This is a genomic window from Streptomyces sp. NPDC056738, from assembly GCF_042790435.1.
GTDB lineage: Bacteria > Actinomycetota > Actinomycetes > Streptomycetales > Streptomycetaceae > Streptomyces.
This window is the reverse complement of the sequence record NZ_JBHTZF010000019.1, coordinates 56,546-114,216: the sequence shown is the minus strand read 5'-3', so window position 1 is coordinate 114,216 and position 57,671 is coordinate 56,546. Positions and strand designations below refer to the sequence as shown.

Genomic DNA, 57,671 nt, shown 5'->3' with positions numbered 1-57,671 from the left:
GCGGCCCTCGGGACCGGGGAGGTCGAACTCCACGGTCAGACCGGCCTTGCGCGGATTGACGCCGCCGACGACGTCCGTGCCGGCGGCGAGCATGCGCCGGGTGTGCCGCATGCCCTCGGCGCCGGTCATGCCCTGGACGAGGATCTTGGACTCCTGGGTGAGAAAGACGGCCATGTCCCTCTTCCTTCAGTTCGTGTGGGCCAGGCGGGCGGCCAGGCGGGCGGCGGCGTCCATGGTGGGGGCCTGGTGCACCAGGGGGTGGGCGCGGTCGCCGAGGACGGCGCGGCCCCGGGCCGCGTTGTTGCCGTCGAGCCGGACCACGATCGGTTTGGTCGGCCGTACGGCGTCCAGGGCCCGCACGATCCCGTCGGCGACGGCGTCGCAGGCGGTGATGCCGCCGAAGACGTTGACGAGGACGGACCGGACGCCGGGGTCGGACAGGACGACGGACAGACCGTCGGACATGATCCGCGCCGAGGCCCCGCCGCCGATGTCGAGGAAGTTGGCGGGGCGGGCACCGCTTCCGGCGACCACGTCGAGCGTCGACATGACGAGACCGGCGCCGTTGCCGATGACACCGACCTCGCCGTCCAGCTTCACGTAGTTGAGGCCCTTGGCGGCGGCCGCGGCCTCCAGCGGGTCGTCGTGCGCGGTCTCCTCCTTCCGGTCCCAACGCGCCTGGCGGTAGCGGGCGTTGTCGTCGAGCGTGACCTTGCCGTCCAGGGCCGTGAGCTGCCCCTGGGCGGTGCGGACGAGGGGGTTCACCTCGACCAGGAGGGCGTCCTCGCGGACGAGCACCTGCCAGAGCCGGACGAGGACGTCGGCGGCGCGCGGGGGCAGTCCGGCCGCCCGGGCGATCTCGGCGGCCTTCTGCGGGGTGACGCCCTCCGCGGGGTCCACGGGGACGCGCGTCACCGCCTCCGGCCTGGCCGCCGCGACCTCCTCGATCTCGGTGCCGCCCTCGGTGGAGGCGATCGCGAGGAAGCGCCCGGCGGCGCGGTCGAGGACGTACGAGACGTAGAACTCGGCCTCGATGTCGACCGGTCGGGCCAGCATGACCGAGCGGACGGGGTGGCCCTTGATGGTCATGCCGAGGATCTCGCGGGCCGCGCGTTCGGCGGCCTCCGGGTCCTCGGCGAGCCGCACTCCGCCCGCCTTGCCGCGCCCGCCCGTCCTCACCTGGGCCTTGACGACGGCCCGGCCGCCGAGCCGGCGGGCGATGTCCCCCGCCCGGCCGGGTGAGTCGGTGACCTCGGCGCGCGGCACCAAGATGCCGTGTTCCTCGAAGAGTTGCCGCGCCTGATGTTCGTACAGGTCCACGTTTCGGCTCCTGTCCTGAAAGTGGTGCACGACCCCTGGACATCACCCATCGGATGCGGGATAACACTCTTCATACAGTATTCGTCGACTGTATGCAATGTACCGAACCTGGCCCACCCGCCGCCGCACCGCAGCGGCTCAAGGCAACGGACAAGTGAGGTGACCTGTGACGACCAAGGCTCTCGAAGGCATCCGGGTCCTGGACATGACGCACGTTCAGTCCGGCCCCTCGGCGACCCAGTTGATGGCCTGGCTCGGCGCCGACGTGGTCAAACTCGAGGCGCCGAGCGGTGACATCACCCGCACCCAGCTGCGGGACATCCCGGACGCCGACTCGCTCTACTTCACCATGCTGAACAGCAACAAGCGCAGCATCACCCTCAACACCAAGACCGAGCGCGGCAAACAGCTCCTGACCGAGCTGATCAGCCGCTCCGACGTCCTGGTGGAGAACTTCGGCCCCGGAGCGATCGACCGCATGGGCTTCACCTGGGACCGCATCCGCGAGATCAACCCGCGGATCGTCTACGCCTCCATCAAGGGCTTCGGGGACGGCCCGTACACCGACTTCAAGGCGTACGAGGTGGTCGCGCAGGCGATGGGCGGCTCCATGGCCACCACCGGGTTCGAGGACGGGCCGCCGATGGCCACCGGCGCCCAGATCGGCGACTCGGGCACCGGCGTCCACGCCGTCGCCGCCGTCCTCGCCGCGCTGCTCCAGCGCACCCGCACCGGACGCGGCCAGCGCGTCAACGTGGCCATGCAGCACGCCGTCCTCAACCTCTGCCGGGTCAAGCTGCGCGACCAGCAGCGCCTGGCCCACGGTCCGCTCGCCGAGTACCCGAACGACGACTTCGGCGACGAGGTCCCCCGCTCGGGCAACGCCTCCGGCGGCGGCCAGCCCGGCTGGGCCGTCAAGTGCGCGCCGGGCGGCCCCAACGACTACGTCTACGTCATCGTCCAGCCCACCGGCTGGAAACCGATCACCCGGCTGATCGGCCGCCCCGAACTGGCCGACGACCCCGGCTGGTCCACCCCGCGGGCCCGGCTGCCCAGGCTCGCCAAGATGTTCCAGCTCATCGAGGAATGGACCACGACGTTGCCCAAATGGCAGGTGCTGGAGAAGCTCAACGCCGAGAACATCCCGTGCGGACCGATCCTGTCCACCAAGGAGATCATCGAGGACGCCTCGCTCGCCGCCAACGACATGGTCGTCGAGGTGCCGCACCCCGAGCGCGGCTCGTACGTCACCGTCGGCAGCCCGCTCAAACTCTCCGACTCCCCCGTCGACATCACCGCCTCCCCGCTGCTCGGTGAGCACAACGAGGAGATCTACGTCGGCGAACTCGGCCTCGGTGACGAGGAATTGCGGCTTCTCCGGACGGGCGGGGTGATCTGAGGTGGCGACTCAGGACCGGGTGGCACGGGTGCGGGCGCTCCTCGACGGCGTACGGCGCGAGGGCCGCACCGCGCTGACGGCCCCCGAGGGCAAGCGGATCGCCGACGCCTACGGGATCGCGGTGCCCGGCGAGGAGACCGCCCGCGACGAGGACGAGGCCGTGCGCCACGCGGAAGGGTTCGACGGCCCCGTGGTGATGAAGATCGTCTCCCCCGACATCCTGCACAAGACCGACGCGGGCGGGGTGCTGGTCGGTGTGGAGGGGGAAGCGGACGTACGGGCCGCGTTCCGGACGCTGGTCGCCAACGCCCGCTCGTACGACGCCCGCGCCCGCGTCGACGGCGTCCAGGTGCAGGAGCTGATCCCGCCCGGACAGGAGGTCATCGTCGGCGCGGTGACCGACCCGACCTTCGGGAAGGTCGTCGCCTTCGGGCTCGGCGGTGTGCTCGTCGAGGTGCTCAAGGACGTCACCTTCCGGCTCGCTCCGGTGGACACCGACGAGGCGCTGTCGATGCTCGACTCGATCCGCTCGGCGCAGATCCTGCGCGGGGTGCGCGGCGGGCCGGCGGTGGACCGGACGGCCCTCGCCGAACAGATCCGCCGTGTCTCCGAACTCGTCACGGACTTCCCCGAGATCGCCGAGGTCGACCTCAACCCGGTGATCGCGTCCCCGGACGGCGCGGTCGCGGCGGACATCCGCGTGATCCTCGGCGCGAACGCCCCGGCCGGGCGGCGCCGGTACACCCGTGAGGAGATCCTCGCCTCCATGGACCGGCTGATGCGGCCGAGGTCGATCGCCGTGATCGGCGCCTCCGACGTCCCGGGCAAGATCGGTCACGCGGTGCTGCGCAACCTCGTCGACGGAGGCTTCGCGGGCGAGATCCACCCGGTGAACCCCAAGGCCGACGACATCCAGGGCCGCAAGGCCTACGCGAGTGTCACGGACATCCCCGGTGAGGTGGACGTCGCGGTCTTCGCCGTCCCCGCCCGCGCGGTGCCCCGCGTCCTGGAGGAGGCCGGACGCAAGAACATCCCCAACGCGGTCCTGATCCCCTCCGGTTTCGCGGAGACCGGCGAAGCGGCCCTCCAGGACGAGATCACGGCCATCGGCGAGCGCCACGGCATCCGGCTGCTCGGTCCGAACATCTACGGCTACTACTCGACCTGGCACGACGTGTGCGCCACGTTCTGCACGCCCTACGACGTGAAGGGCGGTGTCGCGCTCTCCTCGCAGTCCGGCGGGATCGGCATGGCCGTGCTGGGGTTCGCCCGGACGACGAAGACGGGTGTCTCGGCGATCGTCGGGCTCGGCAACAAGGCGGACCTGGACGAGGACGACCTGCTCACCTGGTTCGGCGAGGACCCGCACACCCGGTGCGTGGCGATGCACCTGGAGGACCTCAAGGACGGCCGCGCCTTCGTGGAGGCGGCCCGCGCCACCGTCCCGAAGAAGCCCGTCATCGTCCTGAAGGCGGGGCGGACCGCCGCCGGCGCGCGGGCCGCGGGCTCGCACACCGGGGCCCTCGCGGGCGACGACGCCGTGTACGACGACATCCTCCGGCAGGCCGGGGTCATCAGGGCTCCCGGCCTGACCGACATGCTGGAGTACGCGCGCGCCCTGCCGGTGCTGCCCGCCCCCCGGGGCGACAACGTCGTGATCATCACCGGAGCGGGCGGGAGCGGGGTGCTGCTGTCGGACGCGGTCACGGACAACGGGCTGTCCCTGATGGAGATCCCGCCGGACCTCGACGCCTCCTTCCGGGAGTTCATCCCGCCCTTCGGGGCCGCGGGCAACCCGGTGGACATCACGGGCGGCGAGCCGCCGTCGACGTACGAGGCGACGATCCGGCTCGGTCTGGAGGACCCGCGCGTCCACGCGCTGGTCCTCGGCTACTGGCACACCGTCGTCACCCCGCCCATGGTCTTCGCCGAGCTCACCGCGCGCGTGGTGGCCGAGTTCCGCGAACGCGGCGTCGAGAAGCCCGTGGTGGCCTCGCTCGCGGGCGACGTCGAGATCGAGGAGGCATGCCGGTACCTGTACGAGCGGGGGGTCGTGGCCTACCCGTACACCACCGAGATGCCGGTGGCCGTCCTCGGCGCGAAGTACCGCTGGGCGCGCGCGGCGGGCCTGTTGGGGGGTCGTTCATGACCTGAGGACGCGGGGGGCCGGCCGACGGTGCGCGTCGGCCGCCCCCGGGACCCGTGAGCGCACGAAAGGCATGTGGCAGGGGGCGCTGACCAGATCTTTCGACGCAAGGGGATCTCGATCGACATGACAACCACCGGCTACTCGACATCGGTTCCACCCCGAGAGGTGAAGGACCGGAACGGACGCGTGTACCGCGTCGGCGAGACCGACATCGACATCATGGGCCGCAGACGCGCGTGGATGGTCGTCCTGCCCTGGGCGGGCATGCTGGGCATCAGCTCGGCCGAGTACGCGTTCACCTCCGCGGAGGACACCCTTCACGAGGCTCATCTGTGGAGCAGCGGACACATCTTCTGGCTGATGGGCGTCTGGATCTTCTTCCAGGCGGCCGTGGCCTTCCCGGCCGGGCGACTGCGGGAGAGCGGCAGGCTCCCCGCCCGTACGGCCATGCTGCTGGGCGCGCTCGGCACGCTGCTCGGCTATGTGTCCCTGGCGTTCGCCCCGCATGTGGCGGTCGCCTATCTCGGCTTCGGCATGTGCAGCGGCATCGGAGCGGGTCTTGTCTACGCGACCTGCGTGAACATGGTCGGCAAGTGGTATCCGGAGCGCAAGGGCGGCAAGACGGGCTTCGTCAACGGCGGTTTCGCCTACGGGTCCGTGCCCTTCGTCTTCCTGTTCACCTCGTACATGGACCTGGGCAACTACCGGGGCGTCCTGGTGGGCGTCGGCCTGGTCTGCTGTGCCCTGGTCGCGGCGGCCGGCTGGTTCTTCAAGGACCCGCCGAAGGGCTGGTGGCCGCCGGACGTGGACCCGTTGAAGGTGCCGGACGACCCGAGGGTCCGGCGGGCGCTGGAGAAGAACCCGCCGGCCGTGAAGCAGTACACCCCGAAGGAGGCCGCGCGTACCCCTGTTCTGTGGATGATGTGGTTCTGTCTGCTGTGCACGGCCGGGATCAACATCTTCGGCATCGCCTTCCAGGTCCCGTTCGGCAAGGACATGGGCTTCGCGGGCGGGATCGTGGCCACGGCGATGTCGCTGAAGGCGATCGTCAACGGCACCGGTCGCGGGGTCATCGGCTGGATCTCCGACCGCGCCGGACGGCGTCACACGCTGATCATCGTGTGTCTGGTGCTGGGTTCGGCCCAGTTCGGTGTGCTCGTCTCGGGCCAGATGGGCAGCATGCCGTTCTTCCTGTTCTGCTCCATGGTCTCCGGCTTCGGGGGCGGCGCGATCTTCCCGCTGTTCGCGGCCATGACCGCGGACTACTTCGGTGAGAACAACAACGCCTCGAACTACGGGATGGTCTACAGCTCGAAGCTCATCTCGGGCCTCGTGGGCTCCGGCATGGGCGCGGTCGTCGTCGGCGCGTGGGACTACCACGGAGCCTTCGTGCTCGCCGGGTCCATCGGTCTGGCGTCCGCCGTGCTGGCCCTGTTCCTCAAGGCGCCGGGCCGGCCCACGGCCCGCGGCATCGTCCCCAATCCACACCCGCTCGGCGAGGAGATGGCGTCATGACGGCGGAACCGACGGCGGCGAAGGACTCGCCGGACGAGCCCGGCGCCCGGGGGCGCGCGTACCGGGAGCTGACGGACGCCCGGGGCCGCGTCTACCGGGTCGGCGAGAGCGACCGGGACATCCTCGGCCATTCGCGCGCGTTCATGGTCTACCTGCCCTGGATCGCCATGATGGCCATCAGTGTCTTCGAGTACGCCTACGGCTCGGCCGAGGACACCCTTTCCCACGCCCACGGCTGGACGCAGAGCAACACCTTCTGGATCCTCAGCGTCTGGGTGTTCTTCCAGGCCGGCATCGCCTTCCCGGCGGGCTGGCTGCGGGAGAGAGGGATCTTGACGGCACGTCAGGCCATGTACGCGGGCTCGGTCATGTGCGCGGCCGGGTTCCTGGCCCTGTCGCATCTGGACGACGTGCTCCTGGCGATCCTGGGCTTCGGCGTCGTCGGCGGCGTCGGGTCCGGTCTGGTGTACGCGACCTGCATCAACATGGTCGGGAAGTGGTACCCCGAACGGCGTGGCGCGCGGACGGGATTCGTCAACGGCGGCTTCGCGTACGGCTCCCTGCCGTTCATCTTCATCTTCAACTACGCCTTCGACACGGCCAATTACCACCGCGTGCTGGACCTCATCGGCTGTTACGTGATGGTCGTGGTGCTGACCGCCGCGTTCTTCTTCAAGGACCCGCCGAAGAACTGGTGGCCCGCGGACGTCGACCCGCTGGCCCACGGCGGTTCCGGGAAGGCGGCCGCGAGCCTCGCGAAGAACCCTCCGGCCGTGAAGCAGTACACCCCCAAGGAGGCGATCAGGACCGGCATGCTCCCGCTGATGTGGGTCGCGCTGGTGATGACCGCCGGCGTGTCGATCTTCGGGATCTCCTTCCAGGTCGACTTCGCCAAGGAGGTGGGCTTCGGACCGCTGGTGGCGGCCTCGTCCATGGGAGTCATGGCGGTCGTCAACGGTGTGGGCCGGGGTGTGGTGGGCTGGCTCTCCGACACCTGGGGGCGCAAGCAGACGCTGGTCTTCGTGATCGTGGTCCTGGGACTCGCGCAGTTCGGCGTGATCTGGGCCGGCGACGTCCACAGCGAGGCGCTGTTCCTGTTCTTCGCCTTCCTCTCCGGATTCGGCGGCGGGGCGTTCTACCCGATGTTCGCGGCGCTGACCCCGGACTACTTCGGCGAGAACTACAACGCCACCAACTACGGGCTGGTGTACAGCGGAAAGCTGATCAGCGGTCTGTTCGGCGGCGGACTCGGCTCGATGGTGGTCGCCGCCTGGGGCTACGACGGCGCGTACGCCCTGGCCGGCGGCATCTCCATGGTGGCGGCCGCGGTCGCCCTGCTGCTGCGGCAGCCGGGGCGCAGTACCGCGGACACCTCGGCACCGCAGCCGCAGCCGGTGGGCTGAGCGGCGGCGGGCCCCGCGGAGAAGCGGCCCCCCTCGCCACACGGCGAGGGGGGCCGCTTCCGCGCAAGGGGCCGGGACCCCCGTACCCGGCCCCTCCCCCGCGTTCCCGGGGTCCTGTTCCCCGCCCCCGGGCCTCCGCCCCCCGATCCCCCGGTCCCCCGGCCTAGCCGTTGCCGCCGAACGCCGCGTCGAACGACGCCGACGGCGGCTCGAAGTCGTACGTCTTGAGCCGGGCCAGGGCCTCGGGCGCGCCGTGGAGGCGGTCCATGCCGGCGTCCTCCCACTCGACCGAGACGGGCCCGGCGTAGCCGATGGAGCGCAGCATGCGGAAGACGTCCTCCCAGGGGACGTCGCCGTGGCCCGCCGAGACGAAGTCCCAGCCGCGGCGCGGGTCTCCCCAGGGCAGATGGGAGCCGAGCCGTCCGTTGCGGCCGTCGAGGCGGGTCCGGGCCTCCTTGCAGTCGACGTGGTAGATGCGGTCGCGGAAGTCGTAGAGGAATCCGACGGGGTCGAGGTCCTGCCAGACGAAATGGGAGGGGTCGAAGTTGAGGCCGAAGGCGGGCCGGTGGCCGATCGCCTCCAGGGCCTTGTGCGTGGTCCAGTAGTCGTAGGCGATCTCGCTCGGGTGGACCTCGTGCGCGAAGCGGACGCCCTCGGCGTCGAAGACGTCGAGGACGGGGTTCCAGCGGGTGGCGAAGTCCTCGTAACCCCGCTCGATCATCGCTTCGGGCACGGGCGGGAACATGGCGACGAGGTGCCAGATCGCCGAGCCGGTGAATCCGATGACGGTGTCGACGCCGAGGGCGGCCGCCGCGCGGGCGGTGTCGGCGATCTCGGCGGCGGCCCGCCTGCGGACTCCCTCCGGCTCGCCGTCGCCCCAGACACGGGCGGGCAGGATCGCCAGATGGCGTTCGTCGATGATGGCGTCGCACACGGCCTGGCCGACCAGATGGTTGGAGATCGCCAGGCACTTGAGACCGTACTTGTCGAGGAGCGCGCGCCGGGACTCCACGTAGGTGGGATCCGCGAGCGCCTTGTCGACCTCGAAGTGATCGCCCCAGCAGGCGAGTTCGAGTCCGTCGTAGCCGAAGTCGCGGGCCAGCCGGCAGACCTCCTCGAGAGGCAGGTCGGCCCACTGGCCGGTGAAGAGCGTGAAGTCGCGCGGCATTTCGGGGCCTCCTCAGACCGCTACGGGGGTGTACGTGGAGTTCTTGCCGGCGCTCTCCTCGACCGCGGCGAGGACGCGCTGGACCTGGAGTCCGTCGGCGAAGGACGGTTCGGGCGGCCGCCCGTCCGCGATGGCCCGCACGAAGTCGCGGGCCTGGTGCGCGAAGGTGTGCTCGTAGCCGAGACCGTGGCCCGGCGGCCACCAGGCGTCGAGGTAGGGGTGGTCGGGCTCGGTGACGAGGATGCGCCGGAAGCCGGCGTGGGCGGCGGGTTCGGTGTGGTCGTGGTAGGAGAGTTCGTTGAGCCGTTCCAGGTCGAAGGCCAGCGAACCGCGGTCTCCGTTGAGTTCGAGGCGCAGCGAGTTCTTGCGCCCGGCCGCGAAGCGGGAGGCCTCGAAGGAGGCGAGGGCGCCGGAGGCGAAGCGGGCGGTGAACAGGGCGGCGTCGTCGACGGTGACGGCGTCCGAACGGGAGCCCCGCACGGGCCCGGAGGCCGACAGCCCGCCGGCCGGCCGTGCGGGCAGGGGCCGTCGGCGTACGAAGGTCTCGGTGAGCGCGGAGACCCCGCCGAGCGGCTCCCCCGCCAGGTACTGCGCGAGGTCGACGATGTGGGCCCCGAGATCGCCGAGGGCGCCGGAGCCGGCCCTCTCCTTGCGGAGCCGCCAGGTGAGCGGGAACTCGGGGTCGGTCAGCCAGTCCTGAAGGTACGTCACCCGCACGTGCCGCAGGGTGCCGAGGCGGCCCTCGGCCACCATCGAGCGGGCCAGCGCCGTGGCGGGGAGGCGGCGGTAGTTGAAGCCCACCATCGACATCTGGCCGCGTGCGGCGGCCTCGGCCGCGGCCGCCGCCATCGCCTCCGCCTCCTCGACGGTGTTGGCCAGCGGCTTCTCGCACAGTACGTGCTTGCCCGCGGCCAGCGCGGCGACGGCGATCTCGGCGTGGCTGTCGCCGGGGGTGCAGATGTCGACGACGTCGACGTCGTCCCGGGTGATCAGGGCGCGCCAGTCGGTCTCGGCGGCTCCCCAGCCGTGCCGGCCGGCCATGGCGCGTACGGCCTGTTCGTCGCGGCCGCAGACGGCGGCGAGGACCGGGCGGCGCGGCAGGTCGAAGACGCGGCCCACGGTGCGCCAGCCCTGTGAGTGGGCGGCGCCCATGAACGCGTAACCGACCATGCCCACGCCCAGGGGCGGTTTCGCGGCCTCGTCGCCCTGGTCCGGCTGTCCCATGCGGTGGTCCTCCTCGTGGTCGTGGCGCGGTGGGGGTGGGGCCCGGTCCCGCCGGACCGGGCCCCGCGGGCGGCGGTTCGCATCACCGGAAGCCGGTGGCCATGTACTGCTGGACGTTGTCCTTGTCGACGACGGCCGAGTAGAGCGTGAGCGAGGCGGGGATCTCGAACTCGGCGAGCCCGCTGATGCCCTTGCCCTGGCCGAGGGTGCGGGCGAGGTCGATCGCGGAGGCCGCCATGGTCGGCGGGTACAGGACGGTGGCCTTCAGGACGCTGTTGTCGGCGTCGATGGCCTGGAAGGCGGAGAGCGCTCCGGCTCCGCCGACCATGAGGAAGCCGTCGCGGCCGGCCTGCTTGATGGCCCGCAGCGCTCCCACGCCCTGGTCGTCGTCGTGGTTCCACAGCGCGTCGAACTCCGGCTGGGCCTGGAGGAGCTGGGACATCTTGGCCTGGCCGGACTCGACGGTGAACTCGGCGGCCTGGCGGGCGACCTTGGTGATGTTCGGGTAGTTCTTCAGAGCGGCGTCGAAGCCCTCGGTGCGCTGCTTGGTGAGTTCCAGGTTGTCGAGCCCCGCGAGCTCGATGACCTTGGCGTTCTTCCTGCCCTTGAGCTTCTCGCCGATGTAGTGGCCGGCGCTGAGGCCCATGCCGTAGTTGTCGCCGCCGATCCAGCAGCGGTACGCCTGGGGCGAGTTGAAGATGCGGTCGAGGTTGACGACCGGGATGCCGGCGCGCATCGCCTTGAGGCCGACCTGGGTCAGCGCCTTGCCGTCGGCGGGCAGCACGACCAGGACGTCGACCTTCTTGTTGATCAGGGTCTCGATCTGGCCGATCTGCGCCGCCGTGTCGTTGGAGCCCTCGGTGATCTCCAGGGTCACGTCCTTGTACTTCCCGGCGCGGCTCTTGGCGTTGTCGTTGATGGCGTTGAGCCAGCCGTGGTCGGCCTGGGGCCCGGCGAAGCCGATCGTGACGTGCTTGCCGGGCTTGCCGTCGGCGGCCGGGCCGGAGTTCGCGGCGGGGTTCGCGTCCTTGGTGTCGTTGCTGGTGCAGCCGGTGAGGAGGGCACCGGCCGAGACGGCGGCGGTCCCGAGGAGAAGTCCTCTGCGGCTGGTCGGGCTCGTTGGTACTGGCATGGCGGTGGACCCTTCCCGTGTCAGGTCGTGCTTGCTGTGCGCCGCTGGACCAGGACCGCGGCGACGATGATCGCGCCCTTGGCGATCTGCTGGACGTCGCTCTGGAGGTTGTTCAGCGCGAAGATGTCGGTGATCGTCGTGAAGATCAGCACGCCGAGCACCGAACCGGTGATGGTGCCGCGGCCCCCGCTGAGCAGGGTGCCGCCGATGATCGCCGCCGCGATGGCGTCGAGCTCGTAGAGGTTGCCGTTGGTGTTCTGGCCCGAGCCGGACAGGATGACCAGCAGGAACGCGGCGATGCCGCAGCACAGTCCGGAGAGCAGGTACAGGTACAGGCGCTGGCGTCGTACGTCGATGCCGGCGAGCCGGGCCGCCTCCGCGTTGCCTCCGACGGCGACCGTGCGCCGGCCGAAGGTGGTGCGGTTGAGCACCAGCCAGCCGATGACGGTGACGAGGGCGAAGACCAGGACGAGCGGCGGGACGCCCAGGACGTAGGAGTCGCGTTCGCCGAGCTTCAGGATTCCGTCCACGGTGACGATCTGGGTCCGGCCGTCGGTGATCTGGAGGGCCAGCCCGCGGGCCGAGGCGAGCATGGCGAGCGTCGCGATGAAGGGGACCATCCCGCCGTACGCGACGAGCAGTCCGTTGACCAGGCCGCAGCCGAGTCCGACGAGCACGGCGGTGACGAGGATGCCCGTGAAGCCGTACTCCTGGGTGGCGACCGTCGTGGCCCAGACCGAGGCGAGGGCGACGATCGCGCCCACCGACAGATCGATGCCGCCCGAGGTGATGACGAAGGTCATGCCGACGGTGACGACGCCGATCACCGAGGCCTGGGTGAGCACGAGTTGGAGGTTGCGGGTGTCGAGGAACTCGTCGGGCCGGGTGACGCCACCGATGACGACGAGGACGGCCAGGACGCCGAGGAGCGAGAGCGTGCGGACGTCGGCGCGGGCCACCACGGTGCGCCACGCGGGGACTTCGCCCGTGGCGGGCACCTTGCCGGTGCCGTCCCGGGGCGGGGACACGAACTGCGTCATGACGCCTGACTCCCTTCACTGGCCACGGGGCCTCCTTCCAGCACGAGGTCGAGTACGCGGTGTTCGTCGAGGTCCCGGGCGGGCGCCGTGTGCACGACCCGGCCCTCGCGCAGCACCAGGACGCGGTCGGCGAGTCCGAGCACCTCGGGGACCTCGCTGGAGACCATGAGGACGGCGAGGCCCTCGTCGGCGAGCCGGCGGATCACCGCGTACAGCTCGGCGCGCGCCCCGACGTCGACACCGCGGGTGGGCTCGTCGAGGAGCAGGACGCGGCAGCCGCGCAGCAGCCAGCGCGCCAGCACGGCCTTCTGCTGGTTGCCGCCGGACAGGGTCCTGACCGGGAGGGCGGGATCGTCGGGGCGCAGGGAGAGCTCACGGGTGGCGGCCCGTGCCGCTCCGCGCTCGGCCCGCCGGTCGATCCAGCCCCCGCGCGCGTAGCGGGACATGGAGGAGACGGAGACGTTGCGGGTGACCGACTCCAGCATCAGCAGGGCCTGCGCCTTGCGTTCCTCTGGGGCCAGCCCGAGGCCGGCGCGCACCGCGGCCCGGACGCTGCCGGTGCGCAGCGGCTTCCCGCCGACGCTGACCCGGCCGGTGGTGGGCCTGCGCGCTCCGTAGATCGTCTCCAGGATCTCGGAGCGGCCCGAGCCGACCAGCCCGGCCAGTCCGACGATCTCACCCGGTCGTACGTCGAGGTCGAACGGGGCGAACTCGCCCTGGCGGGACAGTCCTTGGACCGAGAGCACCGGCTCGGCCGGTGGCCGTTCACGGGGCCGGTCGGGGAAGACGTACTCGACGCTGCGCCCGGTCATGAGGGAGACCACCTCGCGGGTGGGGGTCGATCGGGCGGGCAGTCCGCCCGCGACCGCGCGTCCGTCCTTCAGGACCGTGACCCGGTCGCCGATGCGCCGGATCTCCTCCAGGCGGTGCGAGATGTAGACCACGGCGACGCCGTCCGCGGTCAGTTGGGCGACGATCCGGAAGAGGTTGCCGACCTCGTCGGGGTCGAGCGCCGCGGACGGCTCGTCCATGACGATGAGCCGTACGTCGTGGGAGAGCGCCCGCGCCATGGAGACGATCTGCCGCTGGGCGGCGGAGAGTTCACCGACGAGCCGGGCCGGGTCGATCTCCGGGTGGCCGAGCCGTTCGAGCAGCAGCGCGGTCGCGGTCCTGGCGGCCTTGCCCCTGACGACGAACCCCGCGGTGGTGGGTTCGTGTCCCAGGTGGACGTTCTCGGCGACCGACAGGCCCTCCACCAGGTCGAGTTCCTGGTAGATGGTGGCGATGCCGAGACGCATGGCGGCGATCGGGGACTTGAGGGTGACCGGCTCGCCGCGCCAGGTGATGGTGCCGTCGTCGGGCTGGTGGGCACCGGACAGGACCTTGATGAGGGTGGACTTCCCGGCGCCGTTCTGGCCGAGCAGACAGTGCACCTCGCCGGCCTGGACGTCGAGGTCGACGCCGTCGAGGGCCCGGACTCCGGGGAACGACTTGGTGATGCCGGACATCGTGAGCAGTGGTGGTTCTGGTGCCATGACGGTTCCCTCGGGCAGGCGTGCGGGCCGGTTGCCGGGCGGTGCGCGTACGGGCGGGGGGTGCTTCGGGCACGGGGGCGGCCGGTCGCGGCGCCGGTGGTCCGATTCCTGGAGACGGTCGGTGCGGAGACGGCTGATGCGGAGACGGCTGGTGCGGGCGCGAGGAGCTGGTGCGCGCGCGGGAGGAGGTGGCTTACGCGGGCGAGAACAGGTGGTCGCTGATCAGCCGGGCCCCGCCGATGACTCCGGCTGCCGGGCCCAGCTCCCCGAGGACGATGGGCAGATTGCCGGTCGCGAGCGGCAGCGACTGGCGGTAGACCTGGGTGCGGATCGCGGCGAGCAGGGTGTGGCCGAGACCGGTCACCCCGCCGCCGATCACCACCAGGGCGGGATTGAAGAAGCTGACGAGCGCCGCGATGACCTGTCCGGTGCGGTTGCCGCCCTCCCGGATCAGATCGAGCGCGGTGGCGTCGCCCGCCGCGGCGGCCGCGGCGACGTCGACGGCGCTCAGCGCGCCGTTCACCGCAAGCCGCGCGGCGAGTTCGGCCGAGCGGCCCTGCTGGACCGCCTCCACGGCGTCGCGCGCCAGCGCGGCACCGCTGAAGTGGGCCTCCAGGCAGCCGCGGTTGCCGCAGGCGCACGGACGCCCGTCGGGCACGGCCTGGATGTGCCCGATGTCGCCCGCGCTGCCGGTCGCGCCACGGTGGACCTCTCCGCCGACGACGATGCCGCAGCCGATGCCGGTACCGATCTTGACGCAGAGGAAGTCGCCCACGGAGCGGGCGACGCCCGCGTGCTGCTCCCCCATGGCCATCAGGTTCACGTCGTTGTCGACCATGACCGGACAGCCGAGTTCCTGGCCGAGTGCCTCACGGACCGGGAAGCCGTCCCAGCCCGGCATGATCGGCGGGGCGACCGGGACCCCCTCGGGGAAACGGACCGGACCGGGAACGCCGATCCCCGCCCCGTCGAACCCCTCCGCGACCCCCGAGGCCTTCAACTTGGCTGCCATGGACAGCACTTGCTCGCAGACCGCCACCGGTCCCTCGCGTACGTCCATGGGCTGGTTGAGGTGCCCGAGGATCTCCAGCTCCGCGTTGGTGACGGCCACGTCGACCGACGTCGCGCCGATGTCGACGCCCAGGAACCGCAGCGCCGGGGAGAGCCGGACGTTGTGGGAACGGCGGCCGCCCCGCGAGGCGGCGAGTCCGTCGGCCACCACGAGGCCGGTCTCCAGGAGCCGGTCCACCTCGACGGCCAGCTTCGACCGGGAGAGGTCGACGCGATCGCCGAGCTGGGCACGGGAGTTGGGGCCGCCGTCGCGCAACAGACGCAGCAGCCGGGCCTGATGGGCGTTCGCGGGTCGTGCCGTCATCCGTCTCACGAACCCCTCCCGCCTCGGCCGACACCTGCGTCGGTCACATTCCGGCCACCGTCACCGGTCGCGCTTTCGAGGGGAACGTAGCAGCGGCTGCCGGGAGTTGGAAGAAGTCGTGCACGGATTGCAGCAGACTTTTCCCACTCCCAGGACAAAGGGAGATCGGCGGGCGAAGGACCGGGCTCGAGGCCAGGCGGCCCCTTACGATCTCCGCAGACCATCTGTCACGGGGGGACACATGAACAGGACAGGGGACGGTGCGGGGCCCAGGCCGGTGACCGAGCCTGAGCCGTCCGAGGTGCCGGGGCACGGGCCGGTGGCCGAGGCTGAGCCGTCCGAGGTGCCGGGGACCACGTACTCGGCGAGCGGGACCGGACAGCCGACGGGCGACGAGGCCGGCGGGACCAGACGGCCGACGGGCGACGAGGTCGGCGGGACCGGACGGCCCGCGGGCGACGAGGCGGGGCGGCGCGTCAGTACGCTGGAGCTCTTCTTCGACCTCGTCTTCGTCTTCACCCTCACCCAGCTCACGGTGCTGCTCGCCGCCGACCTGTCGTTCGCGACGGCGGCCCGCGTCGCGCTGATCTTCGTGGTGCTGTTCTGGATGTACGGCGCGTACGCGTATCTCACCAACCAGGTCCCGCCGGACCGGCCTTCACGGCGCATCCTGCTGATGCTCGGCATGGGCGCGTTCCTGGTGTGCGCGCTGGCCATCCCGCGCGCCTTCGACGACGGCGGTGTGGTCTTCGGCCTGGGCTTCCTGGGCGTCGTCCTCGTGCACAGCGCGCTCTACACCCGCAGCCACGGCCGTGACGTCATCTGGTACGCGGTGCCGAACGCGCTCGCCGCGCTGGCCGTCACGGCGGCTGGCCTGTTCGACGGCCCGGGCGCCGACGGTCTGTGGCTGCTGGCCGTGGTCCTCCAGTTCGTCACGCCGTTCTTCGCCGAACACGGGGCCAGGCGCCGGGGCGGGCGGGACGCCGCGGTGCTGCGGGCACAGTTGGGCGCGCTCGACCCGGCCCACTTCGTCGAGCGGCACGGGCTGCTGCTCATCGTCGCGTTCGGCGAGTCCGTCATCGCGATCGGCATCGGGATCGGGAGCCGGCCGCTCACCGTGGATCTGTTCGTCGGAGCCTTCCTCGCGCTCGCGCTGGCCGGTGCCCTGTGGTGGACGTACTTCGTACGCGACGAGCACGCGGCGGAGGCCGTGTTCACGGCGACACCGCCGGACCGTCGCTGGCGCCTGGCGATGAACGCGTACTACTACGCCTTCCTGCCCATGCTGCTCGGCATCGCCTACTGCGCGACCGGGGTGAAGAAGACGCTCGGCCATCTCACCGAGCACTCCGCCACCGGGCCCGCGCTGACGCTCGCGGGCGGGGTCGCGCTGTTCCTCGCCGGGGACGTGGCCTTCCGTTCGGTGCTGCGGCTGTGGCCGGTGACGTTCCGCGCGGCCGCGGTGCCCGTCGCGGCGGCCACGGCGCTGCTGGGCATCCGTTTCTCGGCGGTCACCGAACTGCTGGCGCTGGTGGGGGTGTTGGTGGTGATGCTCGGCGCGGAGGCCCGCTGGTCACCCTCCCGACCCGGCCCTCGGACGGCGCCGGCGCCCGCCCGCTGACGAGCGGAGACGACAAGCAGAGGACCAGAAGAGGGCCAGGAGAGACAAGCCGAGACGGCGGTGTCCGCCGTCTCGGCTACTTCTCGCGGTCGTGGTACATCTGCCGTGTGTGCTCGGTGTGCGCGCGCATGACCGTGGTGGCCCGCTGTCCGTCGCGCTCCGCTATCGCGGCGATCAGCTCGCGGTGCTCGATCCAGGACTGCCGCCCGCGCTGCCGGGCCACCGGCGTGTAGTACCAGCGGACCCGGCGGTCGACCTGCGCGGCGAGTTCGGCGAGGACCGCGTTGCCCGCGAGTTCCATGACCTTGGCGTGCAGTCGCGCGTTCGTCGCGACCGCGGCGTCGACGTCGTCGGCGGCGACCGCCCGTTCACCCTCGGTGCACAGCTCTTCGAGCGCGCTGACGGCCGCCGGACTCGCGTTGGCGGCGGCGAGCCGGGCCGCCTCGGCCTCCAGGAGCGTACGGACGGTGAGGAGCTGGTCGGCCTCCTCCTCGGTCGGCTCGTGCACGAACGCGCCCTGGGCGGGCCGGAGGTCGACCCAGCCGTCCGTGCTCAGCCGTTGCAGGGCCTCGCGCACCGGCTGCCGTGACACTCCGAGATGACCGGCGAGTTCGCTCTCGACCAGGTGCTGGCCCGGCTGGAGGGCGCGGGTGGTGATGAGTTCGAGCAGCGCTTCGTAGACACGGTCACGGAGCGGGCCGGGCCGCTCCAGCTTCGGTACCGCTCCCTGAGGCAGGCCTGTCGACAACATCACGGTCCCTCCCTGGGCAGCGTCGTCGCCGCGATAAGGAAAGTCGATTATCAATTGTCTTTCGCCTACAGTCTACGGCGCACAAACGAGCCGACAGGCACGGGAGTTGGGCTTGTCACACCCGGGGCCCCGGGCGCCGGGCGAACGGCTCGGACCCGCGGACGGCCCGGATCACCTCAGCGACGGCTCCGTCCCGCGAAGGGCCGGTCCGCCGTCCGGTCCGCCTCACGGGCAGCGGACGACCTGCCCCGCGTAGGAGAGGTTGCCGCCGAAGCCGAACAGCAGGACGGGGTCACCGGTGGAGATCTCGCCGCGCTCGACCAGCTTGGAGAAGGCGAGCGGGATGCTGGCGGCCGAGGTGTTCCCGGAGTCGACCACATCGCGCGCGACGACCGCGTTGACCGCGCCGATCTTCAGGGCGAGCGGCTCGATGATCCGCAGGTTGGCCTGGTGCAGGACGACCCCGGCCAGGTCCTCGGGGGCGAGGCCGGCGCGCTCGCAGGCCTTCCGGGCGATCGGCGGGAGCTGGGTGGTGGCCCAGCGGTAGACGCTCTGTCCCTCCTGCGCGAACCGGGAGGGGGTGCCCTCGATGCGCACCGCGTGCCCCATCTCGGGGACCGAGCCCCACAGCACCGGCCCGATGCCGGGCTCCTCGCCCGCGGGGCAGGCCTCGACCACGGCGGCCCCCGCGCCGTCGCCGACGAGGACGCACGTGGTGCGGTCGGTCCAGTCCGTCACGTCGGTCATCTTGTCGGCGCCGATGACGAGCGCCCGGGTCGCGGCGCCGGCCCGCACGGTGTGGTCGGCGGTGGCGAGGGCGTGGGTGAACCCGGCGCAGACGACGTTGACGTCCATCGCGGCCGGGGAGGGGATGCCGAGACGGGCGGCGACCCGGGCGGCCATGTTCGGGGACCGGTCGACGGCCGTGGAGGTGGCGACGAGGACGAGGTCGATGTCGCCGGGCGTCAGACCGGCCGAGGCGAGCGCCTTGGCGGCCGCGTGCGCCGCCAGCTCGTCGACCGGTTCGTCGGGCCCGGCGACATGGCGGGTCCGGATGCCCACACGGCTCCGGATCCACTCGTCACTGGTGTCGACCATGCCCGCCAGGTCCTCGTTGGTGAGTACCTTGGCGGGCTGATAATGGCCGACGGCGGCGATCCGTGTGCCGTTCATGTGGTCCCCCTCGTGCTTCGGGTAGCGGGATCCACCAGTCTGATCAGTGACTCGCGGGTACGACGGCAGGTGATGCCACAGGATTGCGCCGCCAGGCTTGTCGGCTTCTGTCAGACCTTGGGACGTCCGAACAACTACCCCGAGAACAGTTGAGTGGCCTTCTGTACGAGCTCGTAGACGCCGTAGCACAGGGGCGCACCGACCCACAGCCACGCGAACGCGGTCAGGGCCGGCCGGGCGCGGGGGCCCGGGACAGCGGCGGGGACACCGGCGGCGTCAGGCGGACTCGGACTGCTGTCGTGCGACATCGGCGGCCTCCCTGGGCGCGGGGATGTGATGGCGGGGGTGCACGGGGCGGACGAACTCGTTGGCGACGAAGCCGACGGCGAGCAGCCCGATCATGATCAGGAACGACAGTCCGTACAGGGACGAGCCGTGCTTGCCCGCTGCCTCCTGGTGGTCGGCGATCCGGTTCACGATCAGCGGCCCGAGGACGCCGGCGGTGGACCAGGCGGTGAGCAGCCGTCCGTGGATGGCGCCGACCTGGTACGTGCCGAACAGGTCCTTCAGATAGGCCGGGACCGTGGCGAAGCCTCCGCCGTAGAAGGAGAGGATCACCAGCGCGCTCAGGATGAACAGGGGCTTGGAGGAATCTCCGAACCACGCGATGAGCGCGTACATCAGGGCGCCGGCCCCGAGGTAGACGCGGTAGACGTTCTTGCGGCCGATCAGGTCGGAGGTCGAGGACCAGCCGATCCGGCCGGCCATGTTGGCGGCGGAGAGCAGGGCGACGAATCCGGCCGCCGCGGTGGCGGTGACCGGGGTGGAACTGTCCGCGAAGAAGTCCGAAATCATCGGGGCGGCCTTCTCCAGGATGCCGATGCCCGCGGTGACGTTCATGCACAGGACGACCCACAGCAGCCAGAACTGCGGGGTGCGGACGGCGTTGCGGGCGGAGACCTGGACCCCGTCGAGGGCGCTCGGCCCGGACGGGGCCGGTGTCTCGCCGCGCGGGACGCGTACCAGAAGCACGCCGAGGGTCATGAACACGGCGTACGACAGTCCGTGCACGAGGAAGGCGACGGCGATCCCGGAGGAGTCGGAACCGAACGACTTCAGCATCTGGGCGGACCAGGGCGAGGCGATCAGCGCGCCGCCGCCGAAGCCCATGATCGCGATGCCGGTGGCCATTCCCGGCCGGTCCGGGAACCACTTGATCAGTGTGGAGACCGGTGAGATGTAGCCGATACCGAGGCCGGTGCCGCCGACGAAGCCGTAGCCGAGGACGATCAGCCAGTACTGCTCGGTGGCCGCGCCGAGCGCGGAGATGAGGAAGCCGGACGAGAAGCAGACCAGGGCGACGGTCATGGCCCAGCGCGGGCCGTTGCGCTCGACGAGGGTGCCGCCGAACGCGGCCGACAGGCCGAGCATCACGATGGCGAGCTGGAACGGCAGCGCGCTCTGCGTCCCGCTGAGACCGAGCGCGGATTCGAGGGGCGGCTTGAAGACGCTCCAGGCGTAGGCCTGGCCGATGGAGAGGTGGACCGACAGGGCGGCCGGCGGGACGAGCCAGCGGCTCCAACCGGGGGGTGCGACGGGAGGGCTCATGATCCAGGACGATAGGAAGCGGTTGTCCGGCTGTGAAGCGGGGTGACACGAACTCGTCGACCGTATGCGGTGAGCGGTATCCCTGACGCGACGAACGGTCACCGGAGCGGACCCTGGCGCGCAGCAGCCGGTACGGCCCGCACCCTTGTCGCCCCTCATTCCATCCTGTAGACAATATTTCGTCGACAGAGTTCGGCAGTTCCTCGGTACCCTCGACCGAACGGAGCGCCACACAGTGAGAGTCGCAGTTCTCGGCGCCGGTGCGATCGGCGCCTACGTCGGCGCCGCTCTGCACCGCGCGGGCGCCGACGTGCATCTCGTCGCACGTGGACCGCATCTGGCGGCCATGAGGCAGCACGGCGTCCAAGTCCTCAGTCCACGCGGGGACTTCACCGCGCGGGCCCACGCCACCGACGACCCGGCCGAGATCGGTCCGGTCGACTACGTCTTCCTCGGCCTCAAGGCCAACTCGTACGCGGCGTGCGGGCCGCTGATCGAGCCCCTGCTGCACGGCACGACGGCGGTCGTCGCCGCCCAGAACGGCATTCCCTGGTGGTACTTCCACCGGCACGGCGGACCCTACGACGGCCACCGGGTGGAGAGCGTGGACCCGGGCGGCGCGGTCAGCGCGGTCCTGGCCCCCGAGCGGGCCGTCGGGTGCGTCGTCTACGCCGCGACCGAGCTCGCGGCACCGGGCGTCGTCCGCCATCTCGAAGGCACCCGGTTCTCCGTCGGGGAACCCGACCGGTCCCTCTCGCCGCGCTGCCGGGCGTTCAGCGACGCCCTGCGGGAGGGCGGCCTGAAATGCCCGGTCGAAGCGGACCTGCGCAACGACATCTGGCTCAAGCTGCTCGGCAACATCTCCTTCAACCCCATCAGCGCGCTGGCCCGCGCCACGATGCGGCAGATGTGCCTGCACGGCGGGACGCGCAGGGTCATCGAGATCATGATGACCGAGACGCTGACCGTCGCGGAGGCACTCGGCTGCGAGGTGGGGGTGTCCATCGAGCGGCGCCTCGCGGGGGCCGAGCGGGTCGGCGACCACCGCACCTCCACACTCCAGGACCTGGAACGCGGCAAACCGCTGGAACTCGACGTGCTGCTCGCGGCCGTCGTGGAACTCGCGGAGATCACCGGGGTCCCGGTCCCGACGCTGCGCACCGTCCACGCCATCTCGGACCTGCTCGCGCTGCGGACGGCGGCGTGAACGCGGAGCGGGCCGCACGGCGAGGCTCCCCACGGCCCGCTCCGCGGGTGCAGGACAATGAGTACGTGAAGGTCGCCCTCGCGGCACGCCCGGGTGACCCGAACGCCACCCGGCGATCGCGAGGGCCGATCCGGCCGGCCGAACGCATGGAAGCGGGACTGATCAGGACATGGGACGAGTCACGGAACGACGCAAGGTGATCCGCGTCCGGGACGGAGTCGTGAGCTCCCGCCCGGACACGCTCGTCGCCGAGGAGCCACTGGAGATCCGGCTCGACGGCAAGCCTCTGGCGATCACCATGCGCACCCCGGGCGACGACTTCGCGCTGGCCGCGGGGTTCCTGGTCAGCGAAGGCGTGCTGGGGCGTGCCGACGAACTCCAGAACATCGTGTACTGCGCGGGAGCCACGGAGGACGGCTCCAACACGTACAACGTCGTCGACGTGCGGACGGCGCCCGGTCTCGTCGTCCCGGACATCACGCTCGAACGCAACGTGTACACGACGTCCTCGTGCGGCCTGTGCGGCAAGGCCAGTCTGGAGGCGGTCCGCACGACGGCCCGCTGGAGCATCGACGACACGGAGGGCGGCACCACTCCCCCGGTGCGGCTGGAACCCGGCCTGCTCGCGAGCCTCCCCGACCGGCTGCGCGCGGCCCAGCGGGTCTTCGACCGGACCGGGGGTCTGCACGCGGCGGCCCTGTTCACCGAGGAGGGTGAGCTGGTCGACATACGGGAGGACGTGGGCCGGCACAACGCGGTCGACAAGCTGGTCGGCCGCGCGCTGCAGAACGGCACGCTCCCGCTCTCCCGGACGGTCCTGCTGGTCTCCGGCCGGGCGTCCTTCGAGCTGGCGCAGAAAGCGGTGATGGCGGGCATCCCGGTGCTGGCGGCCGTCTCCGCTCCTTCGTCGCTGGCCGTCGACCTGGCGGCGGAGACCGGCCTGACCCTGGTCGGCTTCCTGCGCGGCGCCAACATGAACGTGTACGCGGGCGAGCACCGCATCACCCTGCGGGCCGCGGCCGGCCAGGGCTGACACCGCCTCCCCGCGGCACGGCGGCGGGGCCCCGGACGGCGGGGAGCGCCCCCTGCGCCGGAGGGGCCCCGCCTCGGTCCCGGTCCACCGCCGCCGCGACGGGCTTCGCCCGTGCCCGGACTCAGCGAACCGGGAAGCGCACCTGGTCCGCGGTCACGACCGTGCCGAGGCGCGGGAAGTCCAGCCGGACGGAGGCGTCGTGCTCGGCGGCGGTGAACGCGGCCATCGCGTCCTCGACGAAGACGAGGTCGTAGCCGAGGTCGCCGGCGGCGCGCGCGGTCGACTCGACCCCGAGGTTGGTGGCGATCCCGCCGAACACCAGGGTGCAGACGCCGTGTTCACGCAGGTGCTCGTCGAGGCCGGTGCCCTGGAACCCGCCGATGGTCCGCTTCACGATCTCCAGGTCGCCCTCCGCGACGAGCCCGGCGACCAGGCCGCTCCCGGGCGGCTGCTCCGCGACCCCGGACCGCTCGACCCGGATGAGCACGACGAGCGCGCCCGCCTTGCGGAAGGTTTCCGCCAACTCCTCGGCGGTGGCGAGAACTTCGGTCCCCTTGTTCGGTTCCAGGGGCAACGCCACGATGCGCTCCATCAGATCGACGAGCACGAGTGCGGTGCGCGCCGGGTCGAGGGCGAGGCGGGGTTCGGTTTCGGGTGCGGTCATGACGGAACGTTAGCCCGCATCAGCCGTCCGTACCGGAAATCCGGATCGACAAGCCCGTGAACTGCTCCTCGCCGGGCGGACACACGGGCGCCGAATTCTGGCGTGAACACGACCGGTGCATGCTCCTTGTGGGGTGCCTGAGGGCCCAAGTAGCCTCTGCGGCGCGAACGTTGGACGTGGGATGTCCTTAGAATCCGGATTGCCCAGCCGTCGTACGAAGGGCAGGTCGCACCATGCCGTCACGCCTCGCCACCCGTCTGAGATCCCTCTCCGCCGCGCTCCTCGGCATCGCCGCGCTGATCGCGCTCCCGGGCACGGCGCGAGCCGAACCCGTGCCGGTCGCACCGGCGTTCGAGCAGCAGGTGCTCTTCAAGGCCTCGCAGGATCCGGGATACGCCTGCTTCCGCATCCCCTCCGTCGTCCGGACGACCAGGGGAACTCTGCTGGCGTTCGCCGAGGGACGCGTCCTCAACTGCGGTGACGCGGCCGACATAGACATCGTGGTGAAGCGCTCCGCCGACGGCGGCCGCACCTGGGGCCCGCTCCAGGTCGTCAACGAGGGGAACGGGGACACCCACGGCAACCCGACCCCGGTCGTGGACCGCGAGACCGGCCGGATCGTGCTGGCGGAGACCTACAACACGGGCCGTACGGACAGCGCGAGCTGCACGGTCCCCTGCGACCGCACCCCGCATCTCCAGTACAGCGACGACGACGGTCTGAGCTGGTCGCAGCCGCGCGACCTCAGCTCCGAGATCCTGCCCGCGAACTGGAACTCCTGGTACGCCACCGGCCCGGTCCACGGCGTCCAGCTCACCCGCGGCCGGCACGCGGGCCGGCTCGTGTTCGCCGTCAACACCGAGACCTGGGACGGCACCCGGGTGACCGCCAACAACGCCGCCCTCATCACCAGCGACGACGGCGGCGAGCACTGGGACATCGGGGCGAGCGACTCCTGGCCGATCGCGGCCGACGGCACCTTCCGGCAGAAGCCGTCCGAGATGACCCTCACCGAGCGCGCCGACGGATCGCTCCTGATCAGCGGCCGCGAGCAGGACGGGACCGACCTCGGCCACCGCACCCAGGCGGTCAGCCGGGACGGCGGCGACAGTTTCGCGGCCCCCTTCCGTGACGTCCCCGACCTCTACGCGCCCCAGGTGCAGGGCTCGACGCTGCGCTTCGGGAACCGGATCCTGCTCTCCTGCCCCGCCGACCCGGACCGCCGCCGCACCATGGCGATCCGCTCCTCCTACGACGGCGGACGCACCTGGGACAGCGTGGACCGCGGGACGGTCGTCACCACCGACTGGTCGGGCTACTCCGACCTGGTGGGTGTCGACGGCGACACCGTGGGCCTGCTGTACGAGGGCGGCGCGGTGGACGCGCGCGACGAGATCCGCTTCGCCCGCTTCACCGAGGACTGGCTCCAGCCGCGCCGTGGCCCCGACCCGACGACGGCCGACCTCGCTCCGCTCACCCGGCGGGCGGCGGTCCTCGGCGGCCCGAGCGAGACCGCCGGCGTGCTCGGGGGCGGGCTGGAGTTCGACGGCACCGACGACGCCGTACGACTGCCGTATCAGGACCGGCTGCCGCTGGGGACGAAGGACTTCACGGCGTCCCTGTGGTTCCGCTACACGGCCACCAGCGGTGAACAGCCCCTGCTGTGGATGGGCGGGATCGGTACGAGCCAGCCGCAGGTGTGGCTGCGCGGGGAGCCCGCCTCCAACCGGATCACCGGGCTGATCACCACCAGGAACGGCGCGTCGGCCCCGGCCACGGCGTTCGTGCGCACCACGAGCTCCTTCAACGACGGCCAGTGGCACCATCTGGCGCTGCGGCGCGGCGGGGGACAGCTCACCCTGTTCCTCGACGGGACGACCGTCAGCACGGCGGACGTGCCCGGATCGGTGAGCCGGAACTCGCCGTTCGGCGTGCACATCGGCCAGCGGATGGACAGCCGGGCCTTCTTCACCGGGGCGATCGACGACGTGCGGGTCTACGACCGCGCGTTGAGCGACGACGAACTGTCGGCGCCGCCCTCGCGGAAGGTGACCCGGGACACCGTCCTGTGGCTTCCCCTGGACCGGGTCGCCAAGGACGGTTAGCGTCCCGCCGTCGCGGCCGGGGAGACCCGGAGGCCGTCGGAGCGGGCCGGGCCGGCGGCCCGGCCCGCTCCTTCGGCCGTACCTCCCGTCCCCGCCGCGCCACCGGACGGCCGGTCCGGGCCGGGGCGGCCGCTCACCTCGGGATCCCGGGCCCGGCGTTTGGCGATCACCGCGCACACCATGAGCTGCATCTGGTGGAAGAGCATCAGCGGGAGCACGGCGAGGGAGGCGTGCGCGCCGAACAGGACACCGGCCATGGGCAGGCCCGACGCGAGCGACTTCTTGGACCCGGCGAACTGGATGGCGATCCTGTCCTCGCGGTCGAAGCGCAGGGCCTTCGCGCCGTACCAGGTCAGGAGGAGCATGACGCCGAGCATCAGCGCCTCGACGACGAGGAGCCCCGCCAGCCGCGCCGCGCTGACCTGGCTCCAGATGCCCCGCACCATTCCCTCGCTGAAGGCGGTGTACACGACGAGCAGGATGGATCCGCGGTCGACGTAGCCGAGAACCTTCTTGTGACGGGTGATGAAGCCGCCGATCCACGGGCGCAGGAGCTGTCCGGCCAGGAACGGCACCAGCAGTTGCAGCACGATCTTGACGACCGAGTCCGTGGAGAAGCCGCCGCCGCTGCCGCCGAGGAGGAGCGCGGCGAGCAGCGGGGTGACGACGATGCCCGCGAGGGAGGAGAAGGAGCCCGCGCAGATGGCGGCGGGCACGTTGCCGCGGGCGATCGAGGTGAAGGCGATCGACGACTGGATGGTCGAGGGGACGAGCGTGAGGAAGAGGAGGCCGGTGTAGAGGTCGTGGGTCAGGAGGACGGGCTCCAGGCCGCGGGCGGCGAGGCCGAGCAGCGGGAACGCCACGAAGGTGCAGATCAGGACCGTACCGTGCAGCCGCCAGTGCTTGAGGCCGTCCATCGCCTCACGGGTGGACAGGCGAGCGCCGTACAGGAAGAAGAGGAAGGCGATGGCCGCCGTGGACGCGCCCGAGGCGACGTCCGCCGCCGTTCCGCTCGCCGGGAACAGGGCGGCGAGGCCCACGGTCCCGAGCAGCAGCAGGATGTAGGGGTCGACCGGCATCCAGCTCGGCCACTGCAGGCGTTTCACGGTGCTCCACTGCTCGGTTGCTCGGTTCGGTGCGGGTGATCGTCGTCGGCGGATCGTGCCCTCTCCATCGTCCCCTCCCGGGCCGCGATCGGGAATCCGTCATACTGCTCTGACTGTCATCACGTATCGCGATAACGTGGGCCCGTGTACGACCCTTCCCAGCTCCGTACGTTCCTGGCGGTGGCCCAGACGCTGAGCTTCACGCGGGCCGCCAGGCGGCTGGGGGTGCGCCAGTCCACGGTCAGCCAGCACGTGCGCCGGCTGGAGGACGCCGCCGGACGGCAGTTCTTCGCCCGCGACACCCACTCCGTCGAGCTCACCGAGGACGGTGAGGCGATGCTCGGGTTCGCGCGGCGGATCCTGGAGGTGCAGGAACAGGCGACGGCGTTCTTCACGGGCACCCGGTTGCGGGGGCGGCTGCGCTTCGGCGCGTCCGAGGACTTCGTGCTGACCCGGCTGCCGGAGATCCTGGAGGGGTTCCGCACCGACCACCCCGAGGTGGACCTGGAACTGACGGTGGAGCTGTCCGGCACGCTCCACGAACAGCTCGCAGCCGGGCACCTCGATCTGGTCCTGGCGAAACGGCGGCCGGAGGATCCGCGCGGCGAGCTCGTCTGGCACGACCGTCTCGTGTGGATCGGGGCCCAGCGGCTGCGCCTCGACCCGGACCGCCCGGTCCCGCTGATCGTCTACCCGCCCCCGGGCATCACCCGCGCGCTCGCCCTCGAAGCGCTGGAGCGCCAGGGGCGGCCGTGGCGCGTCGCCTGCACCAGCGGCAGCCTCAACGGACTGATCGCGGCGGCCCGCGCGGGCCTGGGTGTGATGGCCCACTCGCGGGGGCTGGTGCCGCCCGGTCTGGTGCGGGTGCCGGAGCGAGCGGGGCTGCCGGAGCTCGGCGAGGTCGACTTCGTACTGGTGCACGGCCGGCGGCGGCCGTCCGCGCAGGACGCCGCGGACGCGCTCGCGGCGGCGATCCTCGCGGGCGGGGACCGGCTGCACCGGGGGCAGCGCGGCTAGGGTCCGACGGCGGCGGAGCCGGGGACCGGCGGGTCGGCGGCGTCAGCGGAGCCGGGGTTCCGCGGGGGGGGGCGAATCGCCCGGAGCGAGGCATTCCGAATCGGCTCTCCAGGGCCCTTGATCCCCGTCCTGGCTCGTGCCGATTCCGTGGAGATTACGGACTCGAAACCTACGGAACCGTAAGGGATTCTGTCCGACCCTTCCCCTTGTGCGGCATTTCCGTGGTTGACCTGTGCGGACGCCGCACCCCTCGGCGGTTCGAGCCCCCTCCCGTCCGCTCGCGTGGTGGGGTAGCTTTCACGGCGCTGTGCGGAGGCCACGAGGAGCGGTATTGCGCGAGTTCACCAACCCCCCGTTGGCGTCGGCGCCGCCGGTGGGCGGCCTGGCCGACGCCGTGTTCGAGTATGCCCGGGTGGACCCGCTCCACGTGGCGCTCGGCCGCAAGGACGAGCAGGGACAGTGGCGCGACGTCACCTCGGCGGAGTTCCGGGACGAGGTCCTGGCGCTCGCCAAGGGCATGCTGTCCCAGGGCATACGCTTCGGCGACCGGGTCGCCATCATGTGCCGCACCCGCTACGAGTGGACCCTCTTCGACTTCGCCCTGTGGACGATCGGCGCCCAGGTCGTGCCCATCTATCCCACCTCCTCCGCCGAGCAGGTCTTCTGGATGCTGCACGACGCGCAGGTGTCGGCGGTCATGGTGGAGCACGAGGACCACGCGATGACCGTCGCCACGGTCGTCGACCGGCTCCCCCAGCTCCACAAGCTGTGGCAGCTCGACGTGGGCGCGGTGCACGAGCTGTACGAGGCCGGCGCGCACCTCGACGACGAGGTGGTGCACCGCCACCGCCGCGCCGTCACCCCCGAATCCATCGCGACGATCATCTACACCTCGGGCACCACGGGGCGCCCCAAGGGCTGTGTCATCTCGCACGCGAACTTCATGTTCGAGGCGGACACCGTCATCAAGCGCTGGGAACCCGTCTTCCACTCCAAGCGGGGCGACGAGGCGAGCACCCTGCTGTTCCTGCCGCTCGCGCACGTCTTCGGGCGGATGGTCCAGATCGCCGCGTTCCGCGGGCGGGTCAAGTTCGGGCACCAGCCCCAGCTCAACGCGTCCGCGCTGCTGCCGGACCTCGCCGCCTTCCGGCCCACCTTCTTCCTGGCCGTGCCGTACATCTTCGAGAAGGTCTTCAACTCCGCGCGCCGCAAGGCCGAGCGGGAGGGCAAGGCGGGGCCCTTCGAGAAGGCCGTCGACGTCGCCGTGCGCTACGCGGACGCCGTCGAGGCCAAGGCCTGGGGCACCGGGCCCGGCCCCTCGGCGAGCCTGCGCATGCAGCACCAGGTCCTCGACAAGCTCGTCTACTCCAAGGTCCGGGCCGCGATGGGCGGCCGGGTCAGACACGCGATGTCCGGCGGCTCGGCGATGGACCGGCAGCTCGGGCTGTTCTTCGCGGGCGCGGGCATCACCATCTACGAGGGGTACGGGCTCACCGAGTCCACGGCGGCCGCCACCGCCAATCCGCCCGAGCTCACCCGGTTCGGCACCGTCGGGCAGGCGATCCCCGGGACCACCGTGCACATCGCGGACGACGGCGAGATCTGGCTGAACGGCGGCAACGTCTTCCAGGGCTACCTCAACAACGACAAGGCCACCGACGCGACCCTGCACGACGGCTGGCTGGCCACCGGCGACCTCGGCTCCCTGGACGAGGACGGCTACCTCACCATCACCGGGCGCAAGAAGGAGATCCTGGTGACCTCCGGCGGCAAGAGCGTCTCGCCGGGCGCGCTGGAGGAGCGGGTGCGCGACCATCCGCTCGTCGCGCAGTGCATAGTGGTCGGCAACGACCGGCCGTACATCGCCGCGCTCGTCACCCTCGACTCCGAGGCCGTCGAGCACTGGCTCCAGATGCGCGGCAAGCCGCCGCTGTCGGCCGGGGATCTGGTGCGCGACCCCGATCTGGAGACCGAGGTGCGGCGCGCCGTGGTCGCCGCCAACACGCTCGTCTCGCAGGCCGAGTCGATCCGCACCTTCCGGATCCTGGCCAACCAGTTCACCGAGGAGCACGGCCTGCTGACGCCGTCGCTGAAGCTGAAGCGCAAGGCGATCGAGAAGGCGTACGAGACCGAGGTCGAGGCGCTCTACCGGACGTAGGGCCGGTCGTTCGGGATCACGCGGCGGGACACGGAGCCGGCACAAGCCCGTATCGCCCTGCGGCACGGACACCGGCGTGATTGATCGGACTATTTCAGCCAATCTTCGATTCCACGCGCCCTGAGCCCGGTCAGGAATGCATCACGGCCCGTGATCGTTGACCATACGAAGACCACCCGACGACTTAAGGATCGAGAGCTCGTGAGCAAGGTCCCCCCGATCATCCTGAACAACGGCGTCGAGATGCCCCAGCTCGGCTTCGGTGTCTGGCAGGTGCCGGACGACGAGGCGGAGCGGGCGGTCGCCACCGCACTGGAGTCCGGGTACCGCAGCATCGACACAGCGGCGATCTACGGCAACGAAGAGGGCACCGGCAAGGCCGTGCGCGCCTCGGGCATCGCCCGCGAGGAGCTCTTCGTCACCACCAAGCTCTGGAACAGCGACCAGGGGTACGACTCCGCGCTGCGCGCCTTCGACACCTCGCTGGAGAAGCTCGGCCTGGACTACGTCGACCTGTATCTGATCCACTGGCCGACGCCGGCCCGCGGGCGTTACGTCGACACGTTCAAGGCCCTGGAGAAGATCTACGCCGACGGCCGCGCCAAGGCCATCGGCACCTCGAACTTCCTCCCGGAGCACCTGGCGAAGCTGATCGAGGAGACGTCCGTCATCCCGGCGGTCAACCAGATCGAGCTGCACCCGCACCTCCAGCAGCGCCCGGCCCGTGAGTTCCACACCGAGCAGGGCATCGCCACCGAGGCCTGGTCTCCGCTGGGCCAGGGCAAGGGCCTCCTGGAGGTCCCGGCGATCGTCGCCATCGCCCAGAAGCACGGCCGCACCCCGGCCCAGATCGTCCTGCGCTGGCACCTCCAGCTCGGAAACGTCGTGATCCCGAAGTCCGTGACCCCGTCCCGGATCAAGGAGAACATCGACGTCTTCGACTTCTCCCTGGACACCGAGGACATCGCGGCGATCTCGGCACTGAACGAGGACCGCCGGCTGGGGCCCGACCCGGCCGCGTTCGACATCGGCTGACCGGCCCGCCGGCACCGAAGCGCCGGCCCGACCGGCAGCGGCCCGCGGCCCGGATGCTCACCGCATCCGGGTCACGGGTTTTTTTAACGCCCTTGGACCGGACCAACCGGGACTCAAGTCTTGACGCGCTCATGCAAACGGGGCCACCGTGGAGCAACCCGGTAAGGAAAGTTTCCTAACAGAAGGGTTCCCCCACAGTGCGCACTCGAACACTGACCCTGTCCGCGGCCTTCGGAGCGGCACTGCTCGCCCTCGCCACGCTCCCGGCCAGCGCCTCCGGAACCACCGCACCCCGCTCGGCACAGGAGGGTTCGGTCAGCGCGGCCGCCCTCCTGGCCAAGGTGACGTCCTGTTCGCAGATCTCGAACGGCAAGTACCGGACGGACGAGGAGACCTCGGCCACGATCCCCGTCTGCGGCAAGAACGGAGCCGTGTTCTGGAAGGCCGACATGGACATCGACTGCGACGGCCAGGTCACCGCCAAGTGCAACTCCGGCACCGACCCCTGGTTCCAGGACGACACCGCCTTCCATCAGTCCGACGGCCGGGCGCTGCGCGCCGACACGCTGCCCTACGTCGTCGTGCCGAGCTCCAGCAGCATCTGGAAGTACACGAGTTCGGGCATCAAGGGCGGCGGTGTGGTCGCCGTCGTCTACAACGGCAAGGTCGAGTACGCGGTCGTCGGCGACACCGGACCGACGCAGATCATCGGTGAGGCGTCGTACGCCACGGCCAACGCGCTCGGCATCGACCCCGACCCGGAGACGGGCGGAGCCGACAGCGGAGTGACGTACATCCTGTTCAAGAACTCGCAGGTGTCCCCCATCGAGAGCCACAGCGCGGCCGTGTCGCTCGGGGACTCCCTGGCCCGGCAGTTCCTCGCGAACAACTGACGAGCGGGGGACGGAGACGGCCCGCGGGGCGGGAACGCCCCGCGGGCGGATCAGACGGGCTGGCCGATCGGGCGGACGACCACCGTGTTCACGTCGACGCCCGCCGGCTGCCCGACCGCCCAGACGATCGAGTCGGCGAGCTGCTCCGCCGTCAGGAGCTGCCCCGGCGGCAGGCTGCCGTAGCTGTCCCAGAACGGGGTCTCCACCCGGCCGGGCGAGACCAGCGTGACGCCCACGCCGTACTCGGTGACCTGGCGCCTGGTGTTCTCCGCGAGCCCGGTCACCGCCCACTTGGTCGCGCCGTAGATGTTGCCGGGCGTGTTCACGTGCCCGGCGACACTGCCGATCAGCACGATGCGGCCGCGGGACTCCTTCAGCGCGTCGATGGACGCCCTGATGAGCAGCGCGGGCCCCAGCACGTTGGTCAGCACCATCTCGGACCAGCCGGCGGGGTCCCCGTCCGCGACCGTGTCGTGGGTGGCGAACCCGGCGTTGGCGACGACGGTGTCGAGGCGCCCGAACTCCTTGAGCGTCGCCTCGACCGCGGCCCGCACCTGGTCGTACTCGGCCGCGTGCCCCACGAGCGTCAACAGCCCTTCGGGGCGGCCGAGTTCCTCGGCGAAGGCGTTCAGCCGCTCCTCTCCGCGCCCGGTGACGGCCACCCGGTGCCCGGCGTCGAGCAGCCGGCGGGCGACCGCGGCTCCGATGCCGCTTCCGCCCCCGGTGACGAGCGCGACGGGAGAATCGGTCATGGTGTACCCCCTGGGGTGTCCGGCCCCGCGGCCGGCCGACTGTGCCTCGAACTCCGGGAGTTCATCACTTGGAGCGCGCTCGATGTCAAGGCCCGCCGACCGCGCTCGCGGCCGGCCGGCGGTCGCCGTGACTACTCGGGCTTGACTCCCACGTACACCGTCATCGCGGTCAGGACGAACGGGTCCGAACGGTGGTGCACGCTCGCCTTGTCCTCCGGGTCGAGCAGGCGGTCGAGCGTGGCGAGGTCCTCGGCGTCGAGGCCTTCGGCGAGGCCCTCACGCCTGCGGGTGAGCGCGGTGACGACGAAGGCGCGGGCCTCGTCCGAGATCGGGGCGGGCAGGTCGAGCAGGAAGGTGCGGGTCGCCGTGTGGCGCAGCCCGACGGCGGTGAGCAGGGCGGGCCAGTCCTCCGTCTCCGCCACCGATCCGGGCAGCTCGGCCCGCATCCGGGTGAACCACTCGTCGTGCACCGCGTCGATACGGGCCTCCAGACCGGGCCGGCCGATGCCGGTGTCGCGCGGGAGGAAACGCGTGGGCAGGCCGCCCTCCAGCAGGGCGAGGGTGCCACCGGGTGCCAGGCTCCGGACGAAACCGGTGAGCGCCGCCCGCTGGTCGCCGACGTGGTGCAGCGACCTGCTGGCCCACAGCAGGTCCGCCGGGTACTCCAGGTCCCCGACGCCCTCGGAGAGTTCGGCCTCGATCGTGCTGAACCGGTCGGCGAAGCCCAGCCGCTCGGCGCGGGCGCGGGCCTCCACCAGCAGGGGCTCGGCGCCGTCCACGGCGACGATGCGGGCACCGGGGAACTTCTCCGCGAGCAGGCCGGAGATCACACCGGGGCCGCTTCCGGCGTCCACGATCAGCCCGGGATCGGGCCGCTGCTCCCGCAGCCACTCGGCCGCCTGGACGTAGGCCGGGGTGAACAGCTCCGCCTCCTGCACCAGCATGGGCAGCATCTGGCCGAAGTCCATGTGGGTGTGGTCGTGGCCGGCGCCGTGCCCCTGGCCCGGCGCGGAACCGTGGTGCGAGCCGTGGCCGTGAGCCCCGCCCCGGGGGTGCGCCGGGCCGCTGCCGTGCTCGTGGTCGTGGTCCTGTGCCATGGGGCAAGCCTCTCTCTCGGGATGAGGACAGCCTGCTCCGCCACTCCCGGAAACGGCCAGTCGTGTTGCCCGAACGGCAAAAAATCGGGCGCCTCCGGACATCCGGAGGCGCCCGCCTTTCCCGGTGCCCGCCGTCAGCCGTTGAGAGCGCGCAGATGGTCGCGCAGCCCGATGCCGTAGGCGGTCGGGGTTCCGTCGTAGTTCGAGATCAGCGACGGACCCGAGGAGCAGTCCCAGGTGTTCCAGGTCCAGCCGAGATACGAGAGCCCCCGGTCGTCGAACCACTTCATGACGGTGTCGACGAACGCGTGGGAGCAGGTGTTCTCCCCGATCTCGCCCGCCACCAGCGGGACTTGGGCGGCGACGGGAGCCAGGGTGGAGTTCCAGCAGCTCTCGCTCGCACAGGTGTTGAAGTTGTAGACGTGGTACGCGGCGACGAGGTTGCCCGTGGGATCACTGGGTTTGTACGTCAGCCATTGGCTCAGGTCGTTCGAGTACGCGAGACCGCCGGCCAGGATCAGGTTCTTGGCGCCGGTGCCGCGCACCGCGTCGACCAGGTCCTGCATTCCGGCGACCTCGTAGGAGATGCCGGGGCAGGTGCCGCCGTCGCGCCAGCAGGTCCACGCCTGGGTGGTCGTGGAGGTCGCGCGGTCGGGATAGGGCTCGTTGAACAGGTCGAAGGCGACGGCCGGGTCGTCCTTGAAGGTGCTCGCGACCGAGGACCAGAAGGACGGGGTGTACTGCGCGTCGGGCATCGGTTTCTGGCAGGTGGCGTGCACGTCGGAGCAGCCCGCCGAGTTGCCGGTGTACTGGCCGTAGGTCCAGTGCAATTCGACGAGCGGCGTCATGCCGTGCGCCTCGACCTTGGCCACCAGGTCCTTGACCGCGGCGATGTAGTGGGCGCCCGCGTACTCCGGCTTGATGTTGGAAAGCCCCAGCCAGCACTCCTCGTTCAGCGGGATGCGGACCGTGTTGGCCTTCCAGTCGGCGATCGCCTTGACGGAGGCGTCGTCGACGGGACCGTCGAAGAAGCCGTAGCCCTGGACGCACATGAACTCGCCGCCTGAGCGGTTGACGCCGAGCATGCGGCGGGTGGCTCCCGCCGAGTCGACCAGCTTGTTGCCCGAGACGTGCAGTTTCGGCGCCTCGCCGCCGGTCGGCGGCGGATCGGTGGGCGTGGGTGTGGGAGTGGGTGTCGGCTGGGTGTCCACGTTGCAGGTGGTGCCGTTGAGCCGGAAGGCCGTCGGCACCACGTTGCTTCCCGACCAGGACGCGAGGAATCCGGCACTGACGCTCGCGCCGCTCGCCAGCGAGCCGTTCCAGCTCTCGTTGACCACGGTGACCGTCGTACCGGACTGGGACCACTTGCCGTTCCAGCCCTGGGTGACCTTCTGACCGGCCGGGAAGTCGAAGCCGAGGCTCCAACCGCTCAGCGCGGCCATGTTGTTGGTGATTTTCACGGCGCCCTGGAAGCCGGTGTCCCACTGGCCGGTGACCGAGTACTCCACCGTGCACGCGGGAGTTGCTCCCGAGGCCGTGACGACCGGCGCGACAACCGTGCCGACGAGGGCGACGGCGGCGCCGATGACCAAGAGCGACAAACGCGGGGGGTGACGCATGAAGCGACTCCTTGCAGCTCTGACGCGCCGTGACGGACGCGTCGACTGATGGAACCGCTCCCACTGGTGCGGACGAAGCTAGCGCCAAGTGCCCGCGTTGCCCAGAGGGGTCACGCAGTTGATCTGTCGAATCATTTCGACTCTTCAAGCACCTTGACCGCTCACACCCCTCTCTCCAATATGGGAGCGCTCCCACTGGTTCAAGGCTTGTTGCTCCTCCCCCCATTCTCCGAGCCGCAAGGAGGAACCAGCACCATGGATCCGAGCCCTCGATGGAGACGTCGTCGCAGGTCACGACGGTTGTGGACCGCCGTAGTGGCGACACTCGCCCTCCCGCTCACGACATTGGCGACCGGTACGACTCCCGCACACGCGGCCACGGTTCAGTGCAGCGTCGACTACAAGACCAACGACTGGGGATCCGGCTTCACGGCTGATCTGACGATCACCAACCGGGGCGCCGACTCCATCAACGGCTGGACCCTGACCTACGCCTACACGGGCAACCAGACGCTCACCAACGGCTGGAACGGCACGTGGTCCCAGTCCGGCAAGACGGTCACCGTGAAGAACGCCGCCTGGAACGGGACGATCGGCGCCGGAACCGCGGTGACCACCGGCGCGCAGTTCACCTACAGCGGCACCAACGCGGCCCCCGCGTCCTACGCCGTCAACGGCACCACCTGCACCGGCGCGCACCAGCCGCCGATCACCGTGCTGACCAGCCCGGCGGCCGGCGCCGTCTACACCCAGGGCGACGCCGTCCCGATGGCCGCGACCGCGGCGGCGGCCGACGGCGCGACCATCTCCAAGGTCGAGTTCTACGACGACACGACCCTGCTCGGCACCGACACCAGCTCGCCGTACACGCTGTCGGCGTCCGGACTGGCCGTGGGCAGTCATTCCATCGTCGCGAAGGCCTACGACAGTCTGGGCGCGTCGGCGGCTTCCGTACCGGCCGGCATCACGGTCGCCGCGGGACCGGCGATCGTCGCGTCACCGACCCAACTCGGCGTCCAGCAGGGCAAGTCGGGAACGTTCACGGTCAAGCTCTCGACCCAGCCGAGCGCCAACGTGACGGTGGCGGTGGCCCGGACGGACGGGAACACCGGGCTGTCGGTGACCGGCGGTTCGAGTCTGACCTTCACCCCGTCCAACTGGAACACCGCCCAGACGGTGACGATCACCGCCGACGCCTCGGGCACCGGGTCCGCGACCTTCACGGCCTCGGCGACCGGTCAGGCCAAGGCCACGGTGACCGTGACGGAACTGGCCGCGACGAAGGCGTACGACGCGCGCTTCCTGGACCTCTACGGCAAGATCACCAACCCGGCGAACGGCTACTTCTCCCCCGAGGGCATTCCCTACCACTCGGTGGAGACGCTGATCGTCGAGGCGCCGGACCAGGGCCATGAGACGACGTCAGAGGCGTACAGCTATCTGATCTGGCTCCAGGCGATGTACGGGAAGGTCACCGGCGACTGGTCGAAGTTCAACGCCGCGTGGACGACCATGGAGACGTACATGATCCCCACGCACGCCGACCAGCCGACCAACTCGTTCTACAACGCGTCCAAGCCGGCCACCTACGCGCCCGAGCTGGACACCCCGAACGAGTACCCGGCCAAGCTCGACACCGGAGTCTCCGTCGGCACGGACCCGATCGCCGGCGAGCTGAAGAGCGCGTACGGCACGGACGACGTGTACGGCATGCACTGGCTCCAGGACGTGGACAACACCTACGGCTACGGGAACGAACCCGGCAAGTGCGAGGCCGGTCCCACCGCCACGGGTCCGTCGTACATCAACACCTTCCAGCGCGGCGCGCAGGAGTCGGTGTGGGAGACGGTTCCGCAGCCCACCTGCGACGCCTTCAAGTACGGCGGGAAGAACGGCTACCTGGACCTGTTCACCGGGGACTCCTCGTACGCCAAGCAGTGGAAGTACACCGACGCCCCCGACGCCGACGCGCGTGCGGTGCAGGCCGCGTACTGGGCCGACGTGTGGGCCAAGGCCCAGGGCAGGAGCGCGGACGTGTCGGCGACCGTCGGCAAGGCGGCGAAGATGGGCGACTATCTGCGCTACGCCATGTACGACAAGTACTTCAAGAAAATAGGCAATTGCGTCGGACCGTCGACCTGTGCGGCCGGCACCGGCAAGGACGCCTCCTCCTATCTGCTCTCCTGGTACTACGCCTGGGGCGGCGCCACCGACACCTCGGCGGGCTGGGCCTGGCGGATCGGCTCCAGCCACGTCCACGGCGGCTACCAGAACCCCCTGGCGGCGTACGCGCTCAGCACCAACGCCGACCTGAAGCCCAAGTCCTCGACAGGCGCGGCGGACTGGGGCACCTCCCTCACCCGGCAACTGGAGTTCTACCGCTGGCTCCAGTCGAGCGAGGGCGCCATCGCGGGCGGCGCGACCAACAGTTGGGCGGGCCGCTACGCGACACCTCCCACGGGAACGCCGACCTTCTACGGCATGTACTACGACCAGCAGCCGGTGTACCACGATCCGCCGTCCAACCAGTGGTTCGGCTTCCAGGCGTGGTCCATGGAGCGGGTCGCCGAGTACTACCAACAGACGGGCAACGCGAGCGCCAAGGCGGTCCTCGACAAGTGGGTCGCGTGGGCGCTGTCCAAGACCACGATCAACCCGGACGGCACCTACCAGATCCCCTCCACCCTCCAGTGGTCCGGTGCGCCGGACACCTGGAACGCGTCGAGTCCCGGTGCCAACAGCGGACTTCACGTCACCGTCGCCGACTACACGAACGACGTCGGGGTGGCCGCCGCGTACGCCAAGACCCTGTCGTACTACGCCGCCAAGTCCGGCAACACCCAGGCGAAGACGACGGCCAAGGCGCTTCTGGACGGCATGTGGAACAACTACCAGGACGGTCTGGGCATAGCCGTTCCGGAGACGCGCGCCGACTACAACCGCTTCAACGACAGCGTGTACGTGCCGAGCACGTTCACCGGCACGATGCCGAACGGCGACGCGATCAACTCGTCGTCCACGTTCGCCTCGCTGCGGTCCTTCTACAAGAACGACCCGGCCTGGTCGAAGATCCAGGCCTATCTGGCGGGCGGCGCCGCGCCGTCCTTCACGTACCACCGGTTCTGGGCGCAGGCGGACATCGCCCTCGCCATGGGTTCGTACGCGGAGCTTCTCGAATAGTCCCCGCTGTGGCTCCGGGTACGCGGTCCTGTCCCTGACGGCAGGACCACCGGCCGGGCGGTCCCTCACCACAACGAGGGCCGCCCGGCCGTCACTTGCCCCCTCTTCCCGGCTCGCTCCGCCCCATCCCCACTCCTCCTGTGCACCGGAGAGGACTCCCCCCGTGCGAAGAACACGCATCCTCACGGCCGTACTCGCCCTGGCCGCCGGCCTGTTGGCCGGCACCCCGCCCGCCCTGGCCGCGAACACCCCCACGACGACGGCCGCGAGCACCTCCACGGCAAAGGTCGCGGCCGACACGTACACCTGGAAGAACGCCCGCGTCGACGGCGGAGGCTTCGTCCCCGGCATCGTCTTCAACCGCTCCGAGAAGAACCTCGCCTACGCCCGCACGGACATCGGCGGCGCCTACCGCTGGGTCCAGGCCACGAAGAGCTGGACCCCACTGCTGGACTCGGTCGGCTGGAACGAGTGGGGCCACACCGGCGTCGTCAGCCTCGCCTCCGACTCCGTCGACCCGGACAAGGTGTACGCGGCGGTCGGCACGTACACCAATGACTGGGACCCGACGAACGGGGCCGTGCTGCGCTCCGCCGACCGCGGGGCGAGCTGGCAGAAGACCGATCTGCCCTTCAAGCTGGGCGGCAACATGCCCGGACGCGGCATGGGCGAGCGGCTGGCCGTCGACCCCGCCAAGAACAGCGTCCTCTACCTCGGCGCGCCCAGCGGCAAGGGGCTGTGGCGTTCCACGGACTCCGGGGTGAGCTGGTCGCAGGTCACGGCGTTCCCGAACCCGGGCAACTACGTCCAGGACTCGACCGACACCAGCGGCTACGCCTCCGACAACCAGGGCGTCGTGTGGGTCACCTTCGACGAGTCCACCGGCACCCGGGGAAGCGCCACGCAGACGATCTACGTGGGTGTCGCCGACAAGGACAACGCGGTCTACCGCTCGACGGACGGCGGCGCGACCTGGTCCCGGCTCGCCGGACAGCCGACCGGGTACCTCGCCCACAAGGGCGTCCTCGACGCCGCGAACGGCTATCTCTATCTCGCCTACAGCGACAAGGGCGGACCGTACGACGGCGGCAAGGGCCGGCTGTGGCGGTACGCGACGAAGACCGGGACGTGGACGGACATCAGCCCGGTGGCGGAGGCCGACACCTACTACGGCTTCAGCGGGCTGAGCGTCGACCGGCAGCACCCGGGAACCGTGATGGCGACGGCGTACAGCTCCTGGTGGCCGGACACGCAGATCTTCCGGTCCACGGACAGCGGCGGGACCTGGACCAAGGCCTGGGACTACACGTCGTACCCGAACCGCTCCAACCGCTCCACGATGGACGTCTCGTCCGTGCCGTGGCTGACCTTCGGCGCGAATCCCGCGCCGCCCGAACAGACCCCCAAACTCGGCTGGATGACCGAGGGGCTGGAGATCGACCCGTTCGACTCGGCCCGCATGATGTACGGGACGGGCGCGACGATCTACGGTACCGAGAACCTCACCAACTGGGACTCCGGGAGCCAGTTCACCGTCAAGCCCATGGTCCAGGGTCTGGAGGAGACGGCCGTCAACGACCTCGCCTCTCCCCCGTCGGGTGCTCCGCTGCTCAGCGCGCTCGGTGACATCGGGGGTTTCCGGCACACGGATCTCACCAAGGTCCCGTCGATGATGTACACCTCGCCGAATCTCACCTCCACGACCAGCCTCGACTACGCCGAGACCAACCCGAACACGGTGGTCCGGGTCGGCGACCTCGACTCCGGGCCGCACATCGGCTTCTCGACGGACAACGGCGCCAACTGGTTCGCGGGCAGCGACCCTTCGGGCGTGACCGGCGGCGGCACGGTCGCCGCGGCCGCGGACGGCGGCCGCTTCGTGTGGAGCCCGGCGGGCACCGGGGTGCAGTACACCACCGGGTTCGGCACGTCGTGGTCCGCGTCGAGCGGCATCCCGGCGGGCGCGATCGTCGAGTCGGACCGGGTCGATCCGAAGACCTTCTACGGCTTCAAGTCGGGCAAGTTCTACGTCAGTTCGGACGGCGGTGCGACCTTCACGGTGTCCGCGGCCGCCAACCTCCCCGCCGGGGACAGCGTGCGCTTCAAAGCCCTGCCTGGCACCAAGGGCGATGTGTGGCTGGCGGGCGGCGCGAGCGACGGCGCGTACGGGCTGTGGCACTCGACGGACGGCGGGGCGGCCTTCACCAAGCTGTCGAACGTCGACCAGGCCGACACCGTCGGCTTCGGCAAGGCGGCGACCGGCTCCTCGTACCAGACGCTCTACACCAGCGCCAAGATCGACGGCGTACGCGGGATCTTCCGCTCGACGGACAAGGGCGCGAGCTGGACCCGCGTCAACGACGACGCCCACCAGTGGGGTTGGACCGGCGCGGCCATCACCGGGGACCCGCGGGTCTACGGGCGCGTGTACGTGGCCACGAACGGACGCGGGATCGTCTACGGCGACACCTCGGACGCCGGGGGCGGTGACGGGGGCGGCGGTACGGACCCGACGCCGCCGTCCACCGGGGCCTGCACGGTGACGTACAAGATCACGAACCAGTGGCAGGGCGGCTTCCAGGCGGACGTGTCCCTCACCAACACCGGCTCCTCGGCCTGGACCGGCTGGAACCTGGGCTGGTCCTTCACCGACGGCCAGAAGATCACCCAGCTCTGGAACGCCGACTACACCCAGGCGGGCGCGGCCGTGACGGCCAAGAACGTGAGCTGGAACGCGAACGTCGCCGCCGGTTCGACGGTCGGTTTCGGCTTCACGGGGAGCTGGACGGGGGCGAACACCAAACCGTCGGTGTTCAGGCTGGGGGATCGGGCCTGTGCGGTGAGTTGAGCGCGCGGATCCCTCACCCTCGGGGCACCTGCCCACCGGCCTGTGCCGGTCGGACAGGTGCCCCCGGGCGGCCCGGCCCACCCCCCTTGATGATCACGACTACGTCACCTCCTTCACGCAAGCCTCACACCGTCTTCACATCCCCCGATATCGTCGCCCCATCACGATCCATCCCTGGGGGGACCATGTCGCACAACAAGCCATCGCGTGAGCACGAGCAGCCGCCCGTAGCACCCGGGTTCGCGCCGGGGCCGGCGAGAGCTCGCAGGGCACGAAAGCGCCACCTGCTGCCGGTGGTCGCCGTCGCGGTTCTGTTCGGCGTCGGCGCCTGCGGCAGTGGCAGCAGCGACGACAAGAGCGACACCACGAAGGTCGCGGCCGCCAAGGCGCGGCCCACCGTCACCGTCACGGCGACGGCTACCGCGACCGTGACCGCGGAGCCGGAACCGGCTCCGACCGTGACCGCGACGAAGACGGTCAAGGTGAAGGTCACCGTCACCGCGCACGCGGCCTCGGGCAGCGGCTCCGGCAGCAGCGGAAGCACTGGCGGCGGAACGAGCGTCAGCACCTGCTCGATCACCTCGAACGCCGGCAACTGCTACTCGGCGGGCCAGTACTGCCGCAACAGCGACCACGGCGCCTCGACGACCACGGCGAGCGGCACCAGGATCACGTGCGCGTACCGCTCCGGCGGCTGGCGCTGGACGTACAGCTGACGGGATTCCGCCGCCCCGGACCACCCGGCCGACACGGAGCCCGGCCCGGCTGGTCGCGGGCAGCCGCGGAGCCTCCCGTGGGGAGCCGGGAGGTGCGGCGGACCCGTGAAGAGCACAGCTCGGGCGGGGTCCGAGGGGTGGCGGTCCCGGTCCGGTAGGGCCGGGAAGGTCACACGCACACCATGCATCAGGAACCGGCCACAGCAATAGGGTCCGGCCGAAAATCGATCGTGTGAGTCGTGTGGGTCGCCGGGTGAACCGGTGGCGGCCGGCGGCGGCGCCTCCTAGTTTGTGCCTTCGTGACCGATGAGCAGAGGACGCGCAGGGACCGACTCGGCCTCGGCCGGGTGTTCGACGAGGTGCCGGAGCTCTACGACCGGGTCCGGCCGGGATACCCCGACGAACTGTTCGCGGACCTCGCGGCCGTCACCGGCATGGACGCGGGGTCGTCGGTGCTGGAGGTGGGCTGCGGCACCGGTCAGGCCACGCGGTCCCTGGCGGCGCTCGGATGCTCGGTGACCGCCGTGGAACCTGGCACGGGCATGGCCGCGCTCGCCCGTCGGCGGCTCGCGGCCCTCGGCGCCATCGACGTCGGGATCGAGACGTCGACGTTCGAGGAGTGGGACGACCGCGGGCGGCGCTTCGACGTCCTCGTGGCCGCGGCGTCCTGGCACTGGGTCGACCCGGCGATCGGCTGGCCGCGGGCGTACGAGGTGCTGCGGCCCGGAGGCTGGGCGGCGCTGCTCGGCCACGTCGTCGTCCGCAGACCGGGAGAACCGGAGGTCTACGCCGAGACCTCCACCCTCCACGAGCGGTTCGCCCCCGGGAATCCCGACTGGGGCCATCCCCCGCTGGAGGACGAAGTGCGCGCCACCGACACCGGCTGGGGCCTGGTCGAGGACCCAGGACCCCTGTTCGGCCCGACAACGGTGCGCTGGTACCCGACGGTCCAGCGGCTCGACGGAACCGGCTTCGCGGATCTCCTCCGCTCGACGTCACCGTACAGACGGCTCACCCCGGCCACCCGCGAGCCCCTGCTCGACGCGATCGCGGAACACATCCGAACCCGGATGAACGACAGGGCGACCCGCCGCTATCTCACGGTCCTGCGGGTGGGACGACGCGCCGAGCCAAGGCCTGCCTGAAGCACCGGCCGCACGTATGCGAGCTTGGCTCAGCGAGAACAGTGACGCCGCCGCCTGCCTGGTCGAGCGTGGATACGACAACCGCCCATGACAGCAGCGAGCCCCGCCGGGCATCACTCCGGCGGGGCATCAGCAACAACCCGACTTGCTAGTCGATGTGTTGACGACCACTCTACGAGCCGCCACTGACAACGGGCTGAGGCTCCTGGCTCGGTGCCGGGATGCTAGCTGCGGGCGTGTGGTTTACGGGCGGGTCCGGGCGAGGTTCACCGGTTCGAGGCCCCTCCCAGTCGCCGCCGTCCGCACCGGAGTTGCCGCTTCGGGGCGAGCGCTCTCTACGCGTATCTGCGGGCCAGTTCCGCCACCGTCTCGGCGATGCGGGCGCGTAGTTCGGGTGGTTCCAGGACCTCGACTGCCGTCCCGAGGCGCAGGAAGTCGTCGTGGGCCTGGTCCAGGGATTCGACGGGGACGGTCGCCCGGGTCCAGCCCTCCTCGTCCGTACGCCCGTCGGCCACCACAGCCTGGCCGGCCGGACCGCTCAGGCGGGCGCCGGGCGCGATCCGCACGACCACCTCCGCCCGGTGCAGCCTTTCGTGGAAGCCCCGTTGATATGCGGTCCAGTACGCCGCCAGGTCGAATCCCTCAGGCCGGACGAACTCCTCCTCGGACGCCTGGAGTTCGAGGATCTGGTCCACGCGGTAGGTGCGCGGCCCCGGGCCCGCGACGACGTACCAGCGACCGGCCTTCAGGACGAGCCCGTACGGTTCCAGGCGCCGCTCCACATCGGTGGGCTCTCGCCAGCGCCGGTAGCGGATGTCCAGGGCCCGGCCGTTCCAGACGGCGTCGGCGACGGCGGTGAGGTACGGGGTCGCGTCGGCGTCCGCGTACCAGCCCGGCGCGTCCAGGTGGAAGCGGCCGCTCACCCGGTCCGCGTGCTCGCGCAGTTCACGCGGGAGGGCGGCACGCACCTTGAGCTGGGCGGCCGCGAGCACCGCGCCGAGTCCGAGTTCGGCGGCGGGCCCGGGGACCCCGGCGAGGAACAGCGCCTCGGCCTCCTCGGTGGTGAGGCCGGTGAGGCGGGTGCGGTAGCCGTCGAGCAGGCGGTAGCCGCCCGCGTGTCCCGCGTCGCCGTACAGCGGGACGCCCGCGGCGCTCAGCGCCTCCACGTCCCGGTACACGGTCCGGACCGAGACCTCCAGTTCCTCGGCGAGCTGGGCGGCGGTGAGTCTGCCGCGGGTCTGGAGCAGCAGGAGGATCGAGATGAGACGGCTGGACTTCACTGACACAGGATGTCAGTGAAGCGGCCCTAGCGTCCTGCCATGACTTCAGCCACCTCCACACCCGGCGCGGTCCCCGCGGCGCCCGCCGGACCGGCGTCCTCCGGGACTTCCACCGGTTCCGGCGCGTCTCCCACCCCGGTCCCGGTCCCCGCACCGTTCCGGGAGAAGCTCCTGACCGTGCCGCCGCCCATCGAGACGGCGGGTCGGTGGATCAAGCGGTACCACGTGACCGCGGACCCCGCCGGTATCGAGCCGGAGGTCGAACGGGCGGCCCACGCGGTGCTGCCGCGGCTGCTTCCCGAGCCGGACGGCACCCCGCCCGCCACGTTCACCGTCCTGCACCGGGGCGGCGACGGCAGCGCCTATCTCTGCGCGTACAGCTGGGTCTGGGACAACGTCCTGCACTTCCGGGCCGCCGCCGCGGGCCAGCCCGTGCTCGGCTGCCCCGACCGGGACCCGACGAACTTCGTCGTCACGGAACGCCCGTGGATCGGCTGCGTCTGGGAACTGCCGCCGATCCTGCACGAGCGGAACGCCTGGGTACGGCACCTGCTCGCCTCCGAAGTACCCGACCTCGACGCCTACTTGGCCGACTCGCTGCCCGAAGGAACCACGGGAGACCGCACATGAACGACGTCCGCCACGACGCCCCTGCCGCGCACGGCTTCGACTTCTTCCACGGCGACTGGGACGTGGCCCACCGCCGCCGTACCGACTTCCTCGACCCGGATAGCGCCTGGGAGGAGTTTCCGGCGGTCACCCACTGCCGGTCCCTGTTCGGCGGCGCGGCGAACATCGACGAGATGGAGGTGCCGAGCCAGGGCTGGACGGGCCTGACGCTGCGGCTCTTCGACGTGGAGAGTGAACTGTGGTCGCTGAACTGGTCGTCCAGCCGCAGCGGCCGGCTGTTCCCGCCGGTGTCCGGGCGGTTCGGGCCGGACGGGCGCGGCGAGTTCCACGGCGACGACACCCATGACGGGAAGGACGTGCGGGTGCGGTTCGTGTGGTCGGGGATCTCGGCGACGACGGCCCGCTGGGAGCAGGCGTTCTCCGTGGACGGGGAGAAGACCTGGCTGACCAACTGGATCATGGACTTCACCCGGAGGGAGACCGGCTGACGTCAGGTGCCGGCCGGGGTCCCCGCACGTTCGCCGCTCGCGGAGGGCCCGCGGGGACCGGGGCCGGATCACTCCTTGCGGAAGGCCCGCAGGGTGAAGTCCGGTTCGCGGCGCGGGACGTCGGGACCCGGCAGGGTCTCGACCCGCTCGGCCAGCCCGGGCCCGCCGGCCGCGTAGAGACGGCCGTCGCGGATGTACTGGGCCACGCGGCGCGGGGTGCGGCCCTGGCCGTGACCGCAGAAGAGGGCCGTACCGCTCGGGACCAGGCCGTGCCCGGCGGCGTACGCCGTGACGCGTTCGTTCGCGTCCTCGGCGTGCTCGGCGCTCCAGGACGCGGTCAACGCGTCGATGTCGCTGCCGACATGGTGGGCCACGGCCTTGTCGACGGTGGTGACGAACACAGCCCCGGGGCGCAGGACGCGTGCGGCCTCGGCGACGACGGGCCCGGCGTCGTCCAGAAGATGGAGCAGCCAGACGGCGCACACGGCGTCGAACGAGCCGTCCGGGAAGGGGAGTCGGCGGCCGTCGGCGCGGACGACGGCTCCCGGGAGGCGTTCCGCCGCCCGGCGCGCCATGCCGTGGGCCGCGTCCGCTCCCGTCACCCGCAGGCCGGGCCGTCCGGCCGCGATCCCGCTCGTCACGATGCCGGTGCCGCAGGCCACGTCGAGCAGGCTGCGGGCGGTGTCGGGGACCAGCGCGAGGACGGCGGCAGCGGCAGCGGCGGCCCGTGGTGCGCCGCCGCGCGTCGCGTCGTAGCCGTCCGCTTCCTTGTCGTAGTCCAGCACGGACGTCAGCTCGCCCCGTGCCCCGGTGCGAGCGCCTCGACCCGGCGGGCGAGATCGAAGTCGAGGACGGTGACGGCGCCGCCGACGCTGTGGGTGTTCACGGTGAGGACGATCGTGTTGTAGCCGAGGGTGAGGTCGGAGTGGTGGCCGAGTTCCTCCTGCACCTGGGCGATGTGCACGACCATCGCGGTCGCCGCGAAATGTGTGCCGAGCCGGTAGGTGCGGGAGAGCCGGTCGCCGTCCAGCGACCAGCCGGGCAGTTCCGCCAGCCGTTCCTCGATCTCCTTGGGCTCCAGCGGTTCGACGGCCATGGACGTGATCCCTTCGTACGGCGGGTGGGGCGTGCGGGGCGGTGGGTCCGGGACGGGGCGCGGGACGGTCGGTCCGGGGTGGGGCGCGGGGGTCGGACCGGCGGCCGGCGACGCCCGGAGCGGGCCCTCGCCCAGCGTGCCACAGCGCCCACCCCTCGGCAGGGCGCGGCGGGCACCCCGGCTCGGCGGCGACGGCCGAACGGGCTACCCCGCCGCCGACCGTCCCCCGGCGACGGCGGCCGGGCCGCCGGGCTGCCGTCGCATGCGTACGCGGCCCACGCGACCGGCGGACGGCCGCGCACCCGTGCACGGCCGACAGCACCATCTGACGGCATCACATCCGTCCACGGCCGACAGCCCCTGCGGACAGCCGCACATCCGTGGACGCCGACAGCCCCAGCAGACAGCCGCACATCCCTGCACGGCCGAGGCATCAGCAGACAGCCGCACATCCGTGCGCGACCGAAGACACCAGCAGACAGCCGCGTACTCATACGCGGTCGACGACACGGGCAGGCGGCGCTGTACCCGTGCCGCGCGCGGTCGGCGGCCTCCGCCGCCCCGGGCCGCACCCGGGTCGGGCCCAGGCGGGGATTCCCGGAACGGGTCCCCGGGGCCGGTCCCCGGGGCGGGCCCGGGACCAGTTCCACAGGTCGTTCGCGTGCCTCTCCTCGGCTACCGTCCTCCTATGAGCATCGACCCGCCCGGTCCGGCCCTCACCCCAAGGACACCCACCCCAAGTGCCGCCAAGGACAACGGGGTCGGGCCGCTGCTGCGCGGCTGGCGGGAGCAGCGGCGGGTGAGCCAGCTCGAACTGGCCCTGCGGGCGGACTCCTCGGCCCGGCACATCAGTTTCATCGAGACGGGCCGCTCGCGCCCGAGCGAGGAGATGGTGCTGCGGCTCGCCGAGCACCTCGACGTGCCGGTCCGCGAGCGCAACGGGCTGCTGCTCGCGGCCGGTTACGCCCCGCGCTACGCGGAGACCCCGCTGGACGACCCGTCGATGGACGCGCTCCGCGAGGGCATGGAGCGGCTGATCCAGGGCTACGAGCCGTATCCGGCGCTGGTGGTCGACGCGACGTACGACGTGCTGGCCGCGAACCGAGGGATCGCCCTGCTGCTGGACGGGGTCCCGGAGCGGCTCCTCGTGCCGCCGCTCAACGCCATGCGGCTGACGCTGCACCCGGAGGGCCTGGCGCCGCGCATCCGCAATCTGCGCACGTGGCGGGACCACCTGCTCGCCCAGATGGACCGGCAGATCGCCCTGCGCCGTTCGGAGCCGCTGCGCGCGCTGTACGAGGAGGTGGCGGCGTATCCGGTCCCGGACCGGGACGCCGAGGCGGACGACGACGAGTCGCTCGGTCCCGCCCCCCACTTCGCGCTCCCGCTGCGGATCGAGCACGAGGGCCGGGTGCTGTCGTTCATCTCGTCCATCTCCACGTTCAACACCCCGATGGACGTGACGGTCGCCGAGCTGGCCATCGAGACGTTCCTCCCGGCGGACCCGGCGACGGGCAAGTACCTGCACGCGCTGCACTCGTGACGGCTCGCCCACCGGACGGGCGAGGAGCCGGCGACGACGGTGACGGCCGCCGACGACCGGTGACGGTGGTGCGGGAAGAGGGCGACAGAGGCTTCGGCAGAGGCTTACGAGGCGTCATATCACGCTGAATGACGTCGGGTTGAGGCCAAACGATGATGGTTCCGCACGGACATGGCACACTGCACGCATACTTCGGCGCGTGGGGAGGCGTGGCGTGAGTGAGCGGCGGCCGGCGCCCACGGTGGGGCAGGTGGTCCTGGGCCGACGGCTCCAGGAGCTGCGCGAGACCGCGGGCCTGAAGCGGGAAGAGGCGGCGCGTGTCCTGAGGGTCGCGCCGGCGACCGTGCGCCGGATGGAGATGGCCGAGGTCGCCCTCAAGATCCCCTACGTGCAGGTCCTGTTGACGACGTACGGCGTCGCCGACGACGAGGTCGAGACCTTCGTGGCGCTGGCCGAGGAGGCCAACGAGCCGGGCTGGTGGCAGCGGTACCACGACGTGCTGCCGGACTGGTTCAGCATGCACGTCAGCCTGGAGGGCGCGGCACGGCTCATCCGCAGTTATGAACCGCACTTCGTGCCGGGGCTGCTGCAGACCGAGGAGTACGCGCGGGCCGTGCTGGAGGCCGGGACGGTCGGGCAGACGGGCGCCGACGCCATAGACCGGCATGTGGCGCTGCGCATGAAGCGGCAGGCGCTGCTCACCCGTGAGAACCCGCCCCACCTCTGGGTGATCATGGACGAGACGGCCTTGCTGCGTCCGGTGAGCATCCGGGGTGAGGTCATGCGCGAGCAGATGGACCGGCTCCTCGAATGGGTCGAGCTCGATCACGTCACGCTCCAGGTCGCGGAGTACGCGGCGGGGCCGCACCCGGGGACGTACACGTCCTTCGCGCTGTTCCGCTTCGCCGAGCGAGAGCTGCCGGACATCGTCTACAGCGAGTACGTGACCGGCGCTCTCTATCTCGACGCGCGGGAGGAGGTCGCTCTGCATCTGGAGGTGCTGGACCACATGTCGGCCCACTCCGCCTCCGCCGAGCGCACCAAGGAGATCCTCCGGGAGTTCCGCGACCGCTACTGAGCGGCCCCCGGTCCCGGGGATCCGCCCCGGGTGCCCCCGGAGTCCCCTTCGCGGTCCTCGTCCACGATCTCCGCGTCCACCACGGCGTCGTCGTCGCCGGGGGCCTGCTCGGTGGGCGGCTGGTCCTGCGGGGCCGAACGCTGCTGGGCCTGGGCGTACATGGCCTGGCCCATCTGCTGGCTGACGCCGGCCAGCCGCTCGATGGCGCCGCGCAGCGCGGCGGTGTCGGTGGAGGAGTCTGCCAGGAGCTGTTTGAGCTCGTCGGCCGCCGAGGCGACCTGGGCCTTGGTGTCCGCCGGGATGCGTTCGTCGTTCTCGCGGACGAACTTCTCCGTCTGGTAGACGAGTTGCTCGCCGTGGTTGCGGGTCTCGGCCGCCTCCCGGTTGCGCCGGTCCTCCTCGGCGTACTGCTCGGCCTCGCGCACCAGGCGGTCGATGTCGTTCTTGGGCAGCGCGGAGCCGCCGGTCACGGTCATCTTCTGCTCGCGCCCGGTGGCCAGGTCCTTCGCCGAGACGTGGGTGATCCCGTTGGCGTCGATGTCGAAGGCGACCTCGATCTGCGGGACCCCGCGCGGCGCGGGCGGCAGACCGGTGAGGTCGAAGACGCCGAGCTTCTTGTTGTACGCGGCGATCTCGCGCTCTCCCTGGTAGACCTGGATGCCGACCGAGGGCTGGTTGTCGGCGGCCGTCGTGAAGATCTCCGAACGCCGCGTGGGGATCGTGGTGTTGCGCTCGATGAGGGTGGTCATGATGCCGCCCTTGGTCTCGATGCCGAGGGACAGCGGGGTGACGTCGAGGAGCAGGACGTCCTTCACGTCGCCGCGGATCACGCCGGCCTGGAGTCCCGCGCCGAGGGCCACGACCTCGTCCGGGTTGACGCCCTTGTGCGGGTCCTTGCCGGTGAGTTCCTTCACCAGGTCGGAGACGGCGGGCATCCGGGTGGAACCGCCGACCAGGATGACGTGGTCGACCGCGGACAGCTTCACACCGGCGTCCTTGACGGCCTGGTGGAAGGGCGTCCGGCAGCGGTCGAGCAAGTCGGCCGTCAGTTCCTGGAACTGAGCGCGCGTCAGCTTCTCGTCGAGGTGCAGCGGGCCCTGGGCGGTGGCGGTGATGTAGGGCAGGTTGACACTGGTCTCGGTGGACGAGGACAGCTCGATCTTGGCCTTCTCGGCGCCTTCGCGCAGCCGTTGCAGTGCCATCTTGTCGTGTCCGAGATCGATGCCGTGTGCGGCCTTGAAGCGCTGGGCGAGGTGCTCGACGACCCGCTGGTCCCAGTCGTCACCGCCCAGCCGGGTGTCACCGTTGGTCGCCTTGACCTCGATCACACCGTCGCCGATCTCCAGGAGCGAGACGTCGAAGGTACCGCCGCCCAGGTCGAAGACGAGGACGGTCTGCTCCTCCCCGCGGTCGAGCCCGTAGGCCAGGGCCGCGGCGGTGGGCTCGTTGATGATCCGTAAGACCTTCAGGCCCGCGATCTCGCCCGCCTCCTTCGTGGCCTGGCGCTGGGCGTCGTCAAAATACGCGGGCACGGTGATCACGGCGTCCGTGACGTCCTGGCCGAGGTAGGCCTCGGCGTCCCGCTTCAGCTTCTGCAGGACCCGCGCGGACAGTTCCTGGGCGCGGTAGCGGGTGCCGTCGACACCGCCCTTCTCGGGAAACCGCCAGTTCACGTCGCCCATGTACCGCTTCACGGACCGCGCGGTGCGCTCCACGTTCGTCACGGCCTGCCGTTTGGCGACCTCGCCGACCAGCACCTCGCCGTTCTTGGCGAAGGCCACCACCGAGGGCGTGGTGCGTGCTCCCTCGGCGTTGGCGACGACCGTCGCCTCACCGCCCTCCAGGACGGCCACCACCGAGTTCGTCGTACCGAGATCGATCCCGACCGCACGTCCCATGTCAGTCCCCTTCCGCCCCGGCTCTGCCCGCCCTCAAGCACAAAACCTGTGTTCTCGCTTGTCAATGGCGCGGACGGCCGTACGGGGGCGGACACGCCGGTGCCGCGCCCCCACGGGGAGAGCGCGGCACCGGTGTACGTGCGTCAGGCGAGCTTCGCCGACAGGGTGATCGTCGTGCCGGTCAGGGCCTGGCTGACCGGGCAGTTCTTCTTGGCATCCTCGGCCGCCGCGACGAAGCCGTCGTTGTCGAGGCCCGGCACCGTGCCCTCGACCGTGAGGTGGATGCCGGTGATGCCCTCGCCGGGCTGGAAGGTGACGTCGGCGTTGGTGAGGAGCTTGGTGGGCGGGGTGCCGGCACCCGCGAGGGCGTGCGACAGCGCCATGGAGAAGCAGCTCGAGTGGGCGGCCGCGATCAGTTCCTCGGGGCTGGTCTTGCCGTTGGCGTCCTGCGCCCGCGACGCCCACGTCACCGGCTGCTGGCCGATGCCGGAGGAGTCGAAGGTGACGACGCCGTTGCCCTCGAGCAGGTTGCCTTCCCACACGGTGTGTGCGGTGCGCGTGGTTGCCACGATGATTCCTTTCGGGTGTGGTCCCGTTGCCGGGGTCCGTGCCTCCATCCGATCACACCTGGGCCCGCCGTACCCCGCGGTTCGGGCGGCGACCTGCCGGTGCGTGTCCGGGATTTCGTCACCGGCGTCCGTGGAGGGACCCGGCGGCGCGCCGTGGCGGTGGGTTCAGCTCACCCGGAAGACCGGTCCGCGCGCGGTGAACGGGAGCCGTGCGCCGTGCGGGATCAGATAGGCGTGCTCGCGCCGCACCCGGAGCACGTCGCAGTATCCGTCCGTGATCACCAGGACGGGCGCGCCGGGCGGGAAGTCGTCGGCCCGGTGCAGCAGATCGATGCCCGGCTGCAGCACGGTGCCGCCGCGCCCGTGCACCCGTACGCGTCCGGCGATCTCCGTGACGGGCAGATAGCCCGCGTCGTGCGGGGCGGCGTCGCAGAACACGACGCGCGCGGCCGGAACGTCACGGGCCTCGGCGTACGAGGCGATGGCGCCCAGTGCCTTGCCGAGCAGGGTGCGGTCCATGGAGGCGGAGGTGTCGAGGACGACGCCGAAGGTGCAGCGGGCGATCTCCTCGGGCGGGAACCAGCGGCCCGCGCGCGGGATGCCCGGGGTGGACGCCTGCCGCCGGGAGGGACGGGCGTACGAGCGCAGCGGCTCGGGCCGGGGCACGAACTCGTCGAACCAGCGGGCGAGTCGGGCGTCCCAGGGCAGCGGTGGATGACTGAGCGCGCGGATCTCCTCGACCAGGCCGCCGGGGAGGAAGCCGCGCTCCTGCTGCTGGTGCAGGTCGAGGCCCCGGGCCAGGCCGCGCCGGTAGAACTCGTCGAGGTCGACGTAGTCGCGCGGCGAGCCGAGCGGTCCACCCAGGATGTCGCCCGCTCCCTTTCCGCGCAGGGTGGCGAGGCGGCGCGCGCGGCGCAGATCGCCGGCGATCCGGTCGTACACCTCCTCGGCGGAGAGGTCCTTCAGCTCCGGGTCGTACAGCAGGCCCTCGGGCATCGTGCCGACCTGCATCTCGCACAACCAGCCGTTGATCACGTAGTCGGCGGCGATGTTGAAGAGGTACGGGTCCCGGGTGCCGCAGCGGTCGCCGTGGCGCAGGGCGGCGTGCAGCATCTCGTGGGCGAGGACGAACCGCCATTCCTCGTCGTCGAACTGCCGCAGCGGGTTGATGTAGATCTCGGCCGCCCCGGTGTCCACGGCGGCGACGGAGATGCCGTGGGCGCGGGCGAGTTCGGCGTCGGCGACGAGGGTGATGCCGGCGGCGAGCCCGCCGAGCAGCGGGTAGGAGGAGACGAACCAGCTCAGCGCGCGCTCCCAGGGCCGGAGCGGGGTGGGGCCCTCGCCCAGGGAGGCGCGCCGTCCGCCCGCCACGTCCATCGTGGCGGCCACGGTGCGGGTCAGCGCGTGCGCGAAGGCCACCTGCCAGTCGGCCGGAACCCCGCCGCGCCAGGTGCTCCAGGGCACGAGCACCTGGTCGGGGGCTCCGCCCGCCGTACCGCAGTGCTCGTACCGGGCCGGGATGCCGTCGCGGCGCCAGGCCGCGGCCAGCCGTTCCTCGTCCCCGTCGGGGTAGGAGTCCGGGAGGTCCTCGGGGGTCAGCCGCGCCGAGAAGCCGCGCAGGAAGCGGTTCACCACCACGCAGCGGGCGGCGAGGTCGAAGCGGTCGGGCTGCTCGCGCTCGCCGGCCGCGGCCGGGAGATGACCGAAACCCAGGTGGATGACGGCGTGCGCCACGGCCCAGGCCCAGGCGACCGGGTCGGCGCGCCGAACCGGGTTGACGTGCACGATCCCGTTGGAGCTGACGACCACGAGCCCGTCCGTGGGGACTCTGTCGCACTTCTCCTCCCGGCAGATGCGGAAGTCCACCGCGTCCAGCGCCGGGTTGGCCCGGACCAGCCGCATCCCCTCGGCGAACGCCTCGGCGGCGGGGTCGGGCTTGGTCTTCTTGGGCCCGGGCTTGCGGGAACGGCTCACCGCCGCGCCTCCACGAGACGCGGCATGTCCCGGGCGGCCTCCACCAGGAACCACGCCGGCAGGACCGGATTGCCGTCGGCGTCCGAGGCGATGACCGTCTGGGCGACCTCGACGGATATCTCCGCGAGCTGGATGAGCAGGGACTTGGCCCGGTACGCGGTCTGGCGGGCGCTCGCCGGGATGTGGTCCTGGCCGGCCGGGAGTTCCTTGATCAGACGGCCGCGGAAGGACTCCGCGAGGTAGTAGAGGAGATCGCGGTCCTCGATGCGGTTGGGCCAGCGGGCGTCGCCCTTGAGGATGGCCTCGATGCCGAAACGGCTGCGCACGATCTTGACGTAGCCGCAGAACGCGACCGCGTGCGCGGGCGTCAGCGTGCCGTGGGCGATCACCTTCAGGGTCTCCTCGTCGAGCGCGTCGCCGAAGGAGCGCAGCGCGTCGGAGAGCATGTGCCAGGAGCGCGGCGTGGAGAAGGGCTCCTCGGTCTTCGGCGGCTTGGACCACAGGTGGTCGGGGCGGTCGGTGACGTGGTCGAGCACCCAGGGGTGGATGTCGTTCGCGGCGGCCCAGACGAGCCAGTCCTTCGGAGAGGCCTCCAGGTGGACGTGGGTGAGGCGGTTGACCAGCGCCGAGGCGATCGGGCGGGCCAGGGCGTTGTCCGTCGCGCGGTTGCCCGCGCCGATCACGATGGAGCCCTTGGGCAGCTCGTAGTCGCCGATGCGGCGGTCCAGGATCAGCGAGTAGAAGGCCTTCTGCACGTCGGGGGTCGCCGCGTTCAGCTCGTCCAGGAACAGGCAGTACGGCTCGTCGCGGGCGATGGCCTGCGGCGGACAGAACACGGAACGCCCGTCGCGGATCTGCGGCACACCGATCAGGTCCTCGGGCGCGAGCTGCGTACCCAGCAGGCTCACGCACTCCAGCCCGAGCGATTCGGCGAACTCCCTGACCAGGGAGGACTTTCCGATGCCGGGGGCACCCCAGAGGAAGACCGGCCGCACGGTGGCGAGACCGAGAAGCAGCTCCGGGACACGGGAGGGAGTGACGGTGACGGCTGCCTGCACAGGCGGGCTCCTTGAGGGCGCGGGAGAGACGAGAGGGGTGTGAGGGACGAGAGTGATGTGAGGGGCGTGCGTGAGACGGGAGACGCGCGCGAGACAGGAGATGACGGAGACGGGAGACGGAGGAGGGACGCGCGCGACATGGCGGCGTGCGATGCCCTCAGTGTGGACACGGCGGTGCGCCCGCCGCCTCCCATTTTCCGTCGCACACGCCCCTTTTCGGCCGGTGGACGGTCACCGCCGCTGGTCCCCTCGCGCCGGACGCCCGCTCAGGCGGCCCGCTCGTCCCCACTCGACGGAAGGGGGACGTGGGAGCCGTCGCACTCGCGCAGCCAGCGCCGCAGCACGTCGTGCACCCGCTCGGCGCCGACGAGCCCGTCGTCCGGGCCGATCGCCTGCGTGTCCCCGCCGGCCCGTCGCATGTCCGCGCCGACGGGTGGGGACAGGGTCAGCGGGGACAGGAGGAACGGATGCCCCTGCGCGCCCCCGAGCCCGCCGTGCGAGCCGATCTGCTCCTCGAAGGCGAGGACTTCGCCCTCGACGGGGTCGTACCAGGAGTTGACCATGATGTCGGCGGTGTGCGGGAACGTGTGCGTGCGCCGCACCGCGGCGGCGGCACCGGGGCCGAAGTCGGCCAGCGGGCCCGGGTGTTCGTCGTCGAGCCGGTCCACCGGCACCTCGACGCCGTGCGCGGCGAGCACGAGGCCGCCATGCTCCTCGCTGCGCACCAGGAGGAAGCCGACGCCGGGATGGTTGGCGAGCGTGGACAGCAGCGCGGGGTGACGCCGGTCGATCTCCTCCCGGCTCATCCGGTGCGGAACGTCCGGGAAGGAGACGAGTCCGAGGTTCCCGGAGGCCAGGACCAGCGGCTCGGAGCGCCGCCCCACCGGTTCGCGCCGCTCCTCGCGCTCCTCCACCGGCCGGCGCAGCGCGGCCCGGACGGCGGTCCGGGCCTCGGCACCGCTGTGGGTGCGCCGGGCCCTGCGGGGCACCGGCAGCCCGCAGCCGGCCCGGACCAGATTGCCGAGGCTGAGGCCGTACCTGGTCAGGAAGGTCTCCCCCGGGCTCTGACCGTGGTCGGAGAGCACGACGACGCGATACGGCCGCGGGGCGTGCTCGGCGACCTTCTCGATCAGCGCCAGCGAACGGTCGAGCCGCTCCAGGATCCGCTCGGCGTCGCGGCTCCGCGGTCCCGAGTGGTGCGCCACCTCGTCGTAGGCGACCAGGTCCGCGTAGACGGCGTTGCGCCCGGCGAGCATGTCGCCGATCACCGCCGCGACGACGACGTCCCGTTCCACGACGGTCGCGAAGGCGCGGACGAGCGGATAGAGCCCGCCGCGTTTGACGCGGGGCCGTCGCCGCTGGAGTCGGGCCCGGGTGGACTGGCCCGTCTCCCGGAAGACCTCGGCGACGAACGACATGGCCGTACGGACGGCGTTGGCCGGGTCGGAGAAGTACGCGAAGTACCCGGCCCGTGAGCGGTTCTCCCGTCCCCTGCGCGCGGCCACGGACAGCACGAGCGCGAGCTCGTCGGCCCCGCCGCCGAAGAGGTTGCCCCGGCTCGCGCCATCGGCCGTGAGCAGGCCGCCGTCGCCGGTGCGCGCGACGGCCCGCCGCTGGAGCTCGGCGGCGCCGGTCGGCCGGTTGCAGACCATGACCTCCTGGGTGTCCTTCTCGTACCAGCGGAAGGCGGGGACGTCGTGGTTGGTGCCGTGCAGGATGCCGAGCTGGCTGGCGCCGGTCTGGCTGGACCAGTCGGTTCTCCACGGGGTGAGCCGGTGGCTGGGACGGCTCCCTTCGAGCCACCGGGCGGCGGTCGGCATGAGCCGTTTGCCGATCGCGTCCCGCAGCACGTCGTGTCCGACGCCGTCGAGCTGGAGGAAGACCACGCCGGGAGTCGAGGGGCCGGGCCGTCCGGCGGCTCGTCTGCGGCGCCGGTCGGCGAGCCGGTAGAGGCGGCGCCGGTACGCGTCGTCGTCCCGGACGGCGAGGGCGGCGCCGGTGGCCGAGGCGACGGCCGACATGACGGCGGCCACGACCACGGCGGTCTCGGGGGCCGCCTCACTGCTCCCGGAGGGGTTGAGCCGCAGGGCGATCAGCAGCAGCGAGCCGTTCAGGAAGAAGACGAGCAGGCCGAGCACCAGGGCGGGGACGAGCAGCAGGGCCCGGACGAGCAGGGGCCACACCAGTGCCGAGAGGAGGCCGAAGACACCGGCGCCGGCCGCCGCGGTGACAGCGATCCTGGTCGCGCTGTCACCGCTCTCCGACTGGAGCCGGAAGTCGGGCAGCAGACCGGCGAGGACGAGCATCGTGAGTGTGGACACGGCCCACACCGTGATGCTGCGCCCGGCCGCGCTGGCGAGGCGCCGCCAACGTCCCTTGTCCACGCCCAGTCCACCTCACGTCCCGGCCCGCCCGGTCCGCGCGGCCTGCTCCCACCCTGTCACAACGGCCGGAGATCCCCGGAAGTCCCCGAAAGCCGCGCGAAGTGCCCCCGCGAGGTGCCCGGGGGATGCCCCGGCGGACTCGCCCGGGCGGCGGGTGACAGTTCAGCGACCGAGATGGCCGGCGGGGCGGGTGCGGGTTCAGCGGCCGTCGTAGCCGGCGGTCGGCATCGACAGCCGGCGGTGGACCCTGGCCTTCATCTGGGCGTCGTACGAGGGTTCGGCGGTGCCGACGGTCTCGACCCGGACGCCGCGGCGGGCGCACTCGGCGGTGAACTCCTCCACCGAGGCGAGGGCACGCTCCAGCACCCGGGCGCTGGGCGCGACGAACAGGTCCACGAGACCGGCCTCGACGTCCGCCCACAGGCTGCGGTGGTCGGGGCGCAGCCCGCGTACGAGGAGTTCCCGGGTGACGACGTAGCCGCGCTCGGCGGCCCAGCGGGCGCACATCGCGTGCTGGCTGCGGGAGTCGACGAGGAAGGGGTCCTCGTCGAGTTCTTCCAAAGGGGTCAGGCTCGCGATCGCCGTGACCCGGAGCGACGAGGGGTGCTTCAGGGGGCCGCCGTGCTCGTGCGGGCCCACGAGGGCGTGCGCGCCGGAGGCACCGCGTGCGTCTCTCATGGTGTCC

The 57,671-nt window shown here is 71.3% G+C and carries 45 protein-coding genes (1 of these 45 cut by a window edge); 20 read left to right on the top strand and 25 right to left on the bottom strand.

What is annotated here, in order from left to right:
- Together sucD and sucC are read right to left on the bottom strand one after the other, a co-directional pair.
- A protein-coding gene (sucD, locus tag ACFRIC_RS36530; RefSeq protein ID WP_382795365.1) for a succinate--CoA ligase subunit alpha crosses the window boundary here: on the bottom strand, positions 1-174 show its 5' end (the start). The gene continues 765 nt to the left of window position 1, outside the view; only the first 174 of its 939 coding nucleotides appear in the window; it begins with the start codon at positions 172-174; its stop codon lies off the left edge, out of view.
- Positions 175-186: 12 nt separating this feature from the next.
- Positions 187-1,320, bottom strand: coding sequence for an ADP-forming succinate--CoA ligase subunit beta (sucC, locus tag ACFRIC_RS36525; RefSeq protein ID WP_382795363.1), 1,134 nt, complete (start codon positions 1,318-1,320; stop codon positions 187-189).
- 166 nt (positions 1,321-1,486) lie between these two features.
- On the opposite strand from sucC, the gene frc reads away from it, so the two are divergent.
- The 4 genes from frc (at position 1,487) to ACFRIC_RS36505 (ending at position 7,786) form a co-directional block, all read left to right on the top strand.
- Positions 1,487-2,719, top strand: coding sequence for a formyl-CoA transferase (gene frc / locus ACFRIC_RS36520; protein WP_382795359.1), 1,233 nt, complete (start codon positions 1,487-1,489; stop codon positions 2,717-2,719).
- A 1-nt stretch (position 2,720) separates the two neighbouring features.
- The gene (locus ACFRIC_RS36515) at positions 2,721-4,868 is read left to right on the top strand and encodes an acetate--CoA ligase family protein (protein WP_382795357.1); all 2,148 of its coding nucleotides are present in this window, start codon (positions 2,721-2,723) and stop codon (positions 4,866-4,868) included.
- 123 nt (positions 4,869-4,991) lie between these two features.
- Complete coding sequence (locus ACFRIC_RS36510) at positions 4,992-6,383, top strand: OFA family MFS transporter (protein ID WP_382795354.1); 1,392 nt, start codon at positions 4,992-4,994, stop codon at positions 6,381-6,383.
- Positions 6,380-7,786, top strand: coding sequence for an OFA family MFS transporter (locus tag ACFRIC_RS36505; protein WP_382795352.1), 1,407 nt, complete (start codon positions 6,380-6,382; stop codon positions 7,784-7,786). Before ACFRIC_RS36510 ends, ACFRIC_RS36505 begins: the two co-directional genes overlap by 4 nt.
- 163 nt (positions 7,787-7,949) lie before the next feature.
- Here ACFRIC_RS36505 and ACFRIC_RS36500 read toward each other — a convergent pair whose 3' ends face one another.
- The 6 genes from ACFRIC_RS36500 to ACFRIC_RS36475 form a co-directional block, all read right to left on the bottom strand.
- On the bottom strand, positions 7,950-8,954 hold the full coding sequence (locus ACFRIC_RS36500) for a sugar phosphate isomerase/epimerase family protein (RefSeq protein WP_382795349.1): 1,005 nt from the start codon (positions 8,952-8,954) through the stop codon (positions 7,950-7,952).
- A 12-nt stretch (positions 8,955-8,966) separates the two neighbouring features.
- Positions 8,967-10,178, bottom strand: a complete 1,212-nt coding sequence (locus tag ACFRIC_RS36495) for a Gfo/Idh/MocA family protein (protein WP_382795346.1) — start codon at positions 10,176-10,178, stop codon at positions 8,967-8,969.
- 82 nt (positions 10,179-10,260) lie between these two features.
- Positions 10,261-11,310 carry a substrate-binding domain-containing protein gene (locus tag ACFRIC_RS36490; RefSeq protein WP_382795343.1) on the bottom strand — a complete coding sequence of 350 codons (1,050 nt, stop codon included), beginning with the start codon at positions 11,308-11,310 and terminating at the stop codon, positions 10,261-10,263.
- Between the two features lie 20 nt (positions 11,311-11,330).
- Positions 11,331-12,350, bottom strand: a complete 1,020-nt coding sequence (locus ACFRIC_RS36485; protein WP_382795340.1) for an ABC transporter permease — start codon at positions 12,348-12,350, stop codon at positions 11,331-11,333.
- Complete coding sequence (locus ACFRIC_RS36480) at positions 12,347-13,885, bottom strand: sugar ABC transporter ATP-binding protein (protein ID WP_382795337.1); 1,539 nt, start codon at positions 13,883-13,885, stop codon at positions 12,347-12,349. Before ACFRIC_RS36480 ends, ACFRIC_RS36485 begins: the two co-directional genes overlap by 4 nt.
- Before the next feature lie 193 nt (positions 13,886-14,078).
- Positions 14,079-15,260 (bottom strand): ROK family protein, encoded by a 1,182-nt coding sequence (locus ACFRIC_RS36475; protein ID WP_382795334.1) that lies wholly within the window; start codon positions 15,258-15,260, stop codon positions 14,079-14,081.
- A 277-nt stretch (positions 15,261-15,537) separates the two neighbouring features.
- Here ACFRIC_RS36475 and ACFRIC_RS36470 point away from each other — a divergent pair, with 277 nt between their 5' ends.
- A complete protein-coding gene (locus ACFRIC_RS36470) occupies positions 15,538-16,881 on the top strand; it encodes a low temperature requirement protein A (RefSeq protein WP_382795332.1) in 1,344 nt (447 codons plus the stop codon).
- A 76-nt stretch (positions 16,882-16,957) separates the two neighbouring features.
- Here the strand turns inward: ACFRIC_RS36470 and ACFRIC_RS36465 are convergent, their stop codons facing one another.
- The 3 genes from ACFRIC_RS36465 to ACFRIC_RS36455 form a co-directional block, all read right to left on the bottom strand.
- Positions 16,958-17,632, bottom strand: a complete 675-nt coding sequence (locus ACFRIC_RS36465; protein ID WP_382795330.1) for a GntR family transcriptional regulator — start codon at positions 17,630-17,632, stop codon at positions 16,958-16,960.
- A 225-nt stretch (positions 17,633-17,857) separates the two neighbouring features.
- Positions 17,858-18,805: a beta-ketoacyl-ACP synthase III gene (locus ACFRIC_RS36460; protein WP_382795327.1), complete on the bottom strand. Its 948-nt coding sequence runs from the start codon at positions 18,803-18,805 to the stop codon at positions 17,858-17,860.
- Between the two features lie 276 nt (positions 18,806-19,081).
- Positions 19,082-20,413, bottom strand: coding sequence for an OFA family MFS transporter (locus tag ACFRIC_RS36455; protein WP_382795324.1), 1,332 nt, complete (start codon positions 20,411-20,413; stop codon positions 19,082-19,084).
- Positions 20,414-20,648: 235 nt separating this feature from the next.
- Between ACFRIC_RS36455 and ACFRIC_RS36450 the strand changes: the two genes are divergently transcribed.
- Together ACFRIC_RS36450 and fdhD are read left to right on the top strand one after the other, a co-directional pair.
- The gene (locus ACFRIC_RS36450; RefSeq protein ID WP_382795321.1) at positions 20,649-21,620 is read left to right on the top strand and encodes a 2-dehydropantoate 2-reductase; all 972 of its coding nucleotides are present in this window, start codon (positions 20,649-20,651) and stop codon (positions 21,618-21,620) included.
- Between the two features lie 169 nt (positions 21,621-21,789).
- Positions 21,790-22,653 (top strand): formate dehydrogenase accessory sulfurtransferase FdhD, encoded by an 864-nt coding sequence (gene fdhD / locus ACFRIC_RS36445; protein WP_382795318.1) that lies wholly within the window; start codon positions 21,790-21,792, stop codon positions 22,651-22,653.
- A 121-nt stretch (positions 22,654-22,774) separates the two neighbouring features.
- Here the strand turns inward: fdhD and ACFRIC_RS36440 are convergent, their stop codons facing one another.
- On the bottom strand, positions 22,775-23,317 hold the full coding sequence (locus ACFRIC_RS36440) for an isochorismatase family protein (protein WP_382795316.1): 543 nt from the start codon (positions 23,315-23,317) through the stop codon (positions 22,775-22,777).
- Between the two features lie 233 nt (positions 23,318-23,550).
- Here ACFRIC_RS36440 and ACFRIC_RS36435 point away from each other — a divergent pair, with 233 nt between their 5' ends.
- Positions 23,551-25,422 (top strand): exo-alpha-sialidase, encoded by a 1,872-nt coding sequence (locus ACFRIC_RS36435; protein ID WP_382795313.1) that lies wholly within the window; start codon positions 23,551-23,553, stop codon positions 25,420-25,422.
- On the opposite strand, the gene ACFRIC_RS36430 is transcribed toward ACFRIC_RS36435, so the two are convergent.
- Positions 25,419-26,528: a bile acid:sodium symporter family protein gene (locus tag ACFRIC_RS36430; RefSeq protein WP_382795311.1), complete on the bottom strand. Its 1,110-nt coding sequence runs from the start codon at positions 26,526-26,528 to the stop codon at positions 25,419-25,421. The two genes, ACFRIC_RS36435 and ACFRIC_RS36430, sit on opposite strands and share 4 nt — an antisense overlap.
- Positions 26,529-26,672: 144 nt before the next feature.
- Between ACFRIC_RS36430 and ACFRIC_RS36425 the strand changes: the two genes are divergently transcribed.
- From ACFRIC_RS36425 to ACFRIC_RS36410, 4 genes are all read left to right on the top strand, one after another.
- Positions 26,673-27,545, top strand: a complete 873-nt coding sequence (locus ACFRIC_RS36425; protein WP_382795308.1) for a LysR substrate-binding domain-containing protein — start codon at positions 26,673-26,675, stop codon at positions 27,543-27,545.
- Between the two features lie 331 nt (positions 27,546-27,876).
- Complete coding sequence (locus tag ACFRIC_RS36420; RefSeq protein ID WP_382795306.1) at positions 27,877-29,703, top strand: AMP-dependent synthetase/ligase; 1,827 nt, start codon at positions 27,877-27,879, stop codon at positions 29,701-29,703.
- A 243-nt stretch (positions 29,704-29,946) separates the two neighbouring features.
- Positions 29,947-30,738 (top strand): aldo/keto reductase, encoded by a 792-nt coding sequence (locus tag ACFRIC_RS36415; protein ID WP_382795427.1) that lies wholly within the window; start codon positions 29,947-29,949, stop codon positions 30,736-30,738.
- Positions 30,739-30,935: 197 nt separating this feature from the next.
- The gene (locus ACFRIC_RS36410; protein WP_382795303.1) at positions 30,936-31,631 is read left to right on the top strand and encodes a glycoside hydrolase family 75 protein; all 696 of its coding nucleotides are present in this window, start codon (positions 30,936-30,938) and stop codon (positions 31,629-31,631) included.
- Between the two features lie 50 nt (positions 31,632-31,681).
- On the opposite strand, the gene ACFRIC_RS36405 is transcribed toward ACFRIC_RS36410, so the two are convergent.
- The 3 genes from ACFRIC_RS36405 to ACFRIC_RS36395 form a co-directional block, all read right to left on the bottom strand.
- The gene (locus tag ACFRIC_RS36405; RefSeq protein ID WP_382795301.1) at positions 31,682-32,383 is read right to left on the bottom strand and encodes an SDR family oxidoreductase; all 702 of its coding nucleotides are present in this window, start codon (positions 32,381-32,383) and stop codon (positions 31,682-31,684) included.
- Between the two features lie 131 nt (positions 32,384-32,514).
- Positions 32,515-33,480: a class I SAM-dependent methyltransferase gene (locus tag ACFRIC_RS36400; RefSeq protein WP_382795298.1), complete on the bottom strand. Its 966-nt coding sequence runs from the start codon at positions 33,478-33,480 to the stop codon at positions 32,515-32,517.
- A 134-nt stretch (positions 33,481-33,614) separates the two neighbouring features.
- On the bottom strand, positions 33,615-35,099 hold the full coding sequence (locus ACFRIC_RS36395; RefSeq protein ID WP_382795295.1) for a cellulase family glycosylhydrolase: 1,485 nt from the start codon (positions 35,097-35,099) through the stop codon (positions 33,615-33,617).
- A gap of 255 nt (positions 35,100-35,354) precedes the next feature.
- Here ACFRIC_RS36395 and ACFRIC_RS36390 point away from each other — a divergent pair, with 255 nt between their 5' ends.
- The 4 genes from ACFRIC_RS36390 to ACFRIC_RS36375 all read left to right on the top strand — a co-directional run bounded on the left by ACFRIC_RS36390 (position 35,355) and on the right by ACFRIC_RS36375 (position 42,988).
- Complete coding sequence (locus ACFRIC_RS36390) at positions 35,355-38,279, top strand: glycoside hydrolase family 48 protein (RefSeq protein WP_382795292.1); 2,925 nt, start codon at positions 35,355-35,357, stop codon at positions 38,277-38,279.
- Between the two features lie 163 nt (positions 38,280-38,442).
- A complete protein-coding gene (locus tag ACFRIC_RS36385) occupies positions 38,443-41,127 on the top strand; it encodes a cellulose binding domain-containing protein (protein WP_382795289.1) in 2,685 nt (894 codons plus the stop codon).
- 185 nt (positions 41,128-41,312) lie between these two features.
- Positions 41,313-41,843 (top strand): hypothetical protein, encoded by a 531-nt coding sequence (locus tag ACFRIC_RS36380; RefSeq protein WP_382795286.1) that lies wholly within the window; start codon positions 41,313-41,315, stop codon positions 41,841-41,843.
- 299 nt (positions 41,844-42,142) lie between these two features.
- Positions 42,143-42,988 (top strand): class I SAM-dependent methyltransferase, encoded by an 846-nt coding sequence (locus ACFRIC_RS36375; protein WP_382795283.1) that lies wholly within the window; start codon positions 42,143-42,145, stop codon positions 42,986-42,988.
- A 335-nt stretch (positions 42,989-43,323) separates the two neighbouring features.
- On the opposite strand, the gene ACFRIC_RS36370 is transcribed toward ACFRIC_RS36375, so the two are convergent.
- A complete protein-coding gene (locus tag ACFRIC_RS36370) occupies positions 43,324-44,268 on the bottom strand; it encodes a helix-turn-helix transcriptional regulator (protein ID WP_382795280.1) in 945 nt (314 codons plus the stop codon).
- Between the two features lie 39 nt (positions 44,269-44,307).
- Here ACFRIC_RS36370 and ACFRIC_RS36365 point away from each other — a divergent pair, with 39 nt between their 5' ends.
- Entirely contained in the window at positions 44,308-44,898 is a 591-nt protein-coding gene (locus ACFRIC_RS36365; RefSeq protein WP_382795277.1) for a hypothetical protein, read from the top strand.
- Positions 44,895-45,386, top strand: a complete 492-nt coding sequence (locus ACFRIC_RS36360) for a hypothetical protein (protein WP_382795274.1) — start codon at positions 44,895-44,897, stop codon at positions 45,384-45,386. The genes ACFRIC_RS36365 and ACFRIC_RS36360 overlap by 4 nt, the downstream gene beginning before the upstream one ends.
- Positions 45,387-45,454: 68 nt before the next feature.
- Here ACFRIC_RS36360 and ACFRIC_RS36355 read toward each other — a convergent pair whose 3' ends face one another.
- Both ACFRIC_RS36355 and ACFRIC_RS36350 read right to left on the bottom strand, forming a co-directional pair.
- Complete coding sequence (locus ACFRIC_RS36355; protein ID WP_382795270.1) at positions 45,455-46,171, bottom strand: class I SAM-dependent methyltransferase; 717 nt, start codon at positions 46,169-46,171, stop codon at positions 45,455-45,457.
- Between the two features lie 5 nt (positions 46,172-46,176).
- Positions 46,177-46,482, bottom strand: coding sequence for a 4a-hydroxytetrahydrobiopterin dehydratase (locus ACFRIC_RS36350; RefSeq protein ID WP_382795267.1), 306 nt, complete (start codon positions 46,480-46,482; stop codon positions 46,177-46,179).
- A gap of 688 nt (positions 46,483-47,170) precedes the next feature.
- Here ACFRIC_RS36350 and ACFRIC_RS36345 point away from each other — a divergent pair.
- Complete coding sequence (locus ACFRIC_RS36345) at positions 47,171-48,025, top strand: helix-turn-helix domain-containing protein (RefSeq protein WP_382795264.1); 855 nt, start codon at positions 47,171-47,173, stop codon at positions 48,023-48,025.
- Positions 48,026-48,239: 214 nt separating this feature from the next.
- Positions 48,240-49,103 carry a helix-turn-helix domain-containing protein gene (locus tag ACFRIC_RS36340; RefSeq protein WP_382795261.1) on the top strand — a complete coding sequence of 288 codons (864 nt, stop codon included), beginning with the start codon at positions 48,240-48,242 and terminating at the stop codon, positions 49,101-49,103.
- Here the strand turns inward: ACFRIC_RS36340 and dnaK are convergent.
- The 6 genes from dnaK to ACFRIC_RS36310 form a co-directional block, all read right to left on the bottom strand.
- On the bottom strand, positions 49,097-51,001 hold the full coding sequence (gene dnaK, locus ACFRIC_RS36335) for a molecular chaperone DnaK (protein ID WP_382795258.1): 1,905 nt from the start codon (positions 50,999-51,001) through the stop codon (positions 49,097-49,099). The two genes, ACFRIC_RS36340 and dnaK, sit on opposite strands and share 7 nt — an antisense overlap.
- A 143-nt stretch (positions 51,002-51,144) precedes the next feature.
- Positions 51,145-51,570, bottom strand: a complete 426-nt coding sequence (locus ACFRIC_RS36330) for an OsmC family protein (protein ID WP_261705012.1) — start codon at positions 51,568-51,570, stop codon at positions 51,145-51,147.
- A 165-nt stretch (positions 51,571-51,735) separates the two neighbouring features.
- Entirely contained in the window at positions 51,736-53,472 is a 1,737-nt protein-coding gene (locus ACFRIC_RS36325) for a hypothetical protein (RefSeq protein WP_382795424.1), read from the bottom strand.
- 68 nt (positions 53,473-53,540) lie between these two features.
- A complete protein-coding gene (locus ACFRIC_RS36320) occupies positions 53,541-54,602 on the bottom strand; it encodes an ATP-binding protein (RefSeq protein ID WP_382795254.1) in 1,062 nt (353 codons plus the stop codon).
- Between the two features lie 266 nt (positions 54,603-54,868).
- Positions 54,869-56,908 (bottom strand): alkaline phosphatase family protein, encoded by a 2,040-nt coding sequence (locus tag ACFRIC_RS36315; RefSeq protein ID WP_382795421.1) that lies wholly within the window; start codon positions 56,906-56,908, stop codon positions 54,869-54,871.
- A gap of 276 nt (positions 56,909-57,184) precedes the next feature.
- A complete protein-coding gene (locus ACFRIC_RS36310) occupies positions 57,185-57,664 on the bottom strand; it encodes a hypothetical protein (RefSeq protein WP_382795251.1) in 480 nt (159 codons plus the stop codon).
- Between the last annotated feature and the right edge of the window lie 7 nt (positions 57,665-57,671).

Bases quoted from the DNA above. Each gene is read 5' to 3' on its own strand.
- ACFRIC_RS36510 (WP_382795354.1), top strand. From the start codon at position 4,992: ATGACAACCACCGGCTACTCGACATCGGTTCCACCCCGAGAGGTGAAG.
- ACFRIC_RS36505 (WP_382795352.1), top strand. From the start codon at position 6,380: ATGACGGCGGAACCGACGGCGGCGAAGGACTCGCCGGACGAGCCCGGC.
- ACFRIC_RS36500 (WP_382795349.1), bottom strand. From the start codon at position 8,954: ATGCCGCGCGACTTCACGCTCTTCACCGGCCAGTGGGCCGACCTGCCT.
- ACFRIC_RS36495 (WP_382795346.1), bottom strand. From the start codon at position 10,178: ATGGGACAGCCGGACCAGGGCGACGAGGCCGCGAAACCGCCCCTGGGC.
- ACFRIC_RS36490 (WP_382795343.1), bottom strand. From the start codon at position 11,310: ATGCCAGTACCAACGAGCCCGACCAGCCGCAGAGGACTTCTCCTCGGG.
- ACFRIC_RS36485 (WP_382795340.1), bottom strand. From the start codon at position 12,350: ATGACGCAGTTCGTGTCCCCGCCCCGGGACGGCACCGGCAAGGTGCCC.
- ACFRIC_RS36480 (WP_382795337.1), bottom strand. From the start codon at position 13,885: ATGGCACCAGAACCACCACTGCTCACGATGTCCGGCATCACCAAGTCG.
- ACFRIC_RS36475 (WP_382795334.1), bottom strand. From the start codon at position 15,260: ATGACGGCACGACCCGCGAACGCCCATCAGGCCCGGCTGCTGCGTCTG.
- ACFRIC_RS36465 (WP_382795330.1), bottom strand. From the start codon at position 17,632: ATGTTGTCGACAGGCCTGCCTCAGGGAGCGGTACCGAAGCTGGAGCGG.
- ACFRIC_RS36460 (WP_382795327.1), bottom strand. From the start codon at position 18,805: ATGAACGGCACACGGATCGCCGCCGTCGGCCATTATCAGCCCGCCAAG.
- ACFRIC_RS36455 (WP_382795324.1), bottom strand. From the start codon at position 20,413: ATGAGCCCTCCCGTCGCACCCCCCGGTTGGAGCCGCTGGCTCGTCCCG.
- fdhD (WP_382795318.1), top strand. From the start codon at position 21,790: ATGGGACGAGTCACGGAACGACGCAAGGTGATCCGCGTCCGGGACGGA.
- ACFRIC_RS36440 (WP_382795316.1), bottom strand. From the start codon at position 23,317: ATGACCGCACCCGAAACCGAACCCCGCCTCGCCCTCGACCCGGCGCGC.
- ACFRIC_RS36435 (WP_382795313.1), top strand. From the start codon at position 23,551: ATGCCGTCACGCCTCGCCACCCGTCTGAGATCCCTCTCCGCCGCGCTC.
- ACFRIC_RS36415 (WP_382795427.1), top strand. From the start codon at position 29,947: ATGCCCCAGCTCGGCTTCGGTGTCTGGCAGGTGCCGGACGACGAGGCG.
- ACFRIC_RS36405 (WP_382795301.1), bottom strand. From the start codon at position 32,383: ATGACCGATTCTCCCGTCGCGCTCGTCACCGGGGGCGGAAGCGGCATC.
- ACFRIC_RS36400 (WP_382795298.1), bottom strand. From the start codon at position 33,480: ATGGCACAGGACCACGACCACGAGCACGGCAGCGGCCCGGCGCACCCC.
- ACFRIC_RS36395 (WP_382795295.1), bottom strand. From the start codon at position 35,099: ATGCGTCACCCCCCGCGTTTGTCGCTCTTGGTCATCGGCGCCGCCGTC.
- ACFRIC_RS36390 (WP_382795292.1), top strand. From the start codon at position 35,355: ATGGATCCGAGCCCTCGATGGAGACGTCGTCGCAGGTCACGACGGTTG.
- ACFRIC_RS36380 (WP_382795286.1), top strand. From the start codon at position 41,313: ATGTCGCACAACAAGCCATCGCGTGAGCACGAGCAGCCGCCCGTAGCA.
- ACFRIC_RS36365 (WP_382795277.1), top strand. From the start codon at position 44,308: ATGACTTCAGCCACCTCCACACCCGGCGCGGTCCCCGCGGCGCCCGCC.
- ACFRIC_RS36360 (WP_382795274.1), top strand. From the start codon at position 44,895: ATGAACGACGTCCGCCACGACGCCCCTGCCGCGCACGGCTTCGACTTC.
- ACFRIC_RS36350 (WP_382795267.1), bottom strand. From the start codon at position 46,482: ATGGCCGTCGAACCGCTGGAGCCCAAGGAGATCGAGGAACGGCTGGCG.
- ACFRIC_RS36345 (WP_382795264.1), top strand. From the start codon at position 47,171: ATGAGCATCGACCCGCCCGGTCCGGCCCTCACCCCAAGGACACCCACC.
- dnaK (WP_382795258.1), bottom strand. From the start codon at position 51,001: ATGGGACGTGCGGTCGGGATCGATCTCGGTACGACGAACTCGGTGGTG.
- ACFRIC_RS36325 (WP_382795424.1), bottom strand. From the start codon at position 53,472: ATGCGGCTGGTCCGGGCCAACCCGGCGCTGGACGCGGTGGACTTCCGC.
- ACFRIC_RS36315 (WP_382795421.1), bottom strand. From the start codon at position 56,908: ATGCTCGTCCTCGCCGGTCTGCTGCCCGACTTCCGGCTCCAGTCGGAG.
- ACFRIC_RS36310 (WP_382795251.1), bottom strand. From the start codon at position 57,664: ATGAGAGACGCACGCGGTGCCTCCGGCGCGCACGCCCTCGTGGGCCCG.